The 55,936-nt window shown below is 55.1% G+C and carries 59 protein-coding genes (2 of these 59 running past the window's edge); 20 read left to right on the top strand and 39 right to left on the bottom strand.

Annotated elements, in window-relative coordinates; genetic code table 11:
• Positions 1 to 1,917, top strand: the 3' portion of a protein-coding gene (gene fhuE, locus L2Y28_RS08150; protein ID WP_032623347.1) for a ferric-rhodotorulic acid/ferric-coprogen receptor FhuE. Its footprint begins 273 nt before the window's first position; only the last 1,917 of its 2,190 coding nucleotides appear in the window; its start codon lies off the left edge, out of view; the stop codon is at positions 1,915 to 1,917.
• A 139-nt stretch (positions 1,918 to 2,056) separates the two neighbouring features.
• Here the strand turns inward: fhuE and ptsG are convergent, their stop codons facing one another.
• The 14 genes from ptsG to yceD all read right to left on the bottom strand — a co-directional run bounded on the left by ptsG (position 2,057) and on the right by yceD (position 14,384).
• On the bottom strand, positions 2,057 to 3,490 hold the full coding sequence (gene ptsG, locus L2Y28_RS08145) for a PTS glucose transporter subunit IIBC (RefSeq protein WP_006809245.1): 1,434 nt from the start codon (positions 3,488 to 3,490) through the stop codon (positions 2,057 to 2,059).
• A 298-nt stretch (positions 3,491 to 3,788) separates the two neighbouring features.
• Positions 3,789 to 4,583, bottom strand: a complete 795-nt coding sequence (locus L2Y28_RS08140) for a metal-dependent hydrolase (RefSeq protein ID WP_022647745.1) — start codon at positions 4,581 to 4,583, stop codon at positions 3,789 to 3,791.
• A gap of 10 nt (positions 4,584 to 4,593) precedes the next feature.
• Positions 4,594 to 5,598, bottom strand: a complete 1,005-nt coding sequence (gene holB, locus L2Y28_RS08135; RefSeq protein ID WP_022647744.1) for a DNA polymerase III subunit delta' — start codon at positions 5,596 to 5,598, stop codon at positions 4,594 to 4,596.
• Positions 5,595 to 6,236 carry a dTMP kinase gene (gene tmk / locus L2Y28_RS08130; RefSeq protein WP_022647743.1) on the bottom strand — a complete coding sequence of 214 codons (642 nt, stop codon included), beginning with the start codon at positions 6,234 to 6,236 and terminating at the stop codon, positions 5,595 to 5,597. Before tmk ends, holB begins: the two co-directional genes overlap by 4 nt.
• Positions 6,226 to 7,248 (bottom strand): cell division protein YceG, encoded by a 1,023-nt coding sequence (yceG, locus tag L2Y28_RS08125; RefSeq protein WP_022647742.1) that lies wholly within the window; start codon positions 7,246 to 7,248, stop codon positions 6,226 to 6,228. Before yceG ends, tmk begins: the two co-directional genes overlap by 11 nt.
• 2 nt (positions 7,249 to 7,250) lie before the next feature.
• Entirely contained in the window at positions 7,251 to 8,060 is an 810-nt protein-coding gene (gene pabC / locus L2Y28_RS08120; protein WP_022647741.1) for an aminodeoxychorismate lyase, read from the bottom strand.
• A 120-nt stretch (positions 8,061 to 8,180) separates the two neighbouring features.
• Entirely contained in the window at positions 8,181 to 9,422 is a 1,242-nt protein-coding gene (gene fabF, locus L2Y28_RS08115; protein WP_022647740.1) for a beta-ketoacyl-ACP synthase II, read from the bottom strand.
• Between the two features lie 91 nt (positions 9,423 to 9,513).
• Positions 9,514 to 9,750 (bottom strand): acyl carrier protein, encoded by a 237-nt coding sequence (gene acpP / locus L2Y28_RS08110; RefSeq protein ID WP_003857954.1) that lies wholly within the window; start codon positions 9,748 to 9,750, stop codon positions 9,514 to 9,516.
• A 154-nt stretch (positions 9,751 to 9,904) separates the two neighbouring features.
• Positions 9,905 to 10,639, bottom strand: coding sequence for a 3-oxoacyl-ACP reductase FabG (gene fabG / locus L2Y28_RS08105; RefSeq protein WP_022647739.1), 735 nt, complete (start codon positions 10,637 to 10,639; stop codon positions 9,905 to 9,907).
• A 12-nt stretch (positions 10,640 to 10,651) separates the two neighbouring features.
• Positions 10,652 to 11,581, bottom strand: coding sequence for an ACP S-malonyltransferase (gene fabD, locus L2Y28_RS08100; protein WP_022647738.1), 930 nt, complete (start codon positions 11,579 to 11,581; stop codon positions 10,652 to 10,654).
• A gap of 15 nt (positions 11,582 to 11,596) precedes the next feature.
• Entirely contained in the window at positions 11,597 to 12,550 is a 954-nt protein-coding gene (locus L2Y28_RS08095; protein ID WP_003857960.1) for a beta-ketoacyl-ACP synthase III, read from the bottom strand.
• A gap of 6 nt (positions 12,551 to 12,556) precedes the next feature.
• Complete coding sequence (gene plsX, locus L2Y28_RS08090; protein WP_198921375.1) at positions 12,557 to 13,591, bottom strand: phosphate acyltransferase PlsX; 1,035 nt, start codon at positions 13,589 to 13,591, stop codon at positions 12,557 to 12,559.
• 81 nt (positions 13,592 to 13,672) lie between these two features.
• Entirely contained in the window at positions 13,673 to 13,846 is a 174-nt protein-coding gene (rpmF, locus tag L2Y28_RS08085) for a 50S ribosomal protein L32 (protein ID WP_003857964.1), read from the bottom strand.
• Positions 13,847 to 13,862: 16 nt separating this feature from the next.
• The gene (yceD, locus tag L2Y28_RS08080) at positions 13,863 to 14,384 is read right to left on the bottom strand and encodes a 23S rRNA accumulation protein YceD (RefSeq protein WP_003857966.1); all 522 of its coding nucleotides are present in this window, start codon (positions 14,382 to 14,384) and stop codon (positions 13,863 to 13,865) included.
• 140 nt (positions 14,385 to 14,524) lie between these two features.
• Here yceD and L2Y28_RS08075 point away from each other — a divergent pair, with 140 nt between their 5' ends.
• Complete coding sequence (locus tag L2Y28_RS08075) at positions 14,525 to 15,109, top strand: nucleoside triphosphate pyrophosphatase (RefSeq protein ID WP_032622147.1); 585 nt, start codon at positions 14,525 to 14,527, stop codon at positions 15,107 to 15,109.
• Between the two features lie 79 nt (positions 15,110 to 15,188).
• Here the strand turns inward: L2Y28_RS08075 and rluC are convergent, their stop codons facing one another.
• Positions 15,189 to 16,136 carry a 23S rRNA pseudouridine(955/2504/2580) synthase RluC gene (rluC, locus tag L2Y28_RS08070; RefSeq protein ID WP_003857970.1) on the bottom strand — a complete coding sequence of 316 codons (948 nt, stop codon included), beginning with the start codon at positions 16,134 to 16,136 and terminating at the stop codon, positions 15,189 to 15,191.
• A gap of 570 nt (positions 16,137 to 16,706) precedes the next feature.
• Between rluC and rne the strand changes: the two genes are divergently transcribed.
• Positions 16,707 to 19,814 carry a ribonuclease E gene (rne, locus tag L2Y28_RS08065; RefSeq protein ID WP_022647734.1) on the top strand — a complete coding sequence of 1,036 codons (3,108 nt, stop codon included), beginning with the start codon at positions 16,707 to 16,709 and terminating at the stop codon, positions 19,812 to 19,814.
• Between the two features lie 40 nt (positions 19,815 to 19,854).
• On the opposite strand, the gene L2Y28_RS08060 is transcribed toward rne, so the two are convergent.
• Positions 19,855 to 20,793, bottom strand: a complete 939-nt coding sequence (locus L2Y28_RS08060) for a LysR family transcriptional regulator (protein ID WP_022647733.1) — start codon at positions 20,791 to 20,793, stop codon at positions 19,855 to 19,857.
• 109 nt (positions 20,794 to 20,902) lie between these two features.
• Between L2Y28_RS08060 and L2Y28_RS08055 the strand changes: the two genes are divergently transcribed.
• On the top strand, positions 20,903 to 22,114 hold the full coding sequence (locus tag L2Y28_RS08055) for an MFS transporter (RefSeq protein WP_022647732.1): 1,212 nt from the start codon (positions 20,903 to 20,905) through the stop codon (positions 22,112 to 22,114).
• A gap of 75 nt (positions 22,115 to 22,189) precedes the next feature.
• On the opposite strand, the gene flgL is transcribed toward L2Y28_RS08055, so the two are convergent.
• From flgL to flgB, 11 genes are all read right to left on the bottom strand, one after another.
• Positions 22,190 to 23,143, bottom strand: coding sequence for a flagellar hook-associated protein FlgL (gene flgL / locus L2Y28_RS08050; RefSeq protein WP_022647731.1), 954 nt, complete (start codon positions 23,141 to 23,143; stop codon positions 22,190 to 22,192).
• A 16-nt stretch (positions 23,144 to 23,159) separates the two neighbouring features.
• Positions 23,160 to 24,800 carry a flagellar hook-associated protein FlgK gene (gene flgK / locus L2Y28_RS08045; RefSeq protein ID WP_022647730.1) on the bottom strand — a complete coding sequence of 547 codons (1,641 nt, stop codon included), beginning with the start codon at positions 24,798 to 24,800 and terminating at the stop codon, positions 23,160 to 23,162.
• 75 nt (positions 24,801 to 24,875) lie between these two features.
• Entirely contained in the window at positions 24,876 to 25,829 is a 954-nt protein-coding gene (flgJ, locus tag L2Y28_RS08040) for a flagellar assembly peptidoglycan hydrolase FlgJ (RefSeq protein WP_022647729.1), read from the bottom strand.
• Positions 25,830 to 26,927, bottom strand: coding sequence for a flagellar basal body P-ring protein FlgI (locus L2Y28_RS08035; RefSeq protein WP_022647728.1), 1,098 nt, complete (start codon positions 26,925 to 26,927; stop codon positions 25,830 to 25,832).
• A 12-nt stretch (positions 26,928 to 26,939) separates the two neighbouring features.
• A complete protein-coding gene (gene flgH / locus L2Y28_RS08030) occupies positions 26,940 to 27,638 on the bottom strand; it encodes a flagellar basal body L-ring protein FlgH (RefSeq protein ID WP_003857987.1) in 699 nt (232 codons plus the stop codon).
• Positions 27,639 to 27,695: 57 nt separating this feature from the next.
• A complete protein-coding gene (gene flgG, locus L2Y28_RS08025; RefSeq protein WP_000625853.1) occupies positions 27,696 to 28,478 on the bottom strand; it encodes a flagellar basal-body rod protein FlgG in 783 nt (260 codons plus the stop codon).
• Between the two features lie 11 nt (positions 28,479 to 28,489).
• Positions 28,490 to 29,245, bottom strand: coding sequence for a flagellar basal body rod protein FlgF (locus L2Y28_RS08020; protein ID WP_022647727.1), 756 nt, complete (start codon positions 29,243 to 29,245; stop codon positions 28,490 to 28,492).
• Between the two features lie 20 nt (positions 29,246 to 29,265).
• Entirely contained in the window at positions 29,266 to 30,474 is a 1,209-nt protein-coding gene (flgE, locus tag L2Y28_RS08015; RefSeq protein WP_022647726.1) for a flagellar hook protein FlgE, read from the bottom strand.
• A gap of 26 nt (positions 30,475 to 30,500) precedes the next feature.
• Positions 30,501 to 31,211, bottom strand: coding sequence for a flagellar hook assembly protein FlgD (gene flgD / locus L2Y28_RS08010; protein ID WP_003857994.1), 711 nt, complete (start codon positions 31,209 to 31,211; stop codon positions 30,501 to 30,503).
• Positions 31,212 to 31,222: 11 nt separating this feature from the next.
• Complete coding sequence (gene flgC / locus L2Y28_RS08005) at positions 31,223 to 31,627, bottom strand: flagellar basal body rod protein FlgC (RefSeq protein WP_022647725.1); 405 nt, start codon at positions 31,625 to 31,627, stop codon at positions 31,223 to 31,225.
• 3 nt (positions 31,628 to 31,630) lie between these two features.
• Positions 31,631 to 32,047, bottom strand: a complete 417-nt coding sequence (flgB, locus tag L2Y28_RS08000; protein ID WP_022647724.1) for a flagellar basal body rod protein FlgB — start codon at positions 32,045 to 32,047, stop codon at positions 31,631 to 31,633.
• Between the two features lie 157 nt (positions 32,048 to 32,204).
• On the opposite strand from flgB, the gene flgA reads away from it, so the two are divergent.
• From flgA to flgN, 3 genes are all read left to right on the top strand, one after another.
• Positions 32,205 to 32,864, top strand: a complete 660-nt coding sequence (gene flgA, locus L2Y28_RS07995) for a flagellar basal body P-ring formation chaperone FlgA (RefSeq protein ID WP_022647723.1) — start codon at positions 32,205 to 32,207, stop codon at positions 32,862 to 32,864.
• Positions 32,865 to 32,957: 93 nt separating this feature from the next.
• Positions 32,958 to 33,251: a flagellar biosynthesis anti-sigma factor FlgM gene (gene flgM, locus L2Y28_RS07990; protein WP_022647722.1), complete on the top strand. Its 294-nt coding sequence runs from the start codon at positions 32,958 to 32,960 to the stop codon at positions 33,249 to 33,251.
• Between the two features lie 4 nt (positions 33,252 to 33,255).
• Positions 33,256 to 33,681, top strand: a complete 426-nt coding sequence (flgN, locus tag L2Y28_RS07985) for a flagella biosynthesis chaperone FlgN (RefSeq protein WP_022647721.1) — start codon at positions 33,256 to 33,258, stop codon at positions 33,679 to 33,681.
• 58 nt (positions 33,682 to 33,739) lie between these two features.
• Here the strand turns inward: flgN and murJ are convergent, their stop codons facing one another.
• The 4 genes from murJ to rimJ all read right to left on the bottom strand — a co-directional run bounded on the left by murJ (position 33,740) and on the right by rimJ (position 37,575).
• Positions 33,740 to 35,275: a murein biosynthesis integral membrane protein MurJ gene (gene murJ, locus L2Y28_RS07980; RefSeq protein WP_017384735.1), complete on the bottom strand. Its 1,536-nt coding sequence runs from the start codon at positions 35,273 to 35,275 to the stop codon at positions 33,740 to 33,742.
• Positions 35,276 to 35,404: 129 nt separating this feature from the next.
• On the bottom strand, positions 35,405 to 36,328 hold the full coding sequence (locus L2Y28_RS07975) for a Gfo/Idh/MocA family protein (RefSeq protein ID WP_023330132.1): 924 nt from the start codon (positions 36,326 to 36,328) through the stop codon (positions 35,405 to 35,407).
• 2 nt (positions 36,329 to 36,330) lie between these two features.
• Positions 36,331 to 36,981 carry a YceH family protein gene (locus L2Y28_RS07970; RefSeq protein ID WP_236919581.1) on the bottom strand — a complete coding sequence of 217 codons (651 nt, stop codon included), beginning with the start codon at positions 36,979 to 36,981 and terminating at the stop codon, positions 36,331 to 36,333.
• Between the two features lie 9 nt (positions 36,982 to 36,990).
• Positions 36,991 to 37,575 carry a ribosomal protein S5-alanine N-acetyltransferase gene (gene rimJ / locus L2Y28_RS07965; protein ID WP_003858007.1) on the bottom strand — a complete coding sequence of 195 codons (585 nt, stop codon included), beginning with the start codon at positions 37,573 to 37,575 and terminating at the stop codon, positions 36,991 to 36,993.
• 236 nt (positions 37,576 to 37,811) lie between these two features.
• Between rimJ and mdtH the strand changes: the two genes are divergently transcribed.
• The 9 genes from mdtH to L2Y28_RS07920 all read left to right on the top strand — a co-directional run bounded on the left by mdtH (position 37,812) and on the right by L2Y28_RS07920 (position 44,493).
• A complete protein-coding gene (gene mdtH / locus L2Y28_RS07960; protein ID WP_022647718.1) occupies positions 37,812 to 39,020 on the top strand; it encodes a multidrug efflux MFS transporter MdtH in 1,209 nt (402 codons plus the stop codon).
• 120 nt (positions 39,021 to 39,140) lie between these two features.
• Entirely contained in the window at positions 39,141 to 39,701 is a 561-nt protein-coding gene (locus L2Y28_RS07955; protein WP_022647717.1) for a lipoprotein, read from the top strand.
• A 128-nt stretch (positions 39,702 to 39,829) separates the two neighbouring features.
• Entirely contained in the window at positions 39,830 to 40,876 is a 1,047-nt protein-coding gene (pyrC, locus tag L2Y28_RS07950; RefSeq protein ID WP_022647716.1) for a dihydroorotase, read from the top strand.
• Positions 40,877 to 40,951: 75 nt separating this feature from the next.
• Positions 40,952 to 41,197, top strand: coding sequence for a DNA damage-inducible protein I (gene dinI / locus L2Y28_RS07945; protein WP_022647715.1), 246 nt, complete (start codon positions 40,952 to 40,954; stop codon positions 41,195 to 41,197).
• A 274-nt stretch (positions 41,198 to 41,471) separates the two neighbouring features.
• Entirely contained in the window at positions 41,472 to 41,726 is a 255-nt protein-coding gene (bssS, locus tag L2Y28_RS07940; protein WP_015570838.1) for a biofilm formation regulator BssS, read from the top strand.
• Positions 41,727 to 41,837: 111 nt separating this feature from the next.
• A complete protein-coding gene (gene solA / locus L2Y28_RS07935) occupies positions 41,838 to 42,956 on the top strand; it encodes an N-methyl-L-tryptophan oxidase (protein ID WP_022647714.1) in 1,119 nt (372 codons plus the stop codon).
• A gap of 50 nt (positions 42,957 to 43,006) precedes the next feature.
• Positions 43,007 to 43,120: a YceO family protein gene (locus L2Y28_RS07930; protein ID WP_022647713.1), complete on the top strand. Its 114-nt coding sequence runs from the start codon at positions 43,007 to 43,009 to the stop codon at positions 43,118 to 43,120.
• A gap of 226 nt (positions 43,121 to 43,346) precedes the next feature.
• On the top strand, positions 43,347 to 43,913 hold the full coding sequence (locus tag L2Y28_RS07925) for a cytochrome b (protein WP_022647712.1): 567 nt from the start codon (positions 43,347 to 43,349) through the stop codon (positions 43,911 to 43,913).
• A gap of 1 nt (position 43,914) precedes the next feature.
• Positions 43,915 to 44,493 (top strand): YceI family protein, encoded by a 579-nt coding sequence (locus L2Y28_RS07920; protein ID WP_022647711.1) that lies wholly within the window; start codon positions 43,915 to 43,917, stop codon positions 44,491 to 44,493.
• A 38-nt stretch (positions 44,494 to 44,531) separates the two neighbouring features.
• Here the strand turns inward: L2Y28_RS07920 and L2Y28_RS07915 are convergent, their stop codons facing one another.
• Entirely contained in the window at positions 44,532 to 45,581 is a 1,050-nt protein-coding gene (locus L2Y28_RS07915; protein WP_022647710.1) for a rhodanese-related sulfurtransferase, read from the bottom strand.
• Positions 45,582 to 45,799: 218 nt separating this feature from the next.
• On the opposite strand from L2Y28_RS07915, the gene L2Y28_RS07910 reads away from it, so the two are divergent.
• From L2Y28_RS07910 to L2Y28_RS07900, 3 genes are all read left to right on the top strand, one after another.
• Positions 45,800 to 46,726, top strand: coding sequence for a Kdo(2)-lipid IV(A) acyltransferase (locus L2Y28_RS07910; RefSeq protein ID WP_022647709.1), 927 nt, complete (start codon positions 45,800 to 45,802; stop codon positions 46,724 to 46,726).
• Positions 46,727 to 46,867: 141 nt separating this feature from the next.
• Positions 46,868 to 48,103, top strand: a complete 1,236-nt coding sequence (mdtG, locus tag L2Y28_RS07905) for a multidrug efflux MFS transporter MdtG (protein WP_022647708.1) — start codon at positions 46,868 to 46,870, stop codon at positions 48,101 to 48,103.
• 79 nt (positions 48,104 to 48,182) lie between these two features.
• Positions 48,183 to 48,557: a MysB family protein gene (locus L2Y28_RS07900; RefSeq protein ID WP_003858026.1), complete on the top strand. Its 375-nt coding sequence runs from the start codon at positions 48,183 to 48,185 to the stop codon at positions 48,555 to 48,557.
• 7 nt (positions 48,558 to 48,564) lie between these two features.
• Here the strand turns inward: L2Y28_RS07900 and L2Y28_RS07895 are convergent, their stop codons facing one another.
• The 3 genes from L2Y28_RS07895 to mdoG all read right to left on the bottom strand — a co-directional run bounded on the left by L2Y28_RS07895 (position 48,565) and on the right by mdoG (position 52,951).
• Entirely contained in the window at positions 48,565 to 48,792 is a 228-nt protein-coding gene (locus L2Y28_RS07895) for a YceK/YidQ family lipoprotein (RefSeq protein ID WP_003858030.1), read from the bottom strand.
• A gap of 84 nt (positions 48,793 to 48,876) precedes the next feature.
• The gene (mdoH, locus tag L2Y28_RS07890; protein ID WP_022647707.1) at positions 48,877 to 51,405 is read right to left on the bottom strand and encodes a glucans biosynthesis glucosyltransferase MdoH; all 2,529 of its coding nucleotides are present in this window, start codon (positions 51,403 to 51,405) and stop codon (positions 48,877 to 48,879) included.
• Positions 51,398 to 52,951, bottom strand: a complete 1,554-nt coding sequence (mdoG, locus tag L2Y28_RS07885; RefSeq protein WP_032622136.1) for a glucans biosynthesis protein MdoG — start codon at positions 52,949 to 52,951, stop codon at positions 51,398 to 51,400. The genes mdoH and mdoG overlap by 8 nt, the downstream gene beginning before the upstream one ends.
• 255 nt (positions 52,952 to 53,206) lie before the next feature.
• On the opposite strand from mdoG, the gene mdoC reads away from it, so the two are divergent.
• Positions 53,207 to 54,346: a glucans biosynthesis protein MdoC gene (mdoC, locus tag L2Y28_RS07880; protein WP_022647705.1), complete on the top strand. Its 1,140-nt coding sequence runs from the start codon at positions 53,207 to 53,209 to the stop codon at positions 54,344 to 54,346.
• Positions 54,347 to 54,387: 41 nt separating this feature from the next.
• Here the strand turns inward: mdoC and ymdB are convergent, their stop codons facing one another.
• The 4 genes from ymdB to csgA all read right to left on the bottom strand — a co-directional run.
• The gene (gene ymdB / locus L2Y28_RS07875) at positions 54,388 to 54,924 is read right to left on the bottom strand and encodes an O-acetyl-ADP-ribose deacetylase (protein WP_022647704.1); all 537 of its coding nucleotides are present in this window, start codon (positions 54,922 to 54,924) and stop codon (positions 54,388 to 54,390) included.
• Between the two features lie 80 nt (positions 54,925 to 55,004).
• The gene (locus tag L2Y28_RS07870; RefSeq protein ID WP_022647703.1) at positions 55,005 to 55,325 is read right to left on the bottom strand and encodes a type 1 fimbrial protein; all 321 of its coding nucleotides are present in this window, start codon (positions 55,323 to 55,325) and stop codon (positions 55,005 to 55,007) included.
• A gap of 153 nt (positions 55,326 to 55,478) precedes the next feature.
• Positions 55,479 to 55,811 carry a curli assembly chaperone CsgC gene (gene csgC, locus L2Y28_RS07865; RefSeq protein ID WP_022647702.1) on the bottom strand — a complete coding sequence of 111 codons (333 nt, stop codon included), beginning with the start codon at positions 55,809 to 55,811 and terminating at the stop codon, positions 55,479 to 55,481.
• A gap of 56 nt (positions 55,812 to 55,867) precedes the next feature.
• Positions 55,868 to 55,936, bottom strand: partial view of a curli major subunit CsgA gene (csgA, locus tag L2Y28_RS07860; RefSeq protein ID WP_003858043.1) — the 3' end only. It continues 387 nt past the right edge of the window; 69 of the gene's 456 nt are visible here — the last part of the coding sequence; the start codon falls outside the window, past its right edge — the gene reads right to left on this strand; it ends in the stop codon at positions 55,868 to 55,870.

The raw sequence follows: 55,936 nt of genomic DNA, 5'->3' as shown, positions 1-55,936 counted from the left end.
CAACGTATGGCTGACCAGAATCTGCAATCCATCGGCCAGGTGCTGACGAACACCACGGGCATTACGGCGCAGGTGCAGGACAGCGATCGTACCGTATTTTACTCACGCGGATTTTTCGTCAGCAACTACGCCTATGACGACCTTCCAACGTCCATCAGTGAAGTGTGGAACTTTGGTGATACCGCCGCCGATACTGCAATTTATGACCGCATTGAAGTGGTCCGCGGCGCCACAGGCCTGATGTCCGGGACGGGCAACCCGGCGGCGTACGTTAATATGGTGCGCAAGCATGCGGACAGCCAGGAATTTAAAGGCAACGTTTCCGCCAGCTACGGCAGCTGGGACAAGCAGCGTTACGTGCTGGATCTCCAGGCGCCGCTGGTGGAATCAGGTAAGGTACGGGGTCGTCTGATCACGGGTTATCAGGACAACGACAGCTTCGTGGATAACTACCACTACCGGAAGAAATTCCTCTACGGCGTGATGGATGCAGATGTTACCGACAGCACGACCCTCTCTGTAGGGTATGAGTATCAGGAAAGCCATACCGCCGACCCAACCTGGGGCGGGCTGCCGACCTGGTACAGCGACGGAAGTAAGACCAACTACAATCGCAGCCAGACCGTCGCGCCTGACTGGGCCTATTCAGATAAAGACAGCACCCGCATCTTCGCTAACCTGACCCAGCGTTTCGATAATGGCTGGGAAGCGCACATCAACGGCATGCATGCTGAAACCAACTTTGACTCTAAGCTGATGTATATGTCCGGTTATCCGGATAAAGAGACCGGCGCTGGCCTGGTGGGTTACGGCGGCTGGAACCGCGGGGAACGTAAACAGGATGCGGTCGATGCCTTCCTGCGCGGCGGCTTCGATCTCTTTGGCCGTCAGCACGAGATGATGTTCGGCGGCAGCTTTAGCCGTCAGCGTAACCATTACGACAACACCATGCCGGATGCAGTATACGGCATGGTTGATGTCGGCAACTTTAAGAACTGGAACGGGAACAATGCCGATCCGCAGTGGACGCCGTGGAAACTCTACAGCAAGGATGATATTCGCCAGTCTTCAGCCTATTCCTCTGCGCGTTTCTCACTCGCCGATCCGTTGCATCTGATCCTGGGGGCGCGTTACACCCAATACAACATTCGCTATAACCCCGCTGGTTCGCCGAATACACGTCTGGAAAGCACCAAAGATGATGTCACGCCGTATGCCGGCCTGGTGTATGACATCAATGAGGACTGGTCGACCTACGTCAGCTATACCTCTATCTTCCAGCCGCAGGATAAGCGCAATGCCAGTGGACGTTATCTCGACCCTACCACGGGTAAAAGCTACGAAGCCGGGGTGAAGGCAGACTGGTTTAATACCCGCCTCACCACCTCGTTGGCGATTTTCCGCATTGAGCAGGATAACGTGGCCAGCAACACGTATACCTACATGCCGAGCGGTGAGTCGATTTATGAATCGCTGGACGGGGTGGTCAGCAAAGGGGTCGAGTTTGAGCTCAACGGTGCACTGACCGATAACTGGCAGCTGACCTTTGGCGCGACGCGTTACATTGCAGAAGATAAGAATGGCAACGCCGTCAGCTCCGATCAGCCGCGCACAACCATGAAGCTGTTCACCCGTTATCAACTGCCAATGCTGCCGGAACTGACCGTGGGCGGTGGCGTAAACTGGCAGAACAAAGTGTGGACGGACGTGGAAGGCGGTCCGGCAGGACGTTCCCGCGCGGAGCAAGGCAGCTATGGGCTGGTGAACCTGTTCAGTCGCTATCAGGTCACCAAAGACTTTGCTGTTCAGGCTAACGTCAACAACCTGTTCGACAAAGAGTATTACGACTACGTCGGATCGTATGTAGTGTATGGCGCGCCACTGAACGTTTCGGTGAGCGCGAGCTACGATTTCTGAGTATTAAGCCCGGTGGCGCTGCGCTTACCGGGCCTACCCATCACGTAGACCGGGTTAGGCGCAGCCGCCACCCGGCACCACAAACCGCAATAATAAAAAAGGCAGCCAATCGGCTGCCTTAGTCTCCCCAGATCACAGCTTAGTTGTTGCGGATGTACTCATCCATTTCGGTTTTCAGGTTATCGGATTTCGTTCCGAAGATTGCCTGAACACCAGAACCTGCAACAACGACGCCTGCTGCGCCCAGTTTTTTCAGACCCGGCTGGTCGACTTTCGCAACGTCGGCAACGCTCACACGCAGACGAGTGATACACGCGTCCAGGTTAGTGATGTTCTCTTTACCGCCGAAAGCAGCAACCAGAGCAGGTGCCATTTCGCTGGTCACACCGGCTTTGCTGTCTTCCGTTGCATCTTCACGACCCGGCGTTTTCAGGTCCAGTGCTTTGATCAGCACGCGGAAGACGGTGTAGTACACCACTGCGTAGCCCGCACCCACGATAGGGAACAGCCACAGCTTGCTGCTGTTACCGGACAGAACGATGAAGTCGATCAGGCCGTGAGAGAAGGACGTACCGTCACGCATACCCAGCAGGATACAGATTGGGAATGCCAGACCTGCCAGTACCGCGTGGATGATGTACAGGATCGGCGCAACGAACATGAAGGAGAACTCGATCGGCTCGGTGATACCGGTCAGGAACGAGGTCAGCGCTGCGGAGATCATGATACCGCCCACTTTTGCACGGTTCTCTGGTTTAGCAGAGTGCCAGATAGCAATTGCAGCCGCCGGCAGACCGTACATTTTGAACAGGAAGCCACCAGACAGTTTACCTGCCGTTGGGTCGCCCGCCATGTAGCGTGGGATGTCGCCGTGGAACACCTGACCTGCTGCGTTGGTGTATTCACCAATCTGCATCTGGAATGGAACGTTCCAGATGTGGTGCAGACCAAATGGTACCAGGCAGCGCTCAATGAAGCCGTAGATACCGAACGCCACAACCGGGTTCTGGTAAGCTGCCCACTGAGAGAAGGTCTGGATTGCCGTACCGATTGGTGGCCAGATGAAGGACAGGACCACACCGGTGAAAATCGCGGCCAGACCAGAAATGATCGGCACAAAACGTTTACCCGCGAAGAAGCCCAGATACTCAGGCAGCTTGATGCGATAGAAGCGGTTAAACATATACGCTGCAATCGCACCGGAGATGATACCACCGAGAACACCGGTGTCCGCCAGGTGCTTAGCGGCAATCTCTTCAGCAGGTAAATGCAGTACCAGCGGCGCAACCACAGCCATGGTTTTCACCATGATGCCGTAAGCAACAACGGACGCCAGAGCGGAAACACCGTCGTTATTGGTGAAGCCCAGAGCAACACCGATAGCGAAGATCAGCGGCATGTTAGCAAAAACAGAACCGCCTGCTTCGGCCATCACGTGGGAAACTACGGCTGGCAGCCAGCTGAAGTTTGCAGAACCGACACCCAGCAGGATACCTGCGATAGGCAGTACGGATACTGGCAGCATCAGCGATTTACCGACCTTTTGCAGGTTAGCAAATGCATTCTTAAACATAATTGAGAGTGCTCCTGAGTATTTGTGCTTTTTTTTACGTTTTCACGCATTGGCCCGGGGGAAGTACCGCGCCGTGGACAGGACATCTAAGCGCCCTTTATTTATTACACAGAGTAAAATAATTCCCTCTGAGTTTGTTTGACGGCTATCACGTTTCAGTTCAAGACGGCCAAAAAACTTGCAGATATTTACATAAAGCATGTCTGGATGTGTCTAAAAACGCCATCACCGCCCCGAATGAGGCGGTGAACTTTACTCGCTTTACTTATTAATTACGAGCCTAAAAATAACAGGTGTATCAGACAGATTGCAGGCGGGCGGGGTCGATATGGAACAGACTGGCGAAGTTTTCCGTTGTCACGCGAGCCAGTTCTTCAATACTGACACCTTTCAGAACGGCCATATACTCAGCGACATCCCGGGTCATCGCTGGCTGGTTCTCTTTGCCACGATGAGGCACCGGCGCCAGGTACGGGGAATCGGTTTCCACCAGAATACGATCCAGCGGAACATAGCGCGCCGCATCACGCAGTTGCTCAGCATTACGGAACGTGACAATCCCCGAGAACGAGATATAAAAGCCCAAATCAAGCAGCTTACCCGCCGTTTCTCTGTCTTCTGTGAAACAGTGTAGTACGCCACCGCAATCCGTCACCTTTTCTTCCCGCAGGATACCCAGCGTGTCGGCGCGCGCATCTCGGGTGTGAACGATAACCGGCTTATTCAGTTCCCGGCCAATGCGGATGTGGTTACGGAAGGATTCCTGCTGGCGATGTTTCGTTTCCGGAGTGTAGAAATAATCCAGGCCGGTCTCGCCCATCGCCACTACGCCCTCTTCTGCGGCAAGACGGCGTAAATCCTCAACGTCGTACGCTTCATCCTGATTCAGCGGATGCACGCCGCAGGAGAAGACGACATTATCGCGCTCGCCTACCAGTTCACGCATGGAGCGGTAACCCGGCAACGTGGTTGCCACGGCCAGGCAAAATTTCACATCGCGCGCGGCGGCTTTCGCCAGCACGTCGTCCACATTTTTATGCAGGGACTGATAATCCAGGCCATCGAGATGGCAGTGTGAGTCGACTAAAAACATAATGTCTCTCTCAGAGGTGGGAAACCGGCGGTATGACGCCCGGTTGCAGGTAGTGTTCGATACGCAGTAACTGGTCAGTCAGTAAAAGCTCGCGATTGAGACCGGTTACTGTCAAAAGTTGTTCACGACTCTGGCAGATATCATGAAGGATAGCGTGCAGCGACTGCCCTGACAGGCGATTCGCCAGCGTGGTGACCAGCGCCCACACGTCAGGGTTAGTCAGAAGCGTAGCCCCCTGCTGAATTTTGAGCGCATCCAGCAGCAGCGCGGCCAGCCAGTGCAGCCGTTCCGGAGCCTGATCGCTGTTCAGCGCTGGCAGCACGCTCAGCCAGTCATGGCTGTCGAGGGCTGATTCAACCGCACGACACAGCGTTTCACGCTGGGACCACACCTCGGGCTGTAATAAGGCCAGCGCAGCCGCAGGCGCACCGCTGCACAGGCGCAACGCTGAGAGCGCCGCGTCTTGTGACACCGTCACTTCCCGCTCAAGCCAGGCGAGTGCCCAGGATTCCTGAGGGACAGCAAGGTGGTGAAGACGGCAGCGACTGCGCAGCGTCGCCAGCAAGCGTTCCGGCTCGCGGCAGGAGAGGAAAAACCAGGTGTTTTCTGGCGGCTCTTCCAGGGTTTTTAACAGCGCGTTGGCTGCGGCTTCCGTGAGCAGCGCGGCATCTTTCAGCCACACCACTTTCGCCCCCCCCAGACGCGCATATTCGTACAGTTTCTCACTGACCTCACGCACCGCGTCGATACCGAGCGTATTTTTGCCCTTCTCAGGTTCGAGGGTGTAATAGTCAGGATGCGTGCCCGCCTGCATGAGCTGGCAACCCCGACACTTACCACAGCTTTTATGTCCTTCCGGCTGTTGGCACATCAGAAAGCGGGTTATGGCATAAATCAACGCATCATCACCCATTCCCGGCAGCGCCTGGATCAGTAACGCATGATGCCCCCGACCAACCTGATAGCTGCCGATCAGCTGTTCAAAGTGTGGGCGCAACCATGGATACCATTTCATGCCTGCTGCTCCTGTAGCCACTGCGTAACGGTCTGCTGAATATCACATGTAACGTCTTCAAGGGATTGCGTCGCATCGATGGTACGAATGGTCTTGTCCTGCCCGGCCAGTTCCAGATAACGCGCACGGGTGCGGTTAAAGAAATCAAAAGACTCCTGTTCAATGCGGTCCAGTTCACCGCGGGCACGGGCGCGCTTAAGGCCCACCTCAGGGGTTACGTCCAGATACAGCGTCAGGTCAGGACGGAAATCCCCCAGAACCGCGTCGCGAAGCGTAGCCAGCATGGCCTGATCGATACCCCGGCCACCGCCCTGATACGCCTGGGTTGAGAGATCGTGGCGATCGCCAATCACCCATTTGCCTTCTGCCAGAGCGGGTTTGATCACCGTCTCCACCAGCTGAACGCGCGCCGCATAGAACATCAGCACTTCCGCTTTGTCGGTAATAACTTCATCGCCAACGGATTTGATATCCAGAACCAGGCTGCGCAGTTTTTCCGCCAGCTGCGTACCGCCCGGCTCGCGGGTGAAGACCATGTCGGCGACGCCAAGCGATTTCAGCGTATCCACCACCACGTTACGGGCGGTGGTTTTGCCCGCCCCTTCGAGTCCCTCAATGACAATGTATTTACTGCGCATTTTTTTCCTTAAGTGCCTTCAGATAGTCCTGAACGGAGCGATTGTGGCTGGCCAGGTTGGTATTGAACGTATGCCCCCCTTTTCCGTCAGCCACAAAATAGAGATACGGCGTTTTGGCCGGGTGCGCGGCGGCCTTCAACGATGCTTCACTCGGCGTCGCAATCGGTCCAGGCGGCAGGCCGCTAATCATGTAGGTATTATACGCCGTTGGCGTTTCCAGATCTTTTCTGGAAATCCTGCCGTTGTAGTTTTCGCCCATGCCGTAGATGACGGTAGGATCGGTTTGCAAACGCATGCCGATGCGCAGACGGTTAATAAACACCGAGGCAACCTGGTCACGTTCGGCAGCAACGGCCGTCTCTTTCTCGATGATCGAGGCCATCGTCATGAACTGGTTTTGATCTTGATAAGGCAGGCCCTCTGCTCGCCCTTTCCACGCAGCGTCTACCGCCGCGACCATTTTGTTGTGCGCGCGCTTCAGAATTGCCACATCCGTCGTGCCTGCCGTATACATCCACGTATCGGGCCAGAACCAGCCTTCCACCCACTCGGGATGTTCGAATTTTAAGGCGTCTGCCACGGTCTGGTAGCGGTCATCTTTCAGCGTATGCTTGATGTACGGCGCGTCACGCAGTTGCCTGAGATAATCGCTCAGACGCATACCTTCCACAAAACGCAATGGGAACTGGGCTTCTTTACCACTCTCCAGCAGTTGCAGCATCTCGCGCACGGTCATGCCAGGAGTGAAACGATAGGTACCGGCCTTGAAATGGGACAGGTCCGGCTGAATACGCAGCAGCCACTGGAATAAGCGTGGACGATTGATAATTTTGTCGTCATACAGCTGCTGACCAAGCGCCTGCCGCCCGGTCCCCGCTTTCAGGGTAAAAATCGTCTCGTCTTTAATCAGGATCTGACTTTCAGCCAGCTGACGGACTTTCCACACTCCCGCTCCGCCAGCGATTCCGAACGCAACGATAAGAAGGAGGACAAAGCGTAACATTTTCTTCATGACTACCTGGTTTGCTCACATAACGGGGCCAGAAACTGGAACAGCTCGCGGGATGACCAGCTCTTGCGGTCATAAGCGCGAACGGGGACAACGGGCATTAGCGCATTGCAGATAACAACTTCTTCGGCAGCCAGCAGCGCCTCTTCCTTAGCGTTAACTTCGACAACGCGAAAGCCTGCGCGTGCCAGCTGTTGCAAACAAAACTGCCGCATAATGCCGTTGACTCCGGCCTGCTCCAGCGAAGGCGTGAATACGTCACTGCCCTTCCGCCAGAGTAAATTAGCCGCACAGCATTCCGTAATGTACCCTTCGCTGTCAAGAACCAGCGCCTCTCCGGCCTCCGTCTGCTCAAGATGAGTACGAATAAGCACCTGTTCAAGACGGTTAAGATGTTTTATGCCAGCGAGCATCGGGTTTCGCCCCAGACGTACCGGGCTAAGCGCCAGGACTACGCCCTCTTCACGCCAGTGCGCGTAATGGGAAGGATAATCTGAAACGGAAAGGATCCGCGCAGGATGCTGGCAGGCAGAACCGCTATAGCCCCGACCACCGCTGCCGCGGCTGATAATGACTTTCAGGACGCCGCTTGCTTTCTCTGACGCCAGCCGACGCATTTCATTTTCAAGAATGTCCCACTGCGAGAAGGGGATCAATAATGCTTCGCAGGCTTTTTGTAAACGAAGGATATGGGCCCCGAGCAGGCACACGCCACCGTCGAGAATACGCGCGGTCGTGAAACAGCCATCGCCAAACTGGGTCGCCCTGTCGCTTGCCGGCAGCATTTCTTGCTCAAGGCCATTAATTAAAAACATAGTGGCTCCTTATGCATGGAGGCTCAGTCTGGCAGGATGTGGTTAGCCGGACAAGGGGATATCACCTAATAAAAAAGGCCCGGCAAGCGGACCTTTATTATCGTCAGCGACTAACCAGACTCAGACCTTTTTGAAGATCAGAGAACCGTTAGTCCCACCGAAGCCGAAGGAGTTACACAGGGTGTACTCCATACCGCTAACCTGGCGCGCTTCGTGGGGAACGAAGTCCAGATCGCAACCTTCATCTGGATTATCCAGGTTGATGGTTGGCGGTACAGCCTGATCGCGCAGCGCGAGAATAGAGTAGATTGATTCTACTGCCCCCGCCGCACCCAGGAGGTGACCGGTCATGGATTTCGTGGAGCTCACCAGTACACGGCTGGCAGATTCGCCGAAGATAGACTTAACCGCCTGCGCTTCTGCTTTATCGCCCGCAGGGGTAGATGTCCCGTGCGCGTTAACGTAGCCAATCTGTGCCGGCGTAATGCCCGCATCACGGATGGCGTTTTCCATCGCCAGCGCAGCACCTGCGCCGTTCTCTGGAGGAGACGTCATGTGGTAAGCATCGCTGCTCATGCCAAAGCCAACAACTTCAGCATAAATTTTCGCGCCACGTTTTTTCGCGTGTTCGTACTCTTCCAGTACGATCATGCCTGCACCGTCACCCAGCACGAAACCATCACGGTCTTTATCCCACGGACGGCTCGCCGCCTGAGGATTATCGTTTCGGGTAGAGAGCGCACGCGCTGCACCGAAGCCACCGACGCCCAGCGGGGTACTGGCTTTTTCAGCACCGCCCGCAACCATAGCATCTGCATCGCCGTACGCGATGATACGCGCGGCCTGGCCGATGTTATGCACGCCAGACGTACAGGCTGTCGCGATTGAGATGCTTGGGCCACGCAGGCCGAACATAATGGTCAGGTGACCTGCCACCATGTTTACAATCGTAGACGGAACGAAGAACGGGCTGATTTTACGCGGGCCGCCATTCACCAGAGATGTATGGTTTTCCTCGATCAGGCCAAGACCGCCAATCCCGGAGCCGATAGCAGCGCCGATACGGGTAGCGTTCTCTTCCGTAATCTCAAGGCCAGAATCCTGCATGGCCTGAACGCCAGCGACAATTCCATATTGAATGAAGGCATCCATCTTGCGCTGTTCTTTGCGCGAGATGATCTCTTCACAGTTAAAATCCTTTACTAAGCCAGCAAATTTCGTTGCATAGGCGCTAGTATCGAAATGGTCGATTAGGCTGATGCCGCTCTGACCGGCAAGGAGAGCTTTCCAGGTGGACTCTACGGTATTGCCGACAGGAGACAACATGCCAAGTCCGGTCACAACTACACGACGCTTAGACACGTTTGTCCTCCAGGGAGGGATAAAAAAAGAGATTCGTGGGACTACAAAAGATAAAACTCAGGCGGTCGAATGACCGCCTGGAGATGTTCACTTACGCCTGGTGACCGTTGATGTAATCAATGGCAGCCTGAACGGTGGTGATTTTCTCAGCTTCTTCGTCCGGAATCTCAGTATCAAACTCTTCTTCCAGAGCCATTACCAGCTCAACGGTGTCAAGAGAATCTGCGCCCAGGTCTTCAACAAAGGAAGCGGAGTTCACAACTTCTTCCTGCTTAACGCCCAGCTGTTCGCCGATAATTTTCTTAACGCGTTCTTCGATAGTGCTCATACTCTTAAATTTCCTATCAAAACTCGCTTTCGCGATGGTTTTCGTAGTGTATAAAATGTTGAAAAATTTGCAACTAAATCCCGGCAGGTCTTACCACGATTTTACGTTATTTTGAGGCCATTTGCCCAAATAACGCAAATATTTTCGATCGTGATTAAACCATGTACATCCCGCCGTTGACGTGGAGGGTTTCACCAGTGATGTAACCCGCTTCGTCAGAGGCTAAAAATGCAACCGCGCTGGCGATTTCTTTAGGGTCGCCAAGACGACCCGCTGGAACTGCCGCCAGCGTACCCGCACGCTGATCATCGGTCAGCGCACGCGTCATGTCCGTTTCAATAAAGCCCGGAGCAACAACGTTTACAGTAATTCCGCGGGACGCGACTTCGCGCGCCAGCGACTTACTGAAACCGATCAGACCTGCTTTCGCCGCAGCGTAGTTAGCCTGACCAGCATTTCCCATGGTACCAACCACAGAACCTACAGTGATAATACGTCCATGACGCTTTTTCATCATAGCGCGCATTACCGCTTTTGACAGACGGAATACCGATGACAGGTTGGTTTCGATAATATCGTTCCACTCATCATCTTTCATTCGCATCAACAGGTTGTCGCGAGTGATCCCGGCATTATTGACCAGAATATCCACTTCGCCAAACTCTGCGCGAATATTTTCCAGAACAGATTCGATAGATGCTGGTTCAGTCACATTCAGTACCAGACCTTTGCCGTTCGCACCCAGATACTCGCTGATGGCCTGTGCGCCATTCTCGCTGGTCGCAGTCCCGATCACCGTCGCGCCGCGCGCAACCAGTGTTTCAGCAATAGCACGCCCGATACCGCGGCTTGCGCCGGTCACCAGGGCAATTTTTCCTTCAAAACTCATGGTATTCCTCTTTTATTGCGAGAGTGCCGCTTTCATTGCTTCCGGCTCGTTAATCGCCGAGGCAGTCAGGGTGTCTACAATACGTTTTGTCAGACCGGTAAGTACCTTACCTGGACCGACTTCATACAGATGTTCAACGCCCTGAGACGCCATAAATTCAACGGTTTTGGTCCACTGAACTGGGCTGTAGAGCTGGCGAACCAGCGCGTTACGGATAGCCTCCGGCGCGGTTTCGCACTTCACATCGACGTTATTCACAACGGAAATCGTCGGTGCGTTAAAGGTCATTTTTTCCAGCTCAACCGCCAGCTTATCGGCAGCGGGCTTCATCAGCGCACAGTGAGACGGCACGCTCACCGGCAGCGGCAGTGCACGTTTTGCACCCGCAGCTTTACAGGCAGCGCCTGCACGCTCAACCGCTTCTTTATGACCCGCGATAACTACCTGGCCTGGCGAGTTAAAGTTTACCGGAGAAACGACCTGACCTTCAGCAGATTCTTCACAGGCTTTAGCAATAGAAGCATCATCCAGACCGATGATGGCAGACATGCCGCCCGTGCCTTCTGGCACCGCTTCCTGCATAAACTTACCACGCAATTCAACCAGACGGACCGCGTCAGCGAAGGCAATCACCCCTGCGCAGACCAGCGCAGAGTATTCACCCAGGCTATGACCCGCCATCAGCGCAGGCGTTTTGCCGCCCTGCTGCTGCCATACGCGCCACAATGCGACGGAGGCTGCCAGCAGTGCCGGTTGAGTCTGCCAGGTTTTGTTCAGCTCTTCAGCTGGGCCCTGCTGGGTCAGCGCCCACAGATCATAACCCAGCGCGTCAGAAGCTTCACGGAAAGTCTCTTCAATAACCGGATAGTTTGCTGCCATTTCAGACAACATCCCAACAGTTTGTGAGCCCTGTCCCGGGAACACAAAAGCAAATTGCGTCATTTTTTAATCCTTATCCTAGAAACGAACCAGCGCGGAACCCCAGGTGAACCCGCCACCAAAGGCTTCAAGCAAGACCAGTTGGCCCCGTTTAATTCGTCCATCGCGTACCGCTTCGTCAAATGCGCACGGTACCGATGCCGCAGAGGTGTTGCCGTGGCGATCAAGCGTCACTACAACGTTATCCATAGACATGCCCAACTTCTTCGCCGTCGCGCTGATAATACGCAGGTTAGCCTGATGCGGTACCAGCCAGTCGAGTGCGGCGCGATCCAGATTGTTCGCTTCCAGCGTCTCATCAACAATGTGAGCGAGTTCGGTCACGGCCACCTTGAACACTTCATTACCCGCCATTGTCAGGTAAATCGAACTGTCCGGATTAACGCGATCGGCGTTAGGCAGCGTTAACAGCTCGCCGTAGCGACCGTCAGCGTGCAGGTGCGTGGAGATGATGCCTGGTTCTTCGGACTGCCCCAGCAGCACCGCGCCCGCGCCATCGCCAAAAATAATGATTGTGCCGCGATCGGTTGGATCGCAGGTACGCGCCAGCACATCAGCACCGATCACCAGCGCATATTTTACGGCACCCGATTTAACATACTGATCGGCGATGCTCAGCGCATAGGTGAAACCCGCGCACGCCGCTGCAACATCAAATGCCGGGCAGCCTTTGATGCCGAGCATGTTCTGCACCTGGCACGCTGCGCTTGGGAAGGCATGCGTGGCAGATGTTGTCGCCACCACAATAAGCCCGATCTGTTCTTTATCAATGCCAGCCATCTCAAGCGCTCGCTGAGCGGCTTCGTAGCCCATGGTGGACACAGTTTCGTCTGGCGCGGCGATACGACGTTCACGGATACCTGTGCGCGTGACAATCCACTCGTCAGACGTATCTACCATTTTTTCAAGATCGGCGTTGGTACGCACTTGTTTTGGCAGGTAGCTGCCGGTACCTAAAATCTTCGTATACATGTACGCTCAGTCACTTTTAGCTAATACAGATCCCAGGCGAGCGGCAATCCTCTGAGGGACTTGTCGCTGCACCGCCTGCACTGCCTGTTCAATCGCGACGGTAAATGCTCGCTGATTGGCGGCGCCATGACTCTTAATCACGATGCCGCGCAATCCTAACAGACAGGCGCCATTATACTGGTCGGGGTTGAGGTGACTGAATCGCCGCGTCAGGCTTTTTTGTAACCAACGCTTTAATAAAATCAGCCACCAGGACCTTTTTTTACCTTCTCCCTGCGATTTCAGCAGAGAAAGGAACATTCGTACGACCCCTTCCATGGTCTTCAACGTCACGTTTCCGGTGAAGCCATCACACACTAATACATCCGTTTTGCCCGTCAGCAACTCATTGGCTTCGAGATAACCAATATAGTTGATGGAGGGAACCTGTTTGAGTAATTCCGCAGCGTCGCGGATACTGTCCAGGCCTTTGGTCTCTTCTTCACCAATATTCAATAACGCAACGCGGGGATTGGTAATCCCGACCACGTCTTCTGCCAGCACCGACCCCATCACGGCAAACTGAGCCAGCATTGTACTATCACAATCTACGTTAGCGCCCAGATCGAGCACCACCGTTTTGCCCTTCTGCTGATGCGGTAACACCGTCACCAGCGCCGGACGCTCAATGCCCTCAATCGGCTTGAGCAATAATTTCGACAGCCCCATCAGCGCGCCAGTATTTCCCGCGCTGACGCAAGCCTGCGCTCGCCCTTCTTTCACCAGCTCCAGCGCCATGCGCATAGAGCTGCCGCGGCTATTACGAATAGCCTGCGATGGCCGGGCATCACTGGCAATAACTGACTGCGCAGGAATAATCTGCAGACGCGAACGTTGTTCAAAGTCAGCTTTTGCAAGTAATGGCGTGATTGTGTCGGGATTACCGACTAAAAGAAGTGTGAGTTGCGAATTAGAATTCAGTGCCTGCAATGCTGCAGGCACTGTCACGGTAGGGCCAAAATCTCCCCCCATGACATCTAACGCCAGGGTTAGACGTGTCAAGGTATCGTCGCAGCCTGGTTCGGTAAACTCCCCGTTTTCACGGGGAAGTTCCTCACTAAGCCTAATCACGCTGACGCGTGATTACTTAGTGATAACCTTGCGGCCGCGGTAGAAACCGTCAGCGGTGATGTGGTGACGCAGGTGTTTCTCACCAGAAGTCTTGTCTACAGACAGGCTGGTAACTGCGGTCAGCGCGTCATGGGAACGACGCATGCCACGTTTGGAACGGGTTGGTTTATTCTGTTGTACGGCCATGGACCTTACTCCTCAATTACTTACGCTTTAAGCTGGCTAATACGGCAAATGGATTTGGTTTTTGCGCTTCATCAGGCAGTTCCCCAAAGACCATGTCCGCCTCGGACACTTCACAGTGTTCAGAATCATGCACCGGAACGACTGGCAGGGAGAGGATGACTTCATCTTCAACCAGCGCCAGAAGATCGATTTCACCGAATTCGTTAACCTCAATCGGTTCATACGCTTCCGGGAGTGCTTCAGCCTGTTCGTCAGAACGAACCGGACTGAAACAATACGTTGTGTGAACATGCTGTACAAACGGTTTACCGCAGCGCTGACATTCGAGCGTTACCGTCACCTTTGCATCACCGGTTAAAACGGCGAGGCGCTGGTTGTCGATAGCGAACGACATGGAGCACTCTACATCACTGTCCACACTGACTACAGATTCGGCAATACGCTCAGCCTGATCGGAAGAATAGATTCCTTCGTAATCGAGGCGTTTTTGAGCCGTACGAACCGGATCAAGAGTCAGGGGTAATTTTACCTTTTGCATAGGGCGCGCATATTAACTTTGTAACGTCATAGAGTCAAAGAAAAAGGCAACCAGAGCTGCCTTTTGCCAATTATTCGCACACATTGCGGCCTGTAGTTTAAAATGGCTGGCATCGATACGCTATATCTGGTGATAAAAATATGCCAAATCTCGTCCTTGCTTCCACTTCACCTTATCGCCGAATGCTGCTGGAAAAGCTCGGGATCCCGTTTGAATGCGCCGCGCCGGAGGTGGATGAAACGCCACAGCCGGGCGAGTCACCGCGTCATCTGGTGACCCGTCTCGCGAAAGAGAAAGCACAGTCGCTGGCCGTACGTTACCCCGCTCATCTGATTATAGGCTCCGATCAGGTTTGTGTGCTGGACGGCGAAATCACCGGTAAACCGCATACGGAAGAAAATGCCTGCCAGCAGCTTTTGCGTGCGCGAGGCAGTATCGTGACCTTTTATACCGGCCTGGCGCTTTATAATTCGGCCTCCGGTCATCTGCAAACCGAGTGTGAGCCATTTGATGTGCACTTCCGTCATCTCAGCGAGGAGGAGATTATGGATTACGTGCGTCGGGAACGTCCTCTGAACTGCGCAGGGAGTTTCAAAAGTGAAGGGCTGGGAATTGCACTGTTCGACAAGCTGGACGGGCGGGATCCCAACACGCTGGTGGGGTTGCCGCTGATTGCGCTGTGCCAGATGTTAAGGCGAGAAGAGTGTAATCCGCTGACGATGTGATTTTTGCCCAGCGGCGCTTCGCTTGCATGGGCCTACGGATTTCGTAGGCCGGGTAAGCGCAGCGCCACCCGGCACATAATCAGCCGCGCAGAACTTTCAGGCAGCGTTTCAACTGCTCATCCAGCGGCGCTTCAATACGGATAACTTCACCGGTATTAGGATGGGTAAACTTCAGCGCTGCCGCATGCAGGAACAGACGCGACAGCCCCGTACCCGCCAACTGCTTATCAAACTCGCGATCGCCATAGCGATCGTCGAACGCAATCGGATGGCCTGCAAACTGGGTATGGACGCGAATCTGGTGAGTACGCCCCGTCACCGGACTACAGCGCACCAGCGTTGCAAATTCGTAGCGCTCTTCTACTTTAAATCGCGTCTCAGACGGTTTCCCTTCCTGATTTACACGAACAATGCGCTCACCGCTTTGCAGAATATTTTTCAGCAGCGGCGCCTGCACCACTTTCACGTGGGACTGCCACTGGCCGCGCACCAGCGCCAGATAATCTTTCTGCATCCCTTTTTCGCGCAGCTGTTCATGCAGGGAACGCAGTGCAGAACGTTTTTTCGCCACCAGCAGCACGCCTGAGGTATCACGGTCAAGACGGTGAACAAGTTCGAGGAAACGCGCTTCCGGGCGCAGCGCACGTAAACCTTCGATCACGCCGAAGCTCAGACCGCTCCCCCCGTGTACCGCCGTTCCGGACGGTTTATTCAGCACCAGAATGTGGTCGTCCTCATAAAGGATAACGTCGCTCAAAGCCGCGACTTTTTGCAGCTTCGGAGAAACGACCTCTTCTTCACGCTCTGCAACACGTACCGGTGGAATGCGGACTTCATCGCCCGCCTCGAGCTTGTACTCGGGCTTCACACGTTTTTTGTTCACCCGCACCTCACCCTTACGCAAGATGCGATAAATCATACTTTTTGGCACACCCTTCAATTGGGTGCGCAAAAAATTATCGATACGTTGCCCCGCCTCGTCGTCGGCGATGGCAACCATTTTTACGGCTGGAGTCTCTGTTTTCATGGTTGGCGATTCTAAATAGCGTCTGACATTAGCGCCACTCATTTTTCTATGCTTATATTTACTTTTATCCGGACCACTCCCCTTTCGCGCAATCGATTTGGTGGTTATTAAACCAATCACCCCGTTGAAGTGAAGAAACTGTGAGTAACCGGGTGATAATTGGTAAAAGTCATCTTGCTATAACCCGGCGAGCAGTGGAATAATGAATCCGTTTTCCGCGTTAAATCCGGGTTTTGTAAGGATGTCGACGGAATGACCAATTTTGTCTGACCGATCATCCACGCAGCAATGGCGTAAGACGTATTGATCTTTCAGGCAGTTAGCGGGCTGCGGGTTGCAGTACTTCCCGGTATAAGGATTGTTCTCTGGAGAGTTTTCCCAGGCAATTCCCCTGATAATTGCGCTGTGTTTCCCTATGAAATACAGGCAACCGACACTATGCGCCTCTTAAGCGAGCGACAACCGTGAGGTTGGCGACGTGAATAGACACGAGGCCATCGGTTCATACCCCGGAAAGCGTCACCTTGCCCGCAGCTTTGTCGTCAATGTAAGAATAACGAGTAAGTTACGATGAAAAGAATGTTAATCAACGCAACTCAGCAAGAAGAGTTGCGTGTCGCCCTTGTGGATGGGCAGCGCCTGTACGATCTGGATATCGAAAGTCCTGGACACGAACAGAAAAAAGCGAACATTTACAAAGGCAAAATCACCCGCATTGAACCAAGCCTTGAAGCTGCATTTGTCGATTACGGTGCTGAGCGTCACGGTTTCCTTCCTCTCAAAGAAATCGCCCGCGAATATTTTCCTGCAAACTACAACTCCCATGGCCGTCCGAACATCAAAGATGTTCTGCGTGAAGGTCAGGAAGTTATCGTCCAGATCGATAAAGAAGAGCGTGGCAACAAAGGCGCCGCGCTGACCACCTTTATCAGTCTGGCAGGAAGCTATCTGGTATTGATGCCAAACAACCCGCGTGCGGGTGGCATCTCTCGCCGTATCGAAGGCGATGACCGTACCGAGCTGAAAGAAGCACTGGCAAGTCTTGAACTGCCAGACGGCATGGGCCTTATCGTGCGCACCGCAGGCGTTGGCAAATCTGCCGAAGCGTTGCAGTGGGACCTGAGCTTCCGCCTGAAACACTGGGAAGCCATCAAGAAAGCGGCAGAAAGCCGTGCTGCGCCGTTCCTGATCCACCAGGAAAGCAACGTCATCGTGCGTGCCTTCCGTGATTATCTGCGTCAGGACATCGGTGAAATTCTGATTGATAACCCGAAAGTGCTTGAGCTGGCTCGCCAGCACATCGCCGCACTGGGTCGCCCGGATTTCACCAGCAAAATTAAACTGTACACCGGTGAAATCCCGCTGTTCAGCCATTATCAGATTGAATCCCAGATCGAGTCTGCCTTCCAGCGTGAAGTGCGTCTGCCATCCGGCGGTTCTATCGTTATCGATACCACCGAAGCGTTGACCGCCATCGACATCAACTCCGCGCGAGCAACCCGCGGCGGCGACATCGAAGAGACCGCCTTCAACACCAACCTTGAAGCCGCTGATGAAATCGCCCGCCAGCTCCGCCTGCGCGACCTGGGTGGTCTGATCGTTATCGACTTCATCGACATGACCCCGGTTCGCCACCAGCGTGCGGTTGAAAACCGTCTGCGTGAAGCGGTGCGCCAGGATCGCGCGCGTATCCAGATCAGCCATATTTCTCGCTTTGGCCTGCTGGAGATGTCCCGTCAGCGCCTCAGCCCGTCTCTGGGTGAGTCCAGCCATCACGTCTGCCCGCGCTGTTCCGGTACAGGTACCGTTCGTGACAATGAATCTCTCTCCCTCTCTATTCTGCGTCTGATTGAAGAAGAAGCGCTGAAAGAGAACACCAAAGAGGTTCACGCTATTGTTCCGGTGCCGATTGCCTCCTACCTGCTGAACGAAAAACGTGCAGCGGTGAGCGCAATCGAAGCGCGTCAGGGCGGCGTTCGCTGCATCATCGTGCCAAACGACGAGATGCAAACCCCGCACTATCACGTGCTGCGCGTGCGCAAAGGCGAAGAGACAAGCACCCTCAGCTACCTGCTGCCGAAGCTGCATGAAGAAGAAATGGCGCTGCCGTCTGATGAAGAGCCTGCCGAGCGTAAACTGCCTGAGCAGCCAGCTTTAGCGACCTTCATCATGCCGGAAGCACCGCCAGAAGCGACGCTGGAAAAACCAGCGGAAAAACCTGCTGTGCAGAAAGTGGCTCCTGCCGCGCCAAAAGCACAGCCTGAGCAGCCTGGTCTCCTGAGCCGCATCATCGGTGCGCTGAAAAAAATGTTTGCCGCCGAAGAAGTTCAGCCTGAGGAGCCGAAAGAAGCGCCAAAAGAAGCGAAACCAGAGCGTCAGCAGGACCGTCGTAAGCGTCAGAACAACCGTCGCGACCGCAACGACCGTGGCGATCGTAATGAGCGCCGTGATAATCGTTCCGATAACAACGAAGGCCGTGAACAGCGCGAGGACAACCGTCGCAACCGTCGCGAGAAGCAACAGCAGAACGTTGAAGATCGTGAGATTCGCCAGCAGGCGGGCGATGAGTCCGAGAAGAGCAAACAGCGTGACGAGCAGCAGCCTCGCCGCGAGCGTAACCGTCGTCGTAACGATGACAAACGCCAGGCTCAGCAGGAAGTCAAAAACCTGAATCGCGAAGCGCCTGTAGAACAGCAGGACACTGAGCAGGAAGAGCGTACTCAGGTTATGCCGCGTCGTAAGCAGCGCCAGCTGACCCAGAAAGTACGTATGGGTGTTGTTCAGGCCGAAGAAAACGACGTTATCGCGGTTGAAGCGGATGAAAGCACAACGGGTACTCAGGTTGCGAAAGTTGACCTGCCAGCCGTAGTGGAAAATCAGGTTGAGCAGGACGAAAGCAGCGAAAACCGTGATAACGCAGGTATGCCGCGTCGCTCCCGCCGTTCTCCACGCCATCTGCGCGTGAGCGGTCAGCGTCGCCGTCGTTATCGTGACGAGCGTTACCCGACCCAGTCTCCAATGCCAATAACCGTGGCGTGCGCGTCACCTGAGATGGCATCCGGTAAAGTCTGGATCCGTTATCCGGTTGCACGTCCGGAGCAGGCTGTTGAAGAACAGGCTGTTACCGAAGAGGTGATTGCACCGGTCGTCGCGGTGGAAGACGTCGTGACTGAAGCGGCAACCGTGGTCGAACCGCAGGTTGTTGAAACAGCGCCGCCGCAGGCTGTGGAAGTGGAAACGACCCATCCTGAAGTGATTGCTGCGCCGGTTGATGCCGCACCGCAGATCATTGCCGAAGAAGATACCGTGGTGGCTGAAGAAGTCGCGGAAGACGCTAAGCCTGTATCCGCAGCAGAAGAGCCCGCAGACGTTGCCGTCGAAACGGTGACGGAAGAGGTTGTTCAGGACGTCGAGATTCAGGTTGAACCTGTTGTCGAAGAGGTCAAAGCGCCTGAAGTGAAATCTGAGCCGGTTGAGATCGTTGAAGCTGTAGCGCCTGCTCACATTGCTACCGCGCCAATGACTCGTGCCCCGGCACCTGAGTACGTGCCTGAAGCACCACGCCATAGTGACTGGGTTCGTCCGGAATTCAACTTCGAAGGTAAAGGTGCTGCCGGTGGTCACAGTGCGACGCACATGGCTACTGCCCCAGCTACTCGTCCTCAGCCTGTTGAATAACGCACGCTAAGACTGAAAGCCGACCTTCGGGTCGGCTTTTTTATGGCTGTTGCAGGGGCTTTCTCATACCGGTGACCTCCGGCATTATCTGCCGCATCAGCTCCAGAAAACGCCGCAAGCGCGCCGGATAATAGCGTGACCAGGGATAAACCAGATGTACCGGTAGCGCTGCTGGCTGCCACTCTGGCAGTAAATGCACCAGTCGCCCTTCCCGAATATCATCCTGTACCGTCCAGCTGGATACCACCGCCACGCCTAGCCCGGTGAGTGCCGTATTGCGCGCTACATACAGGCTGTCGGTACTCAGGCGTGGCGTAATGGTAACTCTCGCCGGGGTGGGTGTTGCCTCGTGGAAAAGTTCCACATGGCGTTGATAAAAAGAGCTGATTGCAATCCAGGGGAGATGTTGCAGATCGTCCGGCGTGTTAACCGCGGGAAAACGGGCAAGGAGTGCCGGTGACGCTACCACCGAGCGCGGCACTTCAGCCAGTAGCACAGACACGGTTGCCGGATCGACTTCCACGCCCACCCGAATAGCACAGTCAAGGTTGTCGCCGAGGAAATCAACCGAGCGATCGTTAAGCATCCACTCAACAGAAAGCTGGGGATAGCGCTGCAAAAATTGGGTTAACGGTTTTAGTAGCTGATCCTGGCCAAACGCGTGAGGCGCGCGCACCCTCAGCACCCCGACCGGTTCATCTTCCGTCTGCCCCACCTCGTCTTCCAGCGCCAGCCAGCTGTCAATTACCCGTCGGGCATGCTGATAGCAACGTTCACCGTCATCGGTAAGCCGTGTGGTATGGGTTGTGCGCAGCATCAGGCGCACGCCCAGCATGGTTTCAAGTGACTGCAACCGTCGGCTCACCGTGGCCTGGGTTGTTGCCAGCTGACGTGCCGCCGCAGAAAGGGACCCCGCCTCCACAATGCGAACAAAGGTTCGCATCAGTTCTACACGATCTATACGCTCAGTCCGTTTCATATCATTTGCACCTATACGCTACACGTATAAGCGTTTTACCACCGCGCCCGCTACCGTCGCAAGGCGTACTGATAAAAAATAGCCGCACACGACGAATGAGGAACATCTTATGAACACAACCACCACCCGGGCCGTAAGCCGCTGGGTAATCTTAATGCTGGCGCTCGGTGCGGGCTTCAGCGTGGCATCCATCTATTATGCCCAGCCTCTGCTGCCGCTGATGGGCTCAGACCTGCACCTGAGCATCGAAGGCATGGGCATGGTCCCGACGCTCACCCAGGCGGGTTATGCCTTAGGCATCCTGTTTCTGCTCCCGCTCGGCGATCGTTATGACCGCAGAACGTTGATCCTGATAAAAAGTGCAGCTCTGGCGCTGTTCCTGCTGGGTTGTAGCCTGACCGGACAACTGCATTCCCTGCTGCTCACCAGCCTGCTGATTGGCATGGCCGCCACCATGGCGCAGGATATTGTCCCGGCCGCAGCGATCCTCGCGCCGGAAGGCAAACAGGGAAAAACGGTCGGCACGGTGATGACCGGCCTGCTGCTGGGGATTTTGCTCTCCAGAACCGTGAGCGGCGTGGTGGGTGAAGCCTTTGGCTGGCGAGTGATGTATCAGCTGGCCGCCGCAAGCATTGCCTTTATCGGCGTGGTGATGTGGGCCGTACTTCCCCGCTTCGCCGTTCATTCCACGCTGAGCTACCCGGCACTGATGCGCTCCATGGAACACCTCTGGCGTCGCTACCCGGCGCTGCGTCGGGCTGCGCTGGCTCAGGGTTTTCTGTCGATTGCTTTTAGTGCGTTCTGGTCGACGCTGGCGGTCATGCTGCTGGAACGGTATCACCTTGGCAGCGCCGTGGCGGGTGGGTTTGGTATTGCCGGAGCCGCAGGCGCGCTGGCCGCACCGCTGGCAGGCGGTCTGGCCGATAAGCTGGGCGCCGGTAAAGTGACCCAACTGGGTGCCGCGCTGGTGACCCTCTCGTTTGCCCTGATGTTCCTGATGCCAGCCCTGGGTGTACACGGCCAGTTGCTCCTGATTGCCCTCTCCGCGGTCGGTTTCGATCTCGGTTTGCAGTCCAGCCTCGTGGCGCACCAGAACCTGGTCTACAGCCTTGAGCCGCAGGCCCGTGGGCGCCTTAACGCCCTGCTGTTTACCGTCATTTTCATCGGAATGGCGCTGGGTTCGGCATTAGGCAGCAATATCTATACGCTGGCAGGCTGGACGGGCGTGGTAGCACTGGCAACCCTGTGTGGTGCCATTGCGCTGGCTATCAGAGTGATTGAAAGCGCCCGGGTGGTGTCCGCTCAGGCAGAAAGTGTGTAAAAAAAATGCCCAACCCGGACGGGTTGGGCAGTCAAAACATGCCCAGTTTCAAGACATGTCAAACAGGTCAGAGTCTTATCTGTTCATCTGGAACAAAGACATACCCTGCATATCGCTAAAGGCTTTATACGAGGCCTGCAACGCCGCCTGCTGCATGGTGTAGGACGAAATCACCGAGTTCCAGTCCACGTCAACCAGGTCGCTCATCTGCTGAGTCTGGCCCAGCGCGCGGTCTTCACCCAGAGAATCCAGCTTGCCCAGCTCGTCCAGCTTGATGCCGAGGTCGGCGCGCACGGTCAACACGTTGTTGAGGGAGTTGCTCAGGCCACGGTTGGCTTTATCAATAGCCGCCGTAAATGCTTCAGCCTTCGTTTCGTCATCGCCAATCGGCTTATTCAGCGCTTCAATTGCGGAGTCGAGGATCTTGAACAAATTCGTTTCCGGCGTACTACCATCTGGCTCTGGCTTCGCATTGCTGGTGAAGCTATCGAAAACTTCAGTGCCCGTATGGCTGATTTGCATCGTGCGCGCAGAGTCAACCTGCTGGCTGATTGGCGTTCCGCCGCCCTTATAATCACCCGTAGCCTGGTCGAAAGCCGCCGCTTCGGTTTTGTAACCGGAAAAAATATAGCGACCGTTACCGTCCGTGCTGTTAGCCAGGTTCATGAGCTGATCGCGAATACCTTGCAGGTTCGTGGCCAGCGAAGCGCGGTCATCGTCACTTAACGTACCGTTGCCCGCATTGACAATCTTTTCCTGAGCAGCCTGGATAGCGGTTGTCACTTGCGATAACACGTTCTCTTCCAGCGAAACTTTTGTCGTAGCGAAAGAGCGTGCCAGCGCATACTGGCTGTTTTGCGTTTGAGCCTGAGAGAGCACAACGGCCTGCGAGGCGGCAATCGGATCGTCAGACGGACGGTTGATGCGCTTACCCGTAGACATCTGCTCGCCGTAGCTGAGCCAGAGACTTTGGGAGTTCGTCACGCCGCGCATGCTTTGCTCATACATCATTTGAGTACTAATACGCATTTTTTATGCCTCAGCCTTAGCGGATATTGATCAATGCATCAAACAGCGTGCTCGCCGTTTGCAGCACCTGCGCATTCGCCAGATAGTACTGCTGATAGCGTTGCAGGTTGCCATACTCTTCATCCAGGTTAACCCCGGAGATTGACTGCTGTTGTTTGGTCAACTGCGTTACCACGTTAACTTTGGTTTCGCTGCTGGTTTTCAGCGACGCCGTGGTGCTGCCCACCGTACTGACCAGCGCGGCATAAGCATCGTTAAAGGTTTTGTTCCCTCCCACCAATTTGGCGCTCTGTAAATCCAGCAGTTTCTGGCCATTGGTATTGTCGCTTTCGCCGCTTCCTTGCGCGGAGGCCATCGCCAGTTTGGATTCGTCGCTGATCGCCACGTCCATATACACAATGACGTCATTCACCGGTTTGACGATGAAACTGTCTTTATTATTGGCTGAGCCGCTAATCTTAACGTTGAGACCATCAAACGACAGATTACCGCTGGCGTCAGGCTTGGCCGTGAAGCTGGTGTTGTCCGACAGACGCGTGATTGTCCAGTCAGTACCGTTGTACTCAACTTTATAGTTTGTCGCCTGGACCTTAGTACTGTCTGTCATCGTGGCCGTAACGGACGCGCTTCCGGTGTTTTTACCGTTACTCAGCACTGCCGGAGAGCCAAAATCAAACAGCTTGCCGCCTGCATCCCCGTTGGCATCAAAGCCCGCCTGGTGCTGGGTATTCATGGCATCCGCAAACGCCAGCGCCATCTGGTTAAGGGTGTTTCGCGCCTGATCCAGATCCTGAGAACGGAACGTTAACAGCCCCCCAAGCGACCCCGTGGTGATCTGTTTTTCTGAGATCTCCACGTTGCCCGCTGCGGCATCCACATACGCAATCGTGGTACGCGCTGGGTCCGCACTGGATTTCACCGCCGCCAGCTGGCTGGCGTTGCTGCCCTGTACCAGGGTGTAACCGTTGGCGATAGAGATGTTGTAGGTGCCGCTGTCCTGTACGGTGACGTCCACACCGACAATCTTGTTCAGTTCACTCACCAGCTGATCGCGCTGATCGAGCAATTCGTTCGGGGATGCGCCCGCACCGACGCCAGTCAGCCGGGAGATCTGATCGTTAAGATTGGCAATCTGTTTCGCGTAGTTATTGATCTGATCGACGCTGGTAGAAATCGCCGTATTGACCTGCGCATCCTGATCGCGGAGATATTGATCGTTGGTTTTAAACTGGTTTACCAGACCATCCGCCTTTCCGAGTACCGTCTGGCGTGCAGCCGGATCTTCTGCGTTGCTCACCAGCGTTTGCAGGCTTTTAAAGAAATCCTGGAGGTTGGCAGAAAGCGAGTTCGTGGTATCAGAAAGCACGTCGTCAATTTTTGACATCTGCTGGTAGCGCGTGGTCAGCCCACTGCTCTGGTTCTGCGCCGCGCGCAGCTGGTTGGTGATAAACGCATCATATTCACGCTGAACACCGGAGACATAGACCCCGTTACCCACCCAGCCGCCGCCGGTCAGGGTGCTGTTTGATGCCCCCAGAATGGTGGTCTGGCGGGTATAACCTGCCACGTTGTAGCTTGAAATATTATTACTGACGGTATTGAGTGCCGACTGCGCAGCACTGAGGCCACTCATGGCGCTGTTAATCAAACTGGACATGGGGGTTCCTTTTATACGTTCAGACACGAGTCCTGATGAAGGTTATCGGCAACCTCCACCGGGACTTGAGAACTTTCAGAACAGATTTTCGAGATCTGTGCTATACGCTTTGCTGACCTTCTCAGACATGGATTTCAGCTGCTGGATCATGCTGGTCAGCTTGCGCGCATAGTTTGGATCGGTCGCGTAGCCAGCATTCTGCAATGCCTGAGCGCCCTGCTCTGGCGTGGCGGCCTGGGTCACGGCGGTGTAGCGTGGATTCCGGCTCAGCAGCCCGACATAATCCGACAACGCTTCCAGATACGAGCTGTAGACGCGGAATTTGGCTTTCACCTTCACTGCCGCACCGTTCTCATATTCGGTGGTGGTGATCTCCGTGGTCGGCCCTTTCCAGCTGGAGGTGGCCTTCACGCCAAAGATGTTGAAGCTCGGCTCGCCGTTCTCCCTGCGGATCTGACGTTGCCCCCAGCCCGACTCCAGCGCCGCCTGCGCCAGAATCAGATGGTGCGGCACGCCGCTCTCTTCACTGGCAAGACGCGCCGGGAGGGAGAGCTGCGCCAGGAAGTCTTTGCTGTCGCCGGAGAGCGGCTCGTCACGCGCTTCTGTCGGCTTCGGCATCGCCTTACGCACCATCTGCGTCAGCGCCTGATTTTGATAACTGGTCACCTTTTCCAGATCAAACTTCAGCGGCACCTGCGGCGGAGCCTCTTCAGATGGCAGCCCCTGAGCGGCTGCGGTCTGTTTCACAATCATGTCCGCCAGGCCGAGCCCCTTTCCGGTGGTCATTTGCTGGGCAATCTGCTGATCGTACATGCTGGTGTAAAGCCGTGTGGAATCGCTGCTGAACATGCCATCTTTCGGCAGGGTTTCACGCATGCTTTTCAACATCATCTGCACGAACATGCCTTCCACCTGACGGGCAACCGGGCGGATATTCGCCGCCGGATCCTTGCCCGCTTTGGTTTTCAGCTCGTTGAGCGACTGGGCATCCCAGGCGGCACTGGTCAACAGTTTGCTATCGGTCAGCATTTAGATGATTTCCAGTTTAGCGCGCAGGCAGCCTGCACTTTGCATGGATTGCAGAATGGACATCAGATCCATTGGCGTTGCACCCAGCGCGTTCAGGGCACGCACCACGCTGTTCAGGTTGGCGCTGGAGCGCACGCTCTGCAACGATCCACCGCTCTGTCGTAAATCAATCTGCGTTTGCGGGGTCACTACCGTCTGACCGCCACCAAACGGGGTATCCGGCTGGCTGACGTTGGCCGAGCGGTTAACCGTGACGGAGAGATTGCCCTGCGCCACGGCGCAGCTGTCCAGCGTCACTTCGCGGTTCATCACCACCGATCCGGTACGGGAGTTGATAATGACTTTTGCATCCTGCACCGACACGTTCACTTCCATATTCTGGATATCGGCCAGCATCCGCACCTGGTTGCTGCTACCGGTTGACGTGCGGATCTGCACGGTGCGGGCATCCAGCGCGGTGGCGCTGCCGTAACCCCGGCTGCGGTTGATGGTGTCAGCAATCTGCTGCGCCATCGTGAAGTCTTCGTTATTCAGTTGCAGGTTAATGGTGTTGCCGGTGCCGAACTGGGTCGGCAGCTCACGTTCGATGATCGCGCCGTTGGTAATACGTCCCCCGTTCAGCTGGTTCACCTGCACGCTGCTGCCGCCCGCCGACGCACCTGCCCCGCCAACCAGAATGTTGCCCTGCGCCAGAGCATACACCTGGCTGTCGACGCCTTTCAGCGGCGTCATCAACAACGTACCGCCGCGCAGGCTTTTGGCGTTACCCATCGACGAGACAACCACGTCGATGGTTTGCCCCTGACGCGCAAAGGCCGGATAAGACGCGGTCACCATCACCGCCGCCACGTTTTTCAGCTGCATGTTGGTCCCCGCCGGTACGGTAATACCGAGCTGAGAGAGCATGTTGTTCAGGCTCTGGGTGGTGAACGGCGTCTGGGTCGTCTGGTCACCCGTCCCATCCAGCCCCACCACCAGGCCGTAGCCAATCAGGGAGTTTTCGCGCACGCCCTGCACGCTGGTGAGATCGCGAATGCGATCGGCCTGCGCAACGGTAGCGACCAGCGACAGCGCCACGGCGAAGAGAAATTTATACATAGGTCACCTCGCTTACATCGGCGATAAGTTAAGGAAGAAGCGTTGCAGCCAGCCCATATTTTGCGCTTCGTTGATGTAGCCGTTGCCGACGTACTCAATGCGCGCATCCGCCACCTGTGTGGACGGTACGGTGTTGGTGCCGCTGATGGTGCGAGGGTTAACCACACCGGAGAAGCGAATGAATTCCGTACCCTGGTTAATGGCGATCTGTTTTTCGCCCACCACGTGCAGGTTGCCGTTCACCAGAACCTGGTCAACCGTTACCGTCAGCGTTCCGCTGAAGGTATTGCTGGCGTTCGCGCCACCTTTACCGTTAAAGGTGTTGCCGCCGGAGGCTTCCACATCCGCACGGGCGTTGCCGAACAGCCCTTGCAGATAGCGCGGTACGGTGTCGAAGCCAAAATTGGTTTTGCCGTCGCGGCTGGCGTTCGCCGACGAGCTCTTGCTCGCGCTGACGTTTTCCTGCAACACAATGGTCAGCGTATCGCCGACGTTACGCGGACGACGGTCTTCAAACAGCGGCTGATAACCGTAGTTAATCGGCTGCGCGGTCTGGAAAATAGAGCCGTTCACCACCGGCGCGGGGCCGGGAACGGGTTGGGCGGTAGTCGCACCCTGTACCAATGGTTTAGACGGGATCCAGGCACACCCGCTGAGGGTGACAGCCAGAACAGTCAGGATCGGATAACGAAACGCCGCGTTTTTTTGCATTGCCTTCATCTTCGAAAACAGGGAGCCGGTGCGACGTTTACCGCACCGGGCTACACCTTAGAGTTGCGTCAGTTTTTGCAGCATCTGGTCGGTCGTCGACACTGCTTTACTGTTAATTTCATAGGCGCGCTGGACCTGGATCATATTCACCAGCTCTTCCGCCACGTTAACGTTCGAGGTTTCCACATACCCCTGGTACAGCAGCCCCGCACCGTTCAGGCCGGGGGTACTTTCATTTGGCGTGCCGGAAGACTGCGTTTCGGTGTAGAGGTTCTCACCGATGCTTTCCAGTCCGGTATCGTTCATGAAGGTCGTCAGGTTGAGCTGACCAACCTGGACCGGCGCGGCCTGACCTTGCTGAGTGACACTGACGATACCGTCACGGCCAATGGTGATGCTCAGCGCGTTCGCCGGGATGGTGATCGCAGGCTGAACCTGGAAGCCGCCCGCCGTCACCAGCTGACCATTCTGATCCACCTGGAACGAACCATCGCGGGTATAGGCGGAGGTCCCGTCAGGCAGTTGCACCTGGAAGAAACCCTGACCTTTGATGGCAACGTCTTTGCTGTTGTTGGTCTGGGACAGGTTGCCCTGGCTGTGCAGACGCTCGGTGGCGACCGGGCGTACGCCGGTACCAATTTGCAGACCGGACGGCAGCGTGGTTTGCTCAGAAGACTGCGCCCCTGGCTGACGAATCGTTTGATAAAGCAAATCTTCGAAAACCGCACGCTGGCGCTTGAAACCATTGGTGCTGACGTTTGCCAGGTTGTTGGCAATTACATCCATATTGGTTTGCTGTGCGTCCAGACCGGTTTTCGCGATCCATAAAGAACTGATCATAGGGAGTCCTGTTAACTCATAGCCAGAAGTTGGTTAGCCTTGCCTGCGTTTTCATCGACGCTGCTGATGATTTTCATCTGCATTTCGAAGCGGCGGGCGCTGGCGATCATGTCGGTCATGGCTTCGACCGGTTTGACGTTACTGCCTTCCAGCACGCCGGACATCACGCGGATGGTCGGGTCGGCCTGTAACGTGGCGCCACGCGTGGCCTGCGCCGCCTGGGTCAGACGGAACATCCCGTCATCACCACGCTGCACTTCATTGCCTTCCGCTTTCACCAGCTTCAGACGACCGACAGGCGCAACGGTGTTCGCCGGGTCGCCCGGGTTTAACGCCGAGATCGTCCCGTCTGCCGCAATGGTCAGCTCTGACCCTTCCGGCACCGTCAGCGGACCGGCTTCGCCCATCACCGGATGCCCCTGAATCGTCAACTGTCCGGTGGCGCTCACCTGAATGTTACCGTTGCGGGTATACCCTTCTGCGCCGTCAGCCGTTTGCACCGCCAGCCAGCCGTCCTGCTGAAGGGCAACGTCCAGCGGACGCGCGGTGTAATCCATCTGGCCTGGCGTCATGTCGGCGCCCGGCGTGGAGGCGGTGACCAGCGTACGCGTGGGCAATGACAGCCCTTCTACCGGCACCGCACGCAGTGCGTTGAGCTGTGCACGAAAACCAGGCGTGGAGGCGTTCGCCAGGTTGCTGGCGGTAACAGCCTGCTGATTGAGCGTCTGGCTTGCAGCCCCCATCGCTGTATATATTGCGTGATCCATTGCGCTTTCCCGTCAGCCGCTTAACGCAGGTTAACCAGCGTGTTGAGGATCTGATCCTGGGTTTTGATGGTCTGCGCGTTGGACTGGTAGTTACGTTGCGCGACAATCATGTTCACCAGCTCTTTACTCAGATCGACGTTGGAGGCTTCCAGCGCGCCGTTGGTCAGCGTGCCGAAGTTACCGGAACCCGCGGTACCCAGCAGGGCAACACCGGAAGACTGCGTGGCAGACCAGACGTTATCCCCTTCGGACTTCAGGCCTTCGTTGTTGGCAAAGTTTGCCAGCACGATCTGGCCCAGCACCTGGGTCTGTTCGTTGGAGTAGTTACCGACAACGGTACCGTCATCGTTGATCTGGTAGCTCACCAGATCGCCCGGCTTATAGCCGTTCTGGCTCGTCGCCACGATGTTGTTCGCACCGGTGTTCTGCTGCATGGAGTTCGCGAAACTCATTTTGAAGGTTGCCGCCGTTGCACCAGTGATCTCCCCGGTCTTGATATCGACTTCCCCACCGCCGGTCAACACACCGCTCTCATTAAAGACCAATGTGGTTGCCAGTTTCGCTGCATCTCCCGCTACGCTGCCGTCCTGTGAATACACCTTCCAGGAGTTAGCTGGAGTAGCGTCTTTGACATAGAACAGGTTCATGTTGTGCGCATTACCCTGGCTGTCAAACACCGTCACGGTGCCTTTCTTGTTGTAAGAGTCAGGGTTGGCCGGGTCGAATGCGACGGTTGGCGCGGTATCGGTGGAGTTCAGGTTGATCTGCTGAGAGGCCGTGGTGGTGGACTTCGCCGCCATCAGCGTCGTTGGGATGGTGATCGCCTGCGGATTCGCACCGGTTTGCACCGTCGGCGGCGTGCCGGCAACCGGATAACCGGTTAACTGTAGCCCCTGCATGTTCACCAGGTTACGGTTTTCATCCAGCTTAAACTGGCCGTTGCGGCTGTAGAACACGGAACCGTTGGCATCTACCATACGGAAGAAACCGTTCTGGCTGATGGCGACATCCAGACCACGACCGGTGTTGGTGGTCGTCCCGTCAGTGAAGTCCTGGGTGATACCCGCAACCTTCACGCCCAGGCCCACTTTAGAGCCTGCAAACATATCTGCAAAAGACGCAGAACCGGATTTAAAACCATAGGTCGCGGAGTTGGCGATGTTGTTGCCAATGACGTCCAGGTTGGTGGCCGCAGCATTCAGGCCGCTGACCGCTTGAGAAAAGGCCATGACTTACTCCTGATAAGTATGAAGGCTTAGATAATCTGCCGAACTTCGTCGAGTGTGGTGGTACCGGAGGTACCCAAATCCAGTTTGTTGCCATCGCTACCTTTGATGACGCCCTGAACCAGGGCAAACTGTAGCGGCTGAGCCACCAGCTGCGTGGTGCCGTTGCTGGCGCTAATCGCAACCTGATACGAGCCGTTAGGCGCTTTAGTGCCGTCGGTCAGGCTGCCATCCCAGGTAAAGGTATGAACGCCCGCTTTAAGCTCGCCAATCTCAATCGTGCGCACCACGTTGCCGCTGGCGTCTTTGATGGTGGCGGTGACTTTGTCGGCCGGTTGCTGCAACTCAACGCCAAACGGCGTTGTGGTGGTGGTGGACGTGCCATCGGTGGTGCTGGTGCCCGCCAGAATCGTGGTCCCCGGGATCATCACCCCGTGACCGATCAGGTTGGCGGCCTGCAAGGACTGGCTGTTATCGATTTGACCGGAGACCGAGCCGAGCGTGGTGTTCAGTTTCTCAATGCCGCTGACGGTACTGATCTGCGCAAGCTGCGTGGTCAGTTCGTTATTCTGCATCGGATTGGTCGGGTCCTGATTTTTCAGCTGTGCCACCAGCAGGGTCAGAAAGCTACTCTGTAAATCGGAGGCATTGCTCCCGGTGAGGGAGCTGGAACCGGTTGCACTACTGGTGCTGTTGACGCCGGTATTTGTCGGGTCATTCACGTTTACGGCGATGGACATGCGTGTCTCCTTTACTGGCCGAGAGTGAGTGTTTTGAGCATCATGCTCTTCACGGTATTAAGCACTTCGACGTTTGCCTGGTAACTCCGTGACGCGGACATGGAGTTCACCATCTCCCCGACCACATCCACGTTCGGCATTTTCACGTAGCCGCTGGCATCCGCGAGCGGGTTGCCTGGCTCGTAAACCAGCTTGTCGGGCGCCTGGCTCTCAACCACGTCCGCCACTTTCACGCCGCCCGTTGCCGCACCCGGTGCAGCATCAACCTGGAAGACGACCTGTTTAGCGCGATACGGTCGTCCGTCAGGGCCGGTCACGCTATCGGCGTTGGCCAGGTTACTGGCTGCCACGTTCAGTCGTTTGGACTGCGCCGTTAATGCCGAACCGGCGATATCAAAAATATTCAGCAAGGCCATTTACTAATTGCCCCCCTGCAGGACGGTCATCATGCCTTTGATTTGCCCGCCGAGTAGCGTCAGGCCTGTCTGGTATTGCAGGCTGTTATCGGCAAACTGTGTGCGTTCCCGGTCCATGTCGACGGTGTTGCCATCAAGCGAGGGCTGATCGGGGACACGATAAAGTAAGTCAGTTGATGGCGCGGTCATCGCCTGAGCGGGAATATGCCGTGAGGATGTCAGGGCAAGTGAGACACCCGTCCCTTCGGCACGTCCACGCTCCATCACTTTTTTGAGTTCACTGGAAAAATCAATATCGCGCGCCTGATACCCGGGGGTGTCCGCGTTGGCGATATTGGCGGCTAAAATTTCCTGCCGCTGGGCGCGTAAGTTGAGCGCTTCCTGCTGAAAACGTAACGCGGCGTCGAGTTTATCGAGCATGTCTCCTCCGCTGATGAGAAAATTTCAGTTCACAGCTTAAATCTCACCCCGTCTCCCCTATCGACGGAATAAGCGCAAAATGCGTCGCTATTTGTTGCGTTGATGGAAAACCACTGCGGGTAGAATTTGCTTAATTCTGGACATGGTGGAACGTGCGATGCGGACTTTTAAACGTGGCCTTGCGGCGACCCTGCTGCTTTTGAGCCCTCTTGTGCAGGCTGAGGGGTTAGAGAACCAGCTCAATGCATTCTTTGCGCAGAAGCTGGCCGGTTTCAGCGATGACGTACGCGTGACCGTACGCACCCCGCCTAACCTTTACCCTTCCTGCGAAGCCCCGTCATTTAGCGTGACCGGCAGCACCCGCTTATGGGGCAACGTGAATGTGCTGGCGCGTTGCGCCAACGAAAAACGTTATTTACAGGTTGCGGTTCAGGCGACAGGCAATTATGTTGTCGCCGCCGTTCCCATTCCCCGGGGCAGCCTGCTGCAACCAGACAGCGTAACGCTGAAGCGAGGCCGTCTGGATCAGCTTCCACCGCGGACGATGCTGGATATTAACCAGGCTCAGGAGGCAGTCAGCCTGCGCGATGTCGCTCCTGGACAGGCGATACAGCTCTCTATGCTGCGCCAGGCGTGGCGGGTGAAGGCGGGACAACAGGTGATGGTGGTCGCCAATGGCGAAGGCTTTAGTATCAACAGTGAAGGAAAAGCGCTGAATAATGCCGCAGTGGCGCAAAATGCCCGGGTCAGAATGTCCTCAGGCCAGGTGGTCAGCGGCACGGTCGGTCCTGATGGGAATATTCTGATTAACCTGTAATCTTTTTAAAGATTTCGCGGCGACTGCCGATAAATATTCAACAAATGATGATGTCAGGCGCAAACGCCGCGAACCCTCGATGAGGACAACACTATGAGCATTGATCGTACATCAGCCCTGAAGCCGGTTAGCACTGTACAACCTCGCGAAACGAATGAGGCTGCCCCGCAAAAAACGCGTCTGGAAAAAACCTCGACGGCTAACAGCACGAGCGTCACGCTGAGCGATGCGCAGTCGAAGCTGATGCAGCCAGGCAGCAGCGATATCAACATGGAACGAGTTGAAGCGCTGAAAACGGCTATCCGTAACGGCGAACTGAAAATGGATACCAGCAAAATCGCTGATGCGCTGATTCAGGACGCACATAGTTTCCTCCAGAGTAACTAACCGTATGAGTCGACTGTCAGAAATACTGGATCAGATGACGGTGGTCCTGAACGACCTGAAAACGGTGATGGACGCAGAACAGCACCACCTCTCTTCTGGTCAAATCAACGGCAGCGCGTTGCAACGCATTACTGAAGATAAAAGCTCGCTGCTGGCGACCCTGGATTATCTGGAAAAACAGCGACGCGCTGAGCAAGACACGAAACGCAGCGCCAATGATGAGATCAACGAACGCTGGCAGACCATTACAGAAAAAACCCAGCATCTTCGCGATCTCAACCAGCATAACGGCTGGCTGCTGGAAGGGCAGATTATCCGTAATCAGCAGGCGCTTGAGGTGTTAAAGCCCTATAAAGAGCCGGGGCTGTACGGTGCGGATGGTCAAACGGCCACGGCACGTATCACGGGCGGGAAAAAGATTTCGATTTGACGCACTAGCGGCATGTCATGAAGCGGGGAGCACCTTCTGGTGACTCCCCTTTTGGCGTTTATACCGTGCGGCGGGTAAACTCTTTCACCTTGAAGCCAAGCACCGCCAGCGTGGCAAAGTACGCCACCACCCCGACCACCACCACGGCCATCAGACGCATCAGGCGGTAAGGCATGGTGCCCTGCGCCCACTCAGGCATGACATACAACATGCCAACCAGCGCGGCCGCCATCACTACTACCGCGATCGCCAGACGCAGCAAGAAGCTTGCCCAGCCCGGCTGCGGGGTGAAGATATCCTGCTTACGCAGCTGCCAGTACAGCAGCCCGGCGTTGAGACAGGCCGCCAGACCAATCGACAGTGACAGACCCGCGTGTTTCAGCGGACCAATAAACGCCAGGTTCATCAGCTGCGTCATGATCAGCGTCACAATGGCAATCTTAACCGGCGTTTTGATGTCCTGACGTGAATAGAAGCCGGGCGCAAGCACCTTCACGACAATCAGCCCCATCAGCCCCACCGAGTAGGCTACGAGCGCACGCTGGGTCATGGCGGCATCAAAGGCGGTGAATTTTCCATACTGGAACAACGACACCGTCAGCGGTTTCGCCAGGATCCCCAGCGCCACCGCGCTTGGCAGCGCCAGCAGAAAACAGAGACGCAGACCCCAGTCCATCAGGCGGCAGTATTCATCGTGGTTGCCGCTGGCGAAACTTTTCGACAGCGACGGCAGCAGAATAGTCCCCAGCGCCACGCCCAGCACCCCGGATGGAAACTCCATCAGCCGGTCGGCGTAGTACATCCAGGACACCGAGCCCGACACCAGGAAAGAGGCGAAGATGGTATTGATGATGAGCGAGATCTGGCTGACGGACACGCCGAGTATTGCCGGTCCCATCTGTTTGATAACGCGCATTGCGCCCGCATCTTTGAAATTAATGCGCGGCAGAACCAGCATGCCGATCTTTTTCAGGTGCGGGAGCTGGTAAGCAAGCTGTAACACCCCGCCGACGGTCACGGCCCAGGCCAGCGCCAGCACCGGTGGGTTAAAATGCGGCGCGGCGAACAGCGCAAAGCCAATCATGCTGACGTTAAGGAACGTGGGGGCAAAGGCCGGCACGGAGAAGCGGTTCCAGGTATTCAGGATGGCACCCACCAGCGACGCCAGCGAAATCAGCAGAATATAGGGGAAGGTTATCCGCAGCAGTTGCGTCGTCAGGGCAAATTTATCCGCCGTGTCGGCAAAGCCCGGCGCCGTTACCATGATTACCCAGGGCGCTGCCAGCATCCCCAGTACGGTCACGATCGCCAGCGCCAGCGTCAGTAAACCGGAAACGTACGCCACAAAGACGCGGGTGGCATCTTCGCCCTGCTTGCTTTTATATTCCGCGAGGATCGGGACAAATGCCTGTGAGAAAGCCCCTTCGGCAAAAATACGGCGCAGCAGGTTCGGCAGCTTGAACGCAACGAAAAAGGCGTCAGTCGCCATCCCTGCGCCAAAAACCCTTGCCACAATGGCATCGCGCGCAAAGCCAAGCACGCGGGAAAACATGGTCATCGAGCTGACGGCCGCCAGCGATTTTAATAAGTTCATTAACGTGAAGTTCCACAACCCTACGGATTTCCAGGACGGATAAGCGAAAGCGCCACCCGGCAAAGCCAACAAGCGGCGCTTAGTCTAACCGGATTTCAACGAATTACTATCGGCAGATGTTACAGCGAGTTATTCCGACATCGCTTCGCGCCAGAGTCGTTCCACGATGCGCTGCGCCAGAATGGCCTGCTCCCCGGACGTTTCAGGAACCGTCTGATTCTGCACGCAGGTAATGAAGTGACGCGCACAGCCCACAAAGCCACGCTGCTCCAGGGTGCTCTGCCAGCCGGGAACGGGTAACGCGAGCACGCCATTGCCCTTCTCTTCCCGCCACTCTCGCATATCGGTGACGTCATACAGCGCGCCATCCGTAACAGCCTGCACGGACTCGCGCTGGCTGCCCGCCCGACGATGCATGCTGGTCGTCACCTGTAAATGCTCAACGGCAAAATGATGTTCGGCGTAAACCATTTCACCCTGCTCGTTGGTCAGCAGCGTGCCGCTTTGCAGCTGGGCTTTTCCGTTACTCAGCCACAGGGCCGTATCCACGACGTGGAGATAATCATCCAGCAGCGTGAACCGCAGATCGTTCGGCCCCACGCTGTCGGTACGGTGCTTATCCATACGCAGAGAGGCATACGAGCCGGACTGCGCTTTAAGCTTCTGATAGAGCGGCGCAAAACGGCGGTTGAAGCCGACCATCAGCGTCAGCTTTTTACGCGCGGCCAGCTCAATCAGTCGTTCAGCATCCTGCACATTTTCCGCCAGCGGCTTATCAACGCAGACGTGAACGCCTGCGTTCAGCAACTCGCTCACCACCTGGAAGTGCGTCGCGGTTGAGGTATGCACAAATACCGCATCACATTCACGGGCTAAATCCTGGAGTGAGCCAGCATAAGGGATGCGCCAGGTTTTGCAGATGCGCTCTGCTTTCTCGCGGGTGGGCGACCACGCCCCTTGCAGCGTCCAGTCTGACGCGGCGCCTAAAACGGGCAGCCAGGCTTTTTGCGCAATCCCGCCCAGCCCCACCACTCCAATGCGTAATATAGTCACGGTTAATCTCCCAGGTGTGCGAGTAAAGCATCCAGACGCTGCTTCAGCCCGGCAACCTCGTCTTCCAGGGCTGCCACGCGCGCGGTCAGGCTGTCGTTTGATGCTGGCGTGTCGGATTCGACGGCCAGCGTAGAGGACTCCACGTCGCCGCTAAACAGGTGCATGTAGCGGCTTTCACGCTTGCCCGGCTCGCGGGCCAGACGCACCACGTAAGGACCGTCCTCGCGTGAGGCTAATCCCTCCAGCGTCTGTTCAACGTCCTGCATATCCTGAAACTCATGCATGCGGGAGGCGCGTGTGCGCAGTTCACTCGGCGTCTGCGCCCCGCGCAGCAGCAGCGTGGTGATAACCGCCACTTCTGCGGCGCTGAGTTTTAAATCGCCAAATTCGGAATTACAAAAGCGCTGTTCATATTTAGTGACGCGATTACCGAAGCCGCTGACGGTGCGCAGGTAGTGGCGCTTCACCAGCTCATCAAGGATATCCTGCACCTCATGCTCGCCAAGGTTCATCACCGGCTCACGGTTCGTCTTTTGGTTGCAGGCCATCGTGACGGCATTCACGGAAAGAGGATACTGTTCCGGCGTCGTAACCTGCTTTTCCAGCAGGCAGCCAATCACGCGCGCTTCGGCGCCATTTAACTGATATTTCATCTTTTCTCCTTAACGACCCGCGGTCCACTCCTGCGTGGTGAGCGCGGTGAGGACATGGTCCCGCCACTCGCCGTCAATCAGCAGATAATCTTTGGCATAGCCCTCTTTCTCAAACCCCAGGCGGGCCAGCAGATCGCCGCTGCGCTTATTGTGCGGCATGTAGTTCGCCATAATGCGATGGATATGTTGCGTGCGCTGCATGTAGCGAATCGCCGCCGTCAGCGCCTCAAACATGAGCCCCTGCCCCTGCCATTTCTGGCCGATGGAATACCCGAGATAGCAGGCGTGAAACGACCCGCGTACTACGTTTGAAAAATTGGCAATGCCAACGATCTCTTTCTCTTCCGGATCGAGAAGCGCGAAATAAAACGCACTTCCCTGTTTGTGAAATTCCGCAATCATACTGAGGCGCGCCTGCCAGCCAGAGGGGTAGCAATGGCTCTCGTCCCGAACGGGTTCCCAGGGTTTTAAAAACTGGCGATTCTCGGCGTAATAATCCGCCAGACGCCAGGCATCACGCTCATGCACCAGACGAACGACCAGCCTGTCCGTCGTCAGACGCACTTTTGGCACATTACTGCGATAGCCAAACATCGATACCACTCCTTCCCGTCGCTTCTGCTCTGCCTGTTAGCTTTACTATACCTGCGCCTGTGCCTTCTGTGAAAACAGTGACATACCATTTTTATCGCTTTTCACATTTTTCGATGAGAACTCTCTATCAAAGCACCTTTTTGATAAAAAAATATTGTCGCCAGCAGGTATGTGAAAAAGCGCGGCGACACCGCAGAATATTAGCGTGCTCACCTTTTATTTTCCCTGGAGGGAAAATGTCCCGCGTATCACAGGCCAGGAGCCTGGGTAAATATTTCCTGCTCGTCGATAACATGCTGGTCGTGCTCGGCTTTTTTGTCGTTTTTCCACTTATATCGATTCGTTTTGTCGATCAAATGGGCTGGGCGGCGCTAATGGTCGGGATCGCGCTGGGCTTACGCCAGTTTGTACAACAGGGTCTTGGCGTGTTTGGCGGGGCAATAGCCGACCGCTTTGGTGCGAAACCGATGATCGTCACCGGCATGCTGTTACGTGCGGCGGGATTCGCCACGATGGCAATCGCTCATGACCCCTGGCTGCTGTGGTTCTCCTGTTTCCTTTCCGGGATTGGCGGCACCCTTTTCGACCCACCGCGTACCGCGCTGGTGGTTAAGCTTATCCGTCCGCAACACCGGGGGCGTTTCTTCTCAATTTTGATGATGCAGGACAGCGCTGGCGCGGTAGTGGGCGCCCTGCTGGGAAGCTGGCTGCTGCAATACGATTTCCGCCTGGTCTGCGCCACCGGCGCGGTGCTGTTTATTCTCTGCGCGCTGTTTAACGGTCTGTTTCTGCCCGCATGGAAGCTGTCGACGGTAAAAGCGCCGGTGCGGGAAGGGCTTGACCGCGTGCTGAGCGATAAACGCTTCGTCACCTATGTTTTAACGTTGACCGGCTACTACATGCTCGCCGTGCAGGTCATGCTGATGCTGCCGATTATGGTTAACGATATTGCCGGCACGCCGGCGGCGGTAAAATGGATGTATGCCATTGAGGCCTGCCTTTCTCTGACTCTGCTCTATCCGATTGCCCGGTGGAGCGAGCGCCGTTTCCGGCTTGAGCACCGTCTGATGGCCGGGCTGTTGCTGATGACGCTGAGCATGATGCCCATCGGCCTGGTGAGCTCACTCCAGCAGCTGTTTATGCTGATTTGCACCTTCTATATTGGCTCAATCATTGCCGAGCCGGCCCGTGAAACCCTGAGCGCGTCACTTGCCGACGCCCGGGCCCGTGGCAGCTACATGGGCTTCAGCCGTCTCGGACTGGCGCTTGGCGGCGCGCTGGGTTACACCGGTGGCGGCTGGCTGTTTGATGCCGGAAAAGCGCTCCATCAGCCGGAGCTGCCGTGGGTCATGCTCGGTATGGTCGGCTTTATGACGCTGATTGCCCTCTGGTGGCAGTTCAGTGATAAACGCAGCACCCGCGGGATGCTGGAGCCTGGCGCCTGACCTTCTGGGGGAGGATATTTACCTCCCTGCACTATCAGTTTTTTCTGCTGGTTTCTCCAGGATCACCCTGACATACTGGCGTATCAGGACAGATGCGCCGATTTTATGTTGAGGAACACCATGAAAAAGATCGTTATTGCCGCTGCGTTAATTGTCAGTGGGCTGCTGGTGGGATGTAACCAGCTTACGCAGTACACCGTCAGTGAGCAGGAAATTAATCAGGCGCTGGAAAAACATAATAACTTTTCAAAAGATATCGGCGTGCCCGGCCTTGCGGATGCACATATCGTCCTGACGAATCTCGCCAGCCAGATTGGGCGCGAGGAGCCTAACAAAGTCACCCTGTCCGGCGATGCCAGCCTCGACATGACCTCGCTCTTCGGCAATCAGAAAGCGGATATCAAGCTGAAGCTCAAGGCGCTGCCGGTCTTCAATAAAGAGAAAGGGGCAATTTTCCTGCAAGAGATGGAAATCGTCGATGCGGTCATCACGCCGGATAAAATGAAACCGGTGCTGCAAACGCTGATGCCTTATCTCAACCAGTCGTTACAGAACTATTTCAACCAGCAGCCCGCCTACGTTCTGAGCGAAGACAAGAGTAAGGGCGAATCTCTGGCGAAAAAATATGCCAAAGGGATAGAGGTGAAACCGGGTGAAATCATCATTCCTTTCACCGACTAAATACTCCGGGCGCTCAGGCGCCCGTTTTTTTTAACGGAATAGTGTGCAAACGAAAACGTTTCCGCTTATGATTTGTGTCCGGCAAAAACAGCCATCTTATGACTGATCCCTTTCAAGCCGGAGCTTCCATGACTGTACAATCCCAGGTTCTCAAAATCCGCCGCCCAGACGACTGGCATATCCATCTTCGTGATGGCGACATGCTGAAAACCGTCGTGCCGTATACCAGCGAAATTTATGGCCGTGCGATTGTTATGCCTAACCTGGTTCCGCCAGTCACCACCGTCGAGGCCGCGATTGCCTATCGCCAGCGTATCCTTGACGCCGTTCCGGCCGGACACGATTTTACCCCATTGATGACCTGCTACCTGACGGACTCGCTGGATCCGAATGAAGTTGAGCGCGGGTTTAACGAAGGTGTGTTCACCGCCGCGAAGCTCTACCCGGCGAATGCCACCACCAACTCCAGCCATGGGGTGACCAGTATTGATGCCATCATGCCTGTTCTGGAGCGTATGCAAAAACTGGGAATGCCACTGCTGGTGCACGGGGAAGTGACCCACGCTGACATTGATATTTTCGATCGCGAAGCGCGTTTTATCGAAACGGTCATGGAGCCGCTGCGCCAGCGTCTTCCTGGGCTGAAGGTAGTGTTTGAACACATTACGACCAAAGATGCCGCAGAGTATGTCCGGGATGGAAACGAATTGATTGCCGCCACCATCACCCCGCAGCACCTGATGTTTAACCGTAACCACATGCTGGTAGGTGGCGTTCGTCCACATCTGTATTGTCTGCCGATCCTCAAGCGCAATATCCACCAGCAGGCGCTACGTGAGCTGGTCGCCAGCGGCTTCCCGCGCGCGTTCCTCGGCACGGATTCCGCCCCGCATGCCCGTCACCGTAAAGAGGCGAGCTGCGGCTGTGCAGGCTGCTTTAACGCCCCGACCGCCCTGGCAAGTTACGCAACCGTCTTTGACGAGATGAACGCGTTAGGCCATTTCGAAGCCTTCTGCTCCCTTAACGGCCCGCGTTTCTACGGTCTGCCGGTTAATGACACGTTCATTGAGCTGGAGCGCAAAGAAAGCCAGGTTGAAGCGTCGATTGCGCTCACCGACGATACGCTGATCCCCTTCCTGGCCGGTGAAACCGTAAGCTGGACGGTAAAAAGCTAAAAAATTGTCATCCCCCTGTTGTCAAACCGCCAATATAACTGTATAAATAAACAGTATATTACACAGGGGGCATTTATGCGTATTGAAGTCACCATTGCCAAAACCACCGTCCTGCCTGCTGGCGCACTCGACGCTCTGGCGGGTGAGCTATCCCGACGTATTAACAGCACTTTTCCTGAAAACGATGGCGCCATAACGGTACGTTATGCGACAGCAAACCATCTTTCCGTCATTGGCGGCGCGAAAGAAGACAAAGACCGCATCAGCGAAATTTTGCAGGAAACATGGGAAAGCGCCGACGACTGGTTTATCACTGATTAAAATTTGCTCCCTCATTGTGTTTTTTTGCCGGGTCGCCCCGGCTTTTTTTCGTTTCGTCTCCTGAAAGTTCAAAATATTTCAGTATCTTCTTAGAAAATCGTGAACAAGATGACGTTTTATTGTTCGAACAATCCTAAAAAGCAGAAAAATGTGTTGCTACCCGTTTATTTTTTCCTGCGGAACCCTTATTAATTGATATACTGAAATTGCTTTCAGAAAAACATGCATTGAACCTCAAAGTCGTTGTCTTCTAACACGCATTAAGGGGGTTATAATGGAAAAGAATAGTGAAGTGATCCAGACCCATCCGCTTGTTGGCTGGGATATCAGCACCGTAGACAGCTACGATGCGCTGATGCTGCGTTTGCACTACCAGACCCCAAATCAGCAAAACCGTGATGAAGCGGAAGTTGGACAGACGCTGTGGCTTACAACAGACGTCGCCCGTCAGTTTATCTCTATTTTGGAAGCAGGCATCGCAAAAATAGAATCTGGCGACTATCAGGAAAATGAGTATAAACGGCATTAATCTTATGCCCTTCACTCAACAGGCACCCTCGCGGTGCCTTATTTATTTCGTTCTTGTATAAGCCCACATAGTTAATTACTCTGCTAACAAAGCGTTAGTAAAGAGAAGCCTATGAAATACGATTTGATCATTATCGGAAGCGGCTCCGTAGGATCTGCCGCCGGTTATTACGCCACGCAGGCGGGTCTGAATGTGCTGATGATTGACGCCCACCTTCCCCCTCATTCTGAAGGAAGCCATCACGGCGATACCCGTCTCATCCGTCACGCTTACGGCGAAGGTGAGCGCTATGTACCGCTGGTGCTTCGGGCTCAGACGCTGTGGGATGAGCTGGCCGCACTCACCGAAGAACGCATTTTTGAGCGCACCGGGGTGATTAACCTCGGGCCTTCCAACTCCACGTTTCTGGCGAACGTTGAGGAGAGCGCGAAAGCCTACCGCCTGGACGTAGAGCGCCTGGATGCGAACGGCATTATGGCGCGCTGGCCGGAAATTTCTGTCCCTGAAGACTACATTGGATTGTTTGAAGCCAATTCCGGGGTACTGCACAGCGAAACGGCCATTAAGACCTGGATTGATCTCGCCGCCAAAGCGGGCTGCGCACAGTTGTTTAACTGTCCGCTCACGGGTATCACCCACCATGCCGGGGGTTCAACCGTCACCACGTCTGAAGGTGAATATACCGCCACGCGCCTGCTGGTGAGTGCAGGAACGTGGGTGACGAAACTGCTGCCGGATCTGCCCATCCAGCCGGTACGCAAAGTCTTCTCCTGGTTCCAGTCTGACGGGCGTTACAGCAGCCAGAACAAATTCCCGGCGTTCACGGGCGAGTTACCTAATGGCGACCAGTACTACGGTTTCCCCTCGGAAAAAGACGCGCTCAAGATTGGCAAACATAACGGCGGACAGGTCATTTCCTCTGCGGAAGAACGCAAGCCGTACGGAGCCTATCCGCAGGATGGTTCCGAAGCCTTCACGTTCCTGCGTAATATTCTGCCGGGCGTAGGCGGGTTGCTTTATGGCGCAGCGTGCACCTACGACAATACGCCAGATGAAGACTTCATCATCGACACCTTGCCTGGGCACGACAACACCCTGATCGTAACCGGGCTCAGCGGTCACGGGTTTAAATTTGCCTCTGTGTTAGGTGAAATCGCCGCCCAGTTTGCTCAGGGGATTGCGCCTTCGTTTGATCTCAAACCCTTCGCGCTCTCGCGCTTTAGCCGATAATACCGCTACAGGCTCCGAATAACCGGAGCCTGATTTGCGAGAGGATCATGATGCGCAGACTGGTGAATTACCTTATCAATAACATCCGCGAGCATTTCATGCTCTACATTGTCCTTTGGTCGCTGCTGGCGATTGTTGACGTCATCTTTATTGTATTCTTCTGAAAACCATCACTGACGTTTATTGACACTCCTTTAAACTTATTTAACTTATAGTTTTTATAAAAAGTCATCTCAAATTTATTGAACGAAGCGATTGAAATACATTGCGGAAACACATTCAAATTCGCTGAAATAAAATAACTAAATAACATTATTCCTTTTTTTCAGTTGCATTATTTAATTAATCCGGCCATTTTTATTGCTCAGTCATTTGAGAACGGAAATTCATATGCAATGGCGTAACTCCTCCAGCCGCTACGGAATAATATCCATGTGTTTACACTGGCTATTTGCACTTGCTGTCTATGCCATGTTTGGTCTCGGCCTCTGGATGGTGACATTAAGCTATTATGACGGTTGGTATCATCAGGCCCCCGAATTGCACAAAAGCATTGGGGTTCTGCTGATGATGGGTCTGGTTTTTCGCGTGATCTGGCGACATCTCTCTCCGCCCCCTCCAGCCCCCAAAAGCCATGGCCGTCTTACCCGCATAAGCGCTGTTGGCGCACATATCGCACTCTATGCCCTGCTGTTCGCCATTCTGATCAGCGGTTATCTCATTTCGACCGCAGACGGCAAACCGATCAGCGTGTTTGGGCTCTTTGACGTCCCTGCCACGCTGGCTGACGCCGGTTCACAGGCTGACACCGCAGGTGTGGTTCATCTGTGGCTGGCATGGAGCGTGGTGATCCTGTCTGTTCTGCATGGCCTTGCGGCCCTGAAACACCACTTTATCGATAAAGACGATACGCTGAAGCGCATGCTTGGCCGTTCGTCAGTTGACTCTGGAGCATAAAATGAAAAAACGCCTGTTGGGTATCGCATTAGGTTCGCTGTTATTTACCACCGGTTCGGCCATTGCCGCCGACTATAAAATTGATAAAGAAGGCCAGCATGCCTTCGTCAATTTCCGTATTCAGCATCTGGGTTACAGCTGGTTATATGGTACGTTCAATGATTTCGATGGCACATTTAGTTTCGACGAGAAAAACCCTGCTGCCGATAAAGTAAACGTCACCATTAATACTAACAGCGTCGACACTAATCACGCCGAGCGTGATAAACATCTGCGCAGCGCTGAATTCCTGAACGTAGGCAAATTCCCGCAAGCTACTTTCGCGTCGACAGAAGTGAAGAAAGACGGTGATAAGCTCGCTATTACCGGTAATCTTACGCTGAACGGCGTAACAAAACCGGTAACACTGGATGCGAAATTAATCGGCCAGGGCGACGATCCGTGGGGCGGAAAACGTGCTGGCTTTGAAGCCGCCGGCAAAATTCATCTGAAAGATTTTAATATCACCACAGATTTAGGACCGGCATCGCAGGATGTAGAGCTGATTATTTCGGTGGAAGGCGTTCAGCAGAAGTCATAAAACAGGCCCGGCAGGCTTTTACGCCGCCGGGCAATGTTTTACTCCGGGTCCGGAATACCCAGTTTGGTATTCAGTCGGCCCCGGGATTTATTAAAGATCTTATTCCCGTTCTCGCGCCCGGCACGGCGACGACGTTGCTCTTCTTCAGGCAGGATACTCTCTTCACTGCACAGCTCGCTACAGCAGCCATTAAACTTCTCGGCACATGCAGGACACTGAATAAACAGAAGATGACAACCGTCGTTTTTGCAGTTGGTATGCGTGTCGCACGGCGTACCGCACTGGTGGCAGTGAGCGATTACGTCCTCTGAAATTCGCTCGCCCATACGCTCATCAAACACAAAGTTTTTACCGATAAAACGCACCGGTAACCCCTGCTCGCGGGCGCGGCGGGCATATTCAATGATCCCACCCTCAATATGCCAGACTTTATTAAAACCGTTGTGTTTCATCCAGGCACTGGCTTTTTCGCAGCGGATCCCACCGGTGCAATACATAACGATCTTTTTGTCTTTATGCTCCTGCATCATCTCAACCGCTTTCGGCAGCTGTTCGCGGAAAGTGTCGGCAGGAATTTCCATCGCATTCTCGAAGTGGCCCACTTCATATTCGTAGTGGTTACGCATATCGATGAACACTGCATCCGGATCGTCGAGCATCGCGTTCACTTCAGCGGCCTTGAGGTACTCCCCCACATTCGCGGCATTGAAGCTCGGATCGTCGATGCCATCCGCCACAATACGCTCACGCACCTTCATGCGCAGCACCCAGAACGATTTGCCGTCATCATCCAGCGCAATGTTCAGGCGTAAGCCGTTAAGCGCCGGATCAAAACCATAAAGGAGATCGCGGAAGGCGCTGACTTTGCTTTCCGGCACGCTGATCTGCGCGTTAATACCCTCACGCGCCAGATAGACGCGACCAAACACGTTCAGGGCGGTGAAAGCCTGGTAAAGCGCATCGCGGGTCGCCTGTGGATCGTTGATGGTAAAATATTTATAGAAAGAGATCGTTGTGCGCGGTTCGGTTTCGGCCAACATACGCGCTTTCAACATCTCATTCGAAACGCGGTTGTGTAACACTGGCATGGTGTACAAGTCCTGCAATCGTTGAGAAATAAAAATCGGTCGGCATGATATAGCAAACAAAGACAATTTACATCCACACAATTTACGCTACATTTCAGTCAACCTGATTAATCAGACTTAACACTTGCATATTCTTTCATGTTTCGATGACAGACATTTTGGCTATGCCTCAAAAAATGAGACAATAGCCTTTCAGGACGTTAGAACACAGGACAGACATGACCCAGTTACCGAAATTTACTGCCGCGCTTTTACACCCACGCTATTGGTTAACATGGTCAGGCATTGGCTTGTTGTGGCTAATTGTACAGCTGCCTTATCCCGTAATTTTCCGCATGGGTAAAGGGCTGGGCCGCATTGCTCAACAATTTATGAAGCGTCGCGCCAGGATCGCGTATCGAAATCTTGAGCTTTGCTTTCCTCAGATGAGCGAATCTGAGCGTCACGACATGGTGGTTAAAAACTTCGAATCTGTCGGCATGGGACTGATGGAGACCGGTATGGCCTGGTTCTGGTCGGATAAGCGCATGGCGCGCTGGACGGAAGTGGCCGGAACCGGCATGGATCCGGTGCATAATCTCCAGGCCAACCAGACTGGCGTCCTGCTGATTGGCGTTCATTTCCTGACGCTCGAAATTGGCGCGCGCATGTTCGGCATGCAGGCGCCGGGTATTGGCGTTTATCGTCCCAACGATAATCCGGTGATCGATTTGATACAGACCAACGGACGCATGCGCTCGAATAAAAGCATGATCGACCGCAAAGACCTTAAAGGGATGATCCGCGCCCTCAAATCAGGTGAAGTGGTCTGGTATGCCCCGGATCATGACTATGGCCCGCAATCCAGCGTGTTTGTCCCGTTCTTTGCGGTGGAAGAGGCCGCGACGACCACCGGGACCTGGATGCTGGCGCGGATGTCCAAAGCGGCTATCGTGCCGTTTGTGCCGCGCCGTAAGCCGGACGGTTCAGGCTATCAGCTTATCATGCTGGAGCCGGAACTCGCTCCGCCGCTCGACGACGCGGAAACTACCGCGCGCTGGATGAACGGCATTGTGGAGAAATGCATTATGCTCGCTCCCGAGCAGTACATGTGGCTGCATCGCCGCTTCAAAACCCGGCCTCAGGGCGTCCCTTCTCGTTATTAATCTGCATGCGGTCTTCCGGGCCGCAAGCTGTTTTAGCTTTAAAAGCTCCCCGTCATTGCGGCAATCATACCCCAGGCGCATAATTAGCAGGCTTATTACCTCACTGGTCACGGTGCCCTGCACCTCATTATGCGGATAGTTATGTCCTCCACAGATGCTCCCATAAACTGGAAACGCAACCTGACGGTTGCATGGCTGGGTTGTTTTCTTACTGGCGCCGCCTTTAGCCTGGTAATGCCCTTCCTGCCCCTCTACGTTGAACAGCTCGGCGTCACCGGCCATAGCGCACTGAATATGTGGTCCGGCCTGGTGTTCAGCATTACGTTCCTGTTCTCCGCCATTGCGTCGCCTTTCTGGGGTGGGCTTGCGGATCGCAAAGGCCGCAAAATTATGCTGCTGCGCTCCGCGCTCGGCATGGCGATCATAATGCTGTTGATGGGGGTGGCGCAGAATGTCTGGCAGTTCCTGATATTACGCGCGCTTCTGGGTCTGCTCGGGGGATTTATCCCCAATGCCAACGCCCTGATCGCAACCCAAATCCCACGCCATAAAAGCGGCTGGGCATTAGGTACGCTCTCCACTGGCGGCGTAAGCGGCGCACTGCTGGGTCCGCTGGCGGGCGGGCTGCTGGCCGACCACTACGGACTGCGGCCGGTATTCTTCATTACCGCCAGCGTGCTGTTCCTTTGCTTCCTCGTGACGCTTATCTGCATCCGCGAGAATTTCACGCCGGTAGCCAAAAAAGAGATGCTGCACGCCCGGGATGTGCTGGCCTCGCTGAAAAACCCAAAGCTGGTGCTGAGCCTGTTTGTGACCACCATGATTATTCAGGTGGCCACCGGTTCAATCGCGCCTATTCTGACGCTCTATGTCCGCGACCTGGCGGGAAACGTCAGCAACATTGCTTTTATTAGCGGCCTGATCGCCTCTGTTCCCGGCGTGGCCGCGTTGCTGAGCGCGCCGCGACTCGGCAAGCTGGGCGATCGCATCGGCCCGGAGAAAATTCTGATCTGCGCCCTGATCCTCTCCGTTCTGCTGCTGATCCCCATGTCGATGGTGCAGTCTCCCTGGCAGCTCGGCGTGTTGCGCTTTCTGCTGGGCGCAGCGGACGGCGCGTTGCTTCCGGCGGTGCAGACGCTGCTGGTCTATAACTCCACCAACCAGATTGCCGGACGTATTTTCAGCTACAACCAGTCGTTTCGCGATCTGGGTAACGTCACCGGGCCGCTGGTCGGCGCGGGGGTTTCGGCCAGTTTCGGTTTCCGGGCGGTCTTTATCGTGACGGCAGGCGTCGTGCTGTTCAACGCTGTTTATTCCTGGCTCAGCTTATCCCGGGCGCTACGCCCGGCGCGCATAACACAACATCGTGACGGCTAATTTACGCATTCATACTTGCACAATCATATAATCAGCTATTCTTTCCCTGAATACCTTCACGAAAAACAGGGAGACACCAATGACCATGTACGCCACGCTGGAAGAAGCTATCGATGCCGCTCGCGAAGAATTCCTCGCCGATAATCCCGGCATTGAGGAAGAAGATGCTGACGTGCAACAACTCAATATCCAAAAATACGTCCTTCAGGACGGCGATATTATGTGGCAGGCCGAATTCTTTGCTGATGAAGGTGAGGACGGAGAATGTCTGCCGATACTGAGTGGTGAAGGTGCGCAGGCGGTATTCGACGGCGACTATGACGAAATTGAGTTACGTCAGGAGTGGCTGGAAGAAAATACGCTGCATGAATGGGATGAAGGTGAGTTTCAGCTCGAACCGCCGCTGGATACCGAAGAAGGTCAGGCCGCAGCGGACGAATGGGACGAGCGATAAGCTCTCGTTACTCGTAAGGGCCGTGGCTGGCATCGATGGGCAGCAGTAGCGTGTCGAAAATCAGCGAAAACGGCAGATCGAGCACGGTGAGATAGCGCCATGCGGAATCGCGGACATCCCACTGTACGCCGGGGTAGTACTGATTCCCGTGGCCCTGTCCGGGAATGGTGCGGCTGATGATGCTGCCGCAGCCGCTGAGCAGGCATGCCATCATGACGACGATGATTACTTTCATTTCTGACCTCTAAAAAAATACCGGCCTCACAGCCGGTATTTTATTTGGCAGGTGGCGCTTCGCTTACCCGCCCTACTTAACAACTTACTTCGTCTTCAGTGCCAGCGGATTCAGCTTCACGTCCTTGTAGTAGTTCACCCACGAAGAGTATCTCTCCGGAGAAGTCCACACGCGGTAGTGAAGCCGTGCCATCGTCACCGGATCGCTCAACAGCACCAGACGACGGTCGCGGTTAAGCTTTTCTGGCGTCTCGTTCAGCGCCTGCTCAACGTGGCGATCGCGGGCGATCTCCAGCACCTGGCTGGCGCGGTGACGCGCAGTCGCCATCGCGGTGGCCAGCGCATTGAATGACGGGTTAAACACGGCGTGCATAAAGCCATCATCCAGCGTGCGTTTGCGGTTCTGCTCCAGATAGGTATCGGTATCCACCAGCACCTGCGGCGGAGAATACTCTTCCGGGATCAGGAACAGCTTCCAGCGTTTGGTACGCAGGCCCACCGTAGAACGGCTGGAGATCACCGACACAAATGGCGACAGGATTAGCGAGAAGACGATTGGCGCCAGCCAGAACAGGAAACGCAGATCCAGCCAGGCCATACCAACGGCCCACACCAGGCCCAGCAGCAGCTGAGAGCCGTGGCGCATAAAGGCTTCACTCCATGGCGTAGAGTCATCGTCACGCTGCGGTGAATTCCACACCACTTCCCATCCCAGGAACGCGCTCACCACGAATACCGTGTGGAACAGCATACGCACCGGTGCCAGCAGGACCGAGAACAGCACTTCCAGCAGCAGTGAAAGGGTTACGCGGCAGAAACCACCGTACTCCTTCGAACCTTTACACCAGATCAGAATGATACTGAGCAGCTTGGGCAGGAACAGCAGCACCATGGTCGACGCGAACAGCGCAATCGCCAGCTCCGGACGCCACTGCGGCCACACCGGGAACAGCTGGCGCGGTTGCAGGAAGTACTGCGGCTCCGTCAGGGCATGCACAACCTGCAACGCGGTCGAGAGTGCCAGGAACATAAACCACAGCGGCGCAGACAGATAGGACATGACGCCCGTCAGGAACACCGCACGGTGAACAGGGTGCATCCCCTTCACCAGGAACAGGCGGAAGTTCATCAGGTTACCGTGACACCAGCGGCGGTCACGCTTGAGCTCATCCAGCAGGTTCGGCGGCAGCTCTTCATACGAGCCCGGCAGATCGTAGGCAATCCAGACGCCCCACCCTGCGCGACGCATCAGCGCGGCTTCCACAAAGTCATGCGACAGAATGGACCCGGCAAACGATCCTTCACCCGGCAGCGGCGCCAGGGCGCAGTGCTCGATGAATGGCTTCACGCGGATAATAGCGTTGTGGCCCCAGTAGTGAGATTCACCCAGCTGCCAGAAGTGCAGACCGGCAGTAAACAGCGGCCCGTAGACGCGGGTCGCAAACTGCTGGCAGCGCGCATATAGCGTGTCCATACCGGACGCTTTTGGCGAGGACTGAATAATACCCGCGTTCGGATTGGCTTCCATCAGACGGACCAGCCCGCTCAGGCAGTCGCCGCTCATCACGGAGTCCGCATCCAGTACCACCATGTAGCTGTACTGGTTACCCCAGCGACGACAGAAGTCATCGATGTTCCCGCTCTTACGCTTAACACGACGACGACGACGACGGTAGAAGATCTGCCCTTCGCCCTGCACTTCAGCAATCAGCTCCATCCAGGCTTTTTGCTCTGCCACGCAGATATCCGGGTTGTAGCTGTCGCTCAGGATGTAGACGTCGAAATGCGCCGCGTTACCGGTCGCCTTTACGGACTCCCAGGTGGCACGCAGCCCGGCGAATACGCGGTCAACATCTTCGTTACAGATAGGCATGATCAGCGCGGTACGGTGCTCAGGATTGAGGGGTTCATCCCCGACCGTCGACGCGGAAATGCTGTATTTGTCACGCCCCATCAGCAGTTGCAGGAAGCCCATCAGCGCCGTCCAGAACCCGGCGGAGACCCAACAGAACAGCACGGCGAACAGCAGAAGGATGCCGCTCTGTAAAATATACGGCAGCAGCTGCATGAAGGAGACCCAGATATCCTGGCCAATCATGTCAGCAGGGTTAATCAATGCCCAGCCCTGGTACGGCAGAATAGTTTTCATGTACCAGGTGGCGACAACCGTCTGTGCCAGCGTCAGCAGCAGCAGAATGTAACGACGAATCGTTCCCACGGTACGCCATTTCTGCTCGGACGCCTGTTGTTCTTTGGTCAGACGTGACAGATAGCGCGGCGTCACGTCACGCCCACGCAGGCGATCCCAGAAGCGACCCACCGGGTTGGTGCGCCACGGATCGGGGAACATAGAGGAACGCGTGGCCTTCGGCATCGCCTGTAGCTGGTCACGCCCTTCGTCATCCTTGATTAACTGCCCTTCTGCCAGCGAGTCTGGCCATGCCTGCTCCAGACGTGCCTTCACTGACCCCAGCGGCGTATCATCATCACGGGAAAAGTGACGATGTTCACCATCCAGCGCGGTGTGAACCGCGCGGATGTCGCTCGCAGGGAGTGCCGCTTTTTCAATGTCCGTTAGCGGCATGGCATCAATATATTCAGATGTATTATTCATTGGCAGGTAGCTGATAGCTCCAGGTTTCACTCAGCGGCTTATCGTTACTGACCAGCGCGGCGCGCATTTCAGTGGTCTGTTTCGGATCTTTCACCTTCACGCGCAGGGTCAAACGCCACCCTTTGGTGACCGGATTGTAACGCACGGCGTTCTCAACGATTTCACCGTTATCGCCAATGCTGGCCTGTGCCGTCACGGCAGTATCCGGCGCCAGTTTTTTCATATCCTGCCCGGTGAAGTCCACGATAAATGCCAGCGTGCCATCCGGCTGACGAATCAGGTTGGACTGCTTCACGTCCCCCGTAGAACGACGCGTCTGCATCACATACGCGTTATCCGGTGCGTGCAGTTTGTCTTCGTCACGGCTGAAGGTGATCGCATACTTGAAGTTCATCTCTTTACCGGCTTCAGGCAGCTGATCCGGTGTCCAGTACGCCACGATGTTATCGTTGGTTTCATCATTGGTTGGAATTTCAACCAACTCAACCTTGCCTTTACCCCAGTCGCCTTTCGGTGTAACCCAGGCGCTTGGGCGCAGATCGTAGCGGTCGTCCAGATCTTCAAAGCGGGAGAACTGACGGCCACGTTGCAGCAGACCAAAGCCCTGCGGGTTTTCCATCGCAAAGCTGCTGACGGCGAGGTGTTTCGGGTTGTTCAGCGGACGCCAGATCCACTCGCCGTTACCAGCATGAATGGAAAGGCCATTAGAATCATGCAGTTGAGGGCGGAAGTTAGTCGCCGGAGACGGCTGATTCGGCCCGAACAGGAACATGCTGGTCAGCGGCGCGACGCCCAGTTTGCCCACTTTATCGCGCAGGTAAACTTTAGACTGCACGTCAACCACCGTGTCACGCCCTGGCATGATCACGAAGCGATAAGCGCCTGTCGCACGAGGGGAGTCCAGCAGCGCATAAATTGTCAGACGTTTGTCGGTTGGTTTTGGACGTTCGATCCAGAACTCGCGAAAACGTGGAAATTCTTCACCTGATGGCAGCGCGGTATCAATTGCCAGACCGCGCGCAGAAAGCCCGTATACCTGCCCCGCGCCAATCACGCGGAAGTAGCTGGCGCCAAGCATGCTGACGATTTCGTCGTTTTTATCTTTGCTGTTAATCGGGTAAAGCACCTTGAAGCCTGCGAAGCCGAGGTCTTTCACCGTGTCTTTATCGTGTTGCACATCGCCAAAATTGAAATAATCCGGGCTGTACTTGATTTTACGTACCGCGGTCGCCGTCACTTCATTGATGGCAACCGGCGTGTCGAAGTACATACCCTGGTGGTAAAATTCAAGCTTGAACGGGGTTTTAATATTGTTCCAGTACGCTTTATCGTGATTGAACTGGATCTGCTGATAGTCCGCGTATTTCATGTCGCGGAAAACGGAGGGCAGGTTACTTTTTGGCGCTTCGTAGCTCTTGCCCGCCATCGATTTAGCCTGTTTTGCGACATCATCGATGTTAAAGGCCAGTGCAGATGAGGTATACAGTGACAACAGCACTGCTACACCCAACCAACGCATTTTCATCATTTGTGGTTTATGTTTCATAATAAGTAAGCACTTCCCCCTTTGTGTGCTTATATCGATCCGATCCATTTTAATGGAAACTCAGGCAATCCGACAACATTATCACTGCTTTGTTCAGCTCGCTGGCTCATGGATTAAGCAAATGAAAGAACCCGCTTTTCACTTTGCGTGCTTATCCTGGAGACAGGGTGTCGGTCTTGGTGTAGGGTTGGCTCCGAATGTAACCATTATGAGCCTTAGGGATAAGGCGAAAAGTCTGAGAATGCGCAAAGTTATATGAGCACAACCCCTGTACAACGTGAATATTTCCTCGACTCGATCCGCGCATGGCTCATGCTATTGGGGATCCCTTTTCATATTTCACTGATCTATTCCAGCCACACCTGGCATGTGAACAGCCAGATGCCCTCCTGGTGGCTGACGCTGTTCAATGATTTTATCCATGCCTTCCGCATGCAGGTGTTTTTCGTCATTTCAGGCTATTTCTCTTACATGCTCTTCTTGCGCTATCCCCTCAAGCGGTGGTGGAAAGTGCGCGTGGAGCGCGTGGGCATACCAATGTTGACGGCCATTCCGCTGCTGACGCTGCCGCAGTTCATCATGTTGCAGCATGTTAAAGGCAAGGCGGAAAACTGGCCTAATCTCTCGTTCTATGAGAAATACAACACCCTGGTCTGGGAGCTGATTTCCCACCTCTGGTTCCTGCTGGTACTGGTGGTGCTAACCACGGTGAGTTTGCTGATCTTCAGTCAACTGCGCCAGCGCGCGAGCGCCGCAACCTCGACCTTCTTCGCCAACATCACCCTGGGCAAGCTGTCGCTGCTGTTTCTTGCGCTGGGGGTCGCGTATGCCGCCGTCAGGCGTACCCTGCTCATTGTCTACCCTCCCATTCTGAGCGATGGGCTGTTTAATTTCGTGGTGATGCAGACCCTGTTCTACATTCCCTTCTTCCTGATTGGGGCGCTGGCATTTATTCATCCCCGGCTTAAAGCGCTGTTTACCACCCCCTCCCCCTGGTGTGCGGTGGGTGCTGCGCTGGCCTTTGCCGCCTATCTTCTCAATCAGCGCTTTGGCAGCGGGGACGCGTGGATGTATGAGACAGAGAGCGTGATAACGATGCTGATGGGCCTGTGGATGGTTAACGTGGTGTTCGCCCTTGGCCATCGTCTGCTGAATTTTAAATCCAGTCGCGTCACCTATTTCGTTAATGCTTCACTGTTTATCTACCTGGTCCACCATCCGCTGACGCTGTTTTTCGGGGCGTACATTACGCCGCATATCAAATCGAATGCGCTGGGCTTCTTCACCGGTCTGGTCTTTGTGGTTGGCATTGCCATCGTGTTGTATGAAATCCACCTGCGGATCCCGCTTTTGCGTTTCCTGTTCTCAGGCAAACCTCAGGTTAAAGCGGGATAAAAAAACGGCGCCTCCAGAGCGCCGTTTTTGCTTTTCAAACATCAAAATGCCTGGCTGCGCGCGGTCAAAAGCCGCTGATACAGGTCGGCGGTGTGCTCATCGAAACAGACAAAAATGACTTTTTCCGGCATGGGTTTGAGGGAAAGGTAGTGATAAACGGTATTCACGGCGATCGTAGCTGCCGCTTCCTTTGGATAACCGTACACCCCGGTGCTAATGGCGGGGAACGCCATGGTCTTATAGCCGTTATCTGCCGCAAGCCGCAGGCAGTTACGATAAGCCTGCTCCAGAATCTCAGCCTCATGGCGGTCGCCACCGTGCCAGACGGGTCCAACGGTATGGATCACTGCTTTGGCCGGGAGATCGCCCGCAAGCGTAATAACAGCATGCCCCGGCGGGCACTCTCCCTGCTGCTGGCGCACGGTTTTGCATGCTTCAAGGAGCTGAGGGCCCGCGGCCCGGTGAATGGCACCATCCACCCCGCCCCCACCCAAGAGGGAGGAATTGGCTGCGTTGACGATCACGTCAACGTGCACCGTCGTGATATCGCCATGAATAACGTCGATTTGCGGTCTCATAAACACCCTCTGCAACCCGCCTTTTTCATCAGTGTATCGCAGAGGGAGAAGGAGAAAAACTGTCGCGAAAAAAACGGCGGTTAACGGTAATCCACCTGAACGACCGCAAGCGTTTTCTTTTCATTCAGGTATTTCATGGTAACAGCGGCCAGCGCTGAGTGAGGATGATGGCCCCGGAGCGCCTCGTCATAACTGATGGTATGCGTTTTCATACGGTTATTTTCCGGGCAGGAAATTGCAAACTGCTGATGCCGGGGCGTGACTTCGCACGGGTCAGCGACCACCGCGCCACGAAAATGAATCACCCCACCATTCTCTATAGTTGCTGAATAAGCCGGAGAAAAAAAAGAGGACAGGATCAGTCCCAGACCAGAAATAATACACGCTGCGGATTTGAACATTATTTGTACTCCTCAATGAAATTCGTCCTTGAGGGGTAAAAACGCTCCGTTATGACGTATCAATTTAAGCAACCCGTTTGCTGGGTTCTTGATATCAGCATAGCTTACCTGTGCAGCGCCGCCACTTTATTAAATCATTGATTTTATGAATGATTAAAGCGTACTTGCCGGTGCGCTCCACTGCTGTGATAAATGAAGCGATTTTCCATCGGAAACGGTGACGATTATTTTTACCGCATCCCCTGAGCGAATATTTAAACTGATTCGCGTTAGATCAATCGGCTGATTAGCGGGTATAAAAAGAGTATTTTTCTGCCGCGATGTACTTTGTCCCCCCTGCCCCTGCCGGACAGATAACACCTCAACCTGACATTCGCAGGCGTCTGCCAGCGTGACCTGAGGAATAATGGTTGTCACATTTGCCTGCTGTGAGGTGCTGAACGTTATCTGGCTGGCAAGCGCGGCAAGGAGAATGAAGGTGCTCATGAGATCCTCCCGAAAAAAAACAGGGCGCATGCCCTGTTTTTTGGTACAGAAATGAATCAGTACTGGTGTGCGGTCGCGTTGTTGCCGAAGCCAACCTGGTGCACAGTCACCGTTGAGCCGGACGC

This window comes from Enterobacter sp. JH25 (assembly GCF_021725435.1).
Classification (GTDB): domain Bacteria; phylum Pseudomonadota; class Gammaproteobacteria; order Enterobacterales; family Enterobacteriaceae; genus Enterobacter; species Enterobacter intestinihominis.
This window is presented reverse-complemented; position numbering and strand designations above follow the sequence as displayed.

Excerpts from the sequence above, each read along its gene's own strand:
- ptsG (WP_006809245.1), bottom strand. The coding sequence starts at position 3,490 with ATGTTTAAGAATGCATTTGCTAACCTGCAAAAGGTCGGTAAATCGCTG.
- L2Y28_RS08140 (WP_022647745.1), bottom strand. The coding sequence starts at position 4,583 with ATGTTTTTAGTCGACTCACACTGCCATCTCGATGGCCTGGATTATCAG.
- holB (WP_022647744.1), bottom strand. The coding sequence starts at position 5,598 with ATGAAATGGTATCCATGGTTGCGCCCACACTTTGAACAGCTGATCGGC.
- tmk (WP_022647743.1), bottom strand. The coding sequence starts at position 6,236 with ATGCGCAGTAAATACATTGTCATTGAGGGACTCGAAGGGGCGGGCAAA.
- yceG (WP_022647742.1), bottom strand. The coding sequence starts at position 7,248 with ATGAAGAAAATGTTACGCTTTGTCCTCCTTCTTATCGTTGCGTTCGGA.
- pabC (WP_022647741.1), bottom strand. The coding sequence starts at position 8,060 with ATGTTTTTAATTAATGGCCTTGAGCAAGAAATGCTGCCGGCAAGCGAC.
- acpP (WP_003857954.1), bottom strand. The coding sequence starts at position 9,750 with ATGAGCACTATCGAAGAACGCGTTAAGAAAATTATCGGCGAACAGCTG.
- fabG (WP_022647739.1), bottom strand. The coding sequence starts at position 10,639 with ATGAGTTTTGAAGGAAAAATTGCCCTGGTGACCGGCGCAAGCCGCGGT.
- fabD (WP_022647738.1), bottom strand. The coding sequence starts at position 11,581 with ATGACGCAATTTGCTTTTGTGTTCCCGGGACAGGGCTCACAAACTGTT.
- L2Y28_RS08095 (WP_003857960.1), bottom strand. The coding sequence starts at position 12,550 with ATGTATACGAAGATTTTAGGTACCGGCAGCTACCTGCCAAAACAAGTG.
- rpmF (WP_003857964.1), bottom strand. The coding sequence starts at position 13,846 with ATGGCCGTACAACAGAATAAACCAACCCGTTCCAAACGTGGCATGCGT.
- yceD (WP_003857966.1), bottom strand. The coding sequence starts at position 14,384 with ATGCAAAAGGTAAAATTACCCCTGACTCTTGATCCGGTTCGTACGGCT.
- L2Y28_RS08075 (WP_032622147.1), top strand. The coding sequence starts at position 14,525 with ATGCCAAATCTCGTCCTTGCTTCCACTTCACCTTATCGCCGAATGCTG.
- rluC (WP_003857970.1), bottom strand. The coding sequence starts at position 16,136 with ATGAAAACAGAGACTCCAGCCGTAAAAATGGTTGCCATCGCCGACGAC.
- rne (WP_022647734.1), top strand. The coding sequence starts at position 16,707 with ATGAAAAGAATGTTAATCAACGCAACTCAGCAAGAAGAGTTGCGTGTC.
- L2Y28_RS08060 (WP_022647733.1), bottom strand. The coding sequence starts at position 20,793 with ATGAAACGGACTGAGCGTATAGATCGTGTAGAACTGATGCGAACCTTT.
- L2Y28_RS08055 (WP_022647732.1), top strand. The coding sequence starts at position 20,903 with ATGAACACAACCACCACCCGGGCCGTAAGCCGCTGGGTAATCTTAATG.
- flgL (WP_022647731.1), bottom strand. The coding sequence starts at position 23,143 with ATGCGTATTAGTACTCAAATGATGTATGAGCAAAGCATGCGCGGCGTG.
- flgK (WP_022647730.1), bottom strand. The coding sequence starts at position 24,800 with ATGTCCAGTTTGATTAACAGCGCCATGAGTGGCCTCAGTGCTGCGCAG.
- flgJ (WP_022647729.1), bottom strand. The coding sequence starts at position 25,829 with ATGCTGACCGATAGCAAACTGTTGACCAGTGCCGCCTGGGATGCCCAG.
- L2Y28_RS08035 (WP_022647728.1), bottom strand. The coding sequence starts at position 26,927 with ATGTATAAATTTCTCTTCGCCGTGGCGCTGTCGCTGGTCGCTACCGTT.
- flgH (WP_003857987.1), bottom strand. The coding sequence starts at position 27,638 with ATGCAAAAAAACGCGGCGTTTCGTTATCCGATCCTGACTGTTCTGGCT.
- flgG (WP_000625853.1), bottom strand. The coding sequence starts at position 28,478 with ATGATCAGTTCTTTATGGATCGCGAAAACCGGTCTGGACGCACAGCAA.
- L2Y28_RS08020 (WP_022647727.1), bottom strand. The coding sequence starts at position 29,245 with ATGGATCACGCAATATATACAGCGATGGGGGCTGCAAGCCAGACGCTC.
- flgE (WP_022647726.1), bottom strand. The coding sequence starts at position 30,474 with ATGGCCTTTTCTCAAGCGGTCAGCGGCCTGAATGCTGCGGCCACCAAC.
- flgD (WP_003857994.1), bottom strand. The coding sequence starts at position 31,211 with ATGTCCATCGCCGTAAACGTGAATGACCCGACAAATACCGGCGTCAAC.
- flgC (WP_022647725.1), bottom strand. The coding sequence starts at position 31,627 with ATGGCCTTGCTGAATATTTTTGATATCGCCGGTTCGGCATTAACGGCG.
- flgB (WP_022647724.1), bottom strand. The coding sequence starts at position 32,047 with ATGCTCGATAAACTCGACGCCGCGTTACGTTTTCAGCAGGAAGCGCTC.
- flgA (WP_022647723.1), top strand. The coding sequence starts at position 32,205 with ATGCGGACTTTTAAACGTGGCCTTGCGGCGACCCTGCTGCTTTTGAGC.
- flgM (WP_022647722.1), top strand. The coding sequence starts at position 32,958 with ATGAGCATTGATCGTACATCAGCCCTGAAGCCGGTTAGCACTGTACAA.
- flgN (WP_022647721.1), top strand. The coding sequence starts at position 33,256 with ATGAGTCGACTGTCAGAAATACTGGATCAGATGACGGTGGTCCTGAAC.
- murJ (WP_017384735.1), bottom strand. The coding sequence starts at position 35,275 with ATGAACTTATTAAAATCGCTGGCGGCCGTCAGCTCGATGACCATGTTT.
- L2Y28_RS07970 (WP_236919581.1), bottom strand. The coding sequence starts at position 36,981 with ATGAAATATCAGTTAAATGGCGCCGAAGCGCGCGTGATTGGCTGCCTG.
- rimJ (WP_003858007.1), bottom strand. The coding sequence starts at position 37,575 with ATGTTTGGCTATCGCAGTAATGTGCCAAAAGTGCGTCTGACGACGGAC.
- mdtH (WP_022647718.1), top strand. The coding sequence starts at position 37,812 with ATGTCCCGCGTATCACAGGCCAGGAGCCTGGGTAAATATTTCCTGCTC.
- L2Y28_RS07955 (WP_022647717.1), top strand. The coding sequence starts at position 39,141 with ATGAAAAAGATCGTTATTGCCGCTGCGTTAATTGTCAGTGGGCTGCTG.
- pyrC (WP_022647716.1), top strand. The coding sequence starts at position 39,830 with ATGACTGTACAATCCCAGGTTCTCAAAATCCGCCGCCCAGACGACTGG.
- dinI (WP_022647715.1), top strand. The coding sequence starts at position 40,952 with ATGCGTATTGAAGTCACCATTGCCAAAACCACCGTCCTGCCTGCTGGC.
- bssS (WP_015570838.1), top strand. The coding sequence starts at position 41,472 with ATGGAAAAGAATAGTGAAGTGATCCAGACCCATCCGCTTGTTGGCTGG.
- solA (WP_022647714.1), top strand. The coding sequence starts at position 41,838 with ATGAAATACGATTTGATCATTATCGGAAGCGGCTCCGTAGGATCTGCC.
- L2Y28_RS07930 (WP_022647713.1), top strand. The coding sequence starts at position 43,007 with ATGCGCAGACTGGTGAATTACCTTATCAATAACATCCGCGAGCATTTC.
- L2Y28_RS07925 (WP_022647712.1), top strand. The coding sequence starts at position 43,347 with ATGCAATGGCGTAACTCCTCCAGCCGCTACGGAATAATATCCATGTGT.
- L2Y28_RS07920 (WP_022647711.1), top strand. The coding sequence starts at position 43,915 with ATGAAAAAACGCCTGTTGGGTATCGCATTAGGTTCGCTGTTATTTACC.
- L2Y28_RS07915 (WP_022647710.1), bottom strand. The coding sequence starts at position 45,581 with ATGCCAGTGTTACACAACCGCGTTTCGAATGAGATGTTGAAAGCGCGT.
- L2Y28_RS07910 (WP_022647709.1), top strand. The coding sequence starts at position 45,800 with ATGACCCAGTTACCGAAATTTACTGCCGCGCTTTTACACCCACGCTAT.
- mdtG (WP_022647708.1), top strand. The coding sequence starts at position 46,868 with ATGTCCTCCACAGATGCTCCCATAAACTGGAAACGCAACCTGACGGTT.
- L2Y28_RS07900 (WP_003858026.1), top strand. The coding sequence starts at position 48,183 with ATGACCATGTACGCCACGCTGGAAGAAGCTATCGATGCCGCTCGCGAA.
- L2Y28_RS07895 (WP_003858030.1), bottom strand. The coding sequence starts at position 48,792 with ATGAAAGTAATCATCGTCGTCATGATGGCATGCCTGCTCAGCGGCTGC.
- mdoH (WP_022647707.1), bottom strand. The coding sequence starts at position 51,405 with ATGAATAATACATCTGAATATATTGATGCCATGCCGCTAACGGACATT.
- mdoG (WP_032622136.1), bottom strand. The coding sequence starts at position 52,951 with ATGAAACATAAACCACAAATGATGAAAATGCGTTGGTTGGGTGTAGCA.
- mdoC (WP_022647705.1), top strand. The coding sequence starts at position 53,207 with ATGAGCACAACCCCTGTACAACGTGAATATTTCCTCGACTCGATCCGC.
- ymdB (WP_022647704.1), bottom strand. The coding sequence starts at position 54,924 with ATGAGACCGCAAATCGACGTTATTCATGGCGATATCACGACGGTGCAC.
- L2Y28_RS07870 (WP_022647703.1), bottom strand. The coding sequence starts at position 55,325 with ATGTTCAAATCCGCAGCGTGTATTATTTCTGGTCTGGGACTGATCCTG.
- csgC (WP_022647702.1), bottom strand. The coding sequence starts at position 55,811 with ATGAGCACCTTCATTCTCCTTGCCGCGCTTGCCAGCCAGATAACGTTC.